The sequence below is a fragment of the Inquilinus limosus genome (assembly GCF_051487185.1).
Lineage (GTDB): Bacteria > Pseudomonadota > Alphaproteobacteria > DSM-16000 > Inquilinaceae > Inquilinus > Inquilinus limosus_F.
The window spans coordinates 112,628-153,454 of record NZ_JAHVDK010000020.1 but is presented as its reverse complement, the minus strand read 5'-3'; the positions used below and the strand labels follow the sequence as shown (position 1 = coordinate 153,454).

Genomic DNA, 40,827 nt, shown 5'->3' with positions numbered 1-40,827 from the left:
GCGACCTTCACCGGGGTCGCCGGGCAGTTGCGCTATGCCGCGGGCGGCGGCGTCACCACCATCGCCGGCGACGTCAACGGCGACGGCACCTCCGACTTCCACATCGTGCTGACCGGCAGCATCGCCCTCGTGGCCGGCGACTTCGTGCTCTGACCGGGACGCGGCCGGCGGCGGCGCCGGAAGGCGGGGCAGGTTACCCGCCTCCCGGCCGGCGCGCATCCTCCGTTCGACCGATGCCGCCAGGGCCGGCTCCGGGCAGACTGAGAGCCGGGCGCCGCCGCCGGCCCCGACCAGTGAGGGAGAGTGATCATGGCCGTCGTCAACGGCACCACAGGAAACGATGTGATCCATGCCGCCGCCGACGGCGTGATCGTGCCGCCCGGCTATGTCGACATTCCCGGGGCGACGGCCTTCGACGACACCATAAACGGCCTCGGCGGCATCGACGTCATCTACGGCGGCGAGGGCGTCGACCTGATCGACGGCGGCGACGGCAACGATGTCCTGGTGGGGGGCGGCGGCGCGGATATACTCATCGGCGGCGCCGGCATCGATACCGTCAGCTACAGAGGCGCCGTCTACTCGGTCAGCGTCGATCTCATCACCGGTCGCGGTTCCGTCGGCGGCACAGCGGTCGACACGATCACCGGCGTCGAGAACGTCGAGGGCGGCGTCATAAGCGACAGCCTGAGCGGGTCCGCGGCAGCCAACACGCTTCACGGGGGCGACGGCTTCGATTCCCTCTATGGCCGCGGGGGCAATGACGCGCTCCATGGCGACGCCGGCAGCGACAGGCTCTACGGCGGGGACGGCAATGACGGTCTTTATGGCGGGGACGGTGATGATGCCCTGGAGGGGGGCGTCGGGGCGGATCGGCTCGACGGCGGCTTCGGCACCGACGGGCTCGACTACTACTACAGCGGCGCCGCCGTGAGCGTGGATCTCAGCACCGGACGCTGCGCCGGCGGCCATGCCCAAGGCGACGTGATCTCCGGCGTCGAGGACATCCTGGGCACGAAGGAGAGCAACGACATCCTCACCGGTTCGGCCGCTTCCAATACCCTCGTCGGATACGGGGGAGACGACGTCCTCAGCGGCCTCGGCGGCAGCGATATCCTCAATGGCGGATTTGGCGACGACATCCTCCGCGGCGGCGCCGGCGCCGATGCCATCGACGGCGGCAGCGGCGCCGATCTCCTCACCTTCTTCGGTGCCGCCGTCGCGGTGCGTATCAATCTGGGAAGTGCCCCAGGCCAAGGCTACGGCGGCGATGCCGAAGGCGATACCTATGCGGGCATCGAGAACGTCAACGGCGGCAGGGCCGGGGATTTCCTTCGCGGCAGCAGCTTCGACAATCTCCTGAACGGCTATGAGGGGAACGACGAGCTCCAGGGCCATGACGGCGACGACACGCTCATCGGCAATGCGGGCAATGATCGGCTCCAGGGGGACGCCGGGGCGGACCGGATCGATGGCGGCGCCGGCATCGATACCATCGCCTTCGACGTCGGAGGTGCGGTCACGGTTGATCTCAGCACCGGCCTGTGCAGCGGCGGCCATGCCCAGGGCGACGTGATCTCCGGCATCGAGAACATCAGCGGGACATTGTCGTATGGCGACGCTCTGACCGGTTCGTCCGGAATCAACCGGCTGCGGGGCAGCGGCGGAGACGACGTCCTCAACGGCCTCGGCGGCGCCGACACTCTGATCGGCGACGACGGCGGCGACACGCTCCGCGGCGGCGATGGCGACGACTTCCTCCATGTCGGCGCCGGCTCGGATGTGATGGATGGCGGCGCCGGCCGCGACACCATGGTGTTCGACATGGCCATTGTGGCCGACTGGCAGTCGGGCGCGCTCGACGCCGACATCGGCGGCGATTCCTGGTACGGCTGGGAGGCGATCCAGGGCTCCGCCGGCGACGACCGGATCCGCACCAACAGCTGGGGCTTCGCGGTCGAGCTGCGCGGCGGCGCCGGCAACGACGTGCTCGCCACCGGGGTCGGCGGCGTCGTCGGCGACACGCTGTCGGGCGAGGCCGGCAACGACCAGCTCAACGGCGGCGCCGGCGACGACGTGCTCCGCGGCGGCGCCGGGGCGGATGCGCTGGAGGGCGCCGCCGGCAGCGACACCGCCAGCTACTACGGCGGCGCGGTCGGGGTCGTGGTCAGCCTCGTCGCCGGCACCGGCTCCGGCGGCGAGGCCCAGGGCGACACACTATCCGGGATTGAGAACATCTCCGGCAGCCAGGGCAACGACAGCCTGGTCGGGAACAGCGGCGCCAATGTGCTGCAGGGCTGGGCCGGCAACGACGTGCTCACCGGGGCGGGGGGCCAGGACGTCCTGACCGGCGGCACCGGGGCCGACCGCTTCGTCTATGGCAGCGCGGCCCAGAGCCCGACCGGGGCCGGGGCCGACCGGATCACCGATTTCAGCCATGCCCAGGGCGACCGCATCGACCTGGCGGCGATCGACGCCAGCACCGCGGCCGCCGGCAACCAGGCCTTCAGCTTCATCGGCACCGCCCTGTACACCGGCGTCGCCGGCCAGCTGCGCTATGCCGCCGCGGGCGGCGTCACCACCATCGCCGGCGACCTCAACGGCGACCGCGTCTCCGACTTCCACATCCAGCTCACCGGCAGCATCGCCCTGATGGCCAGCGACTTCGTGCTGTAGCGCCGGCGGGAGAGGATGGCGACCCCGGCTGGACTCGAACCAGCGACCGTCCGCTTAGAAGGCGGGTGCTCTATCCAACTGAGCTACGGGGCCGTATCCGCCTATCGCGGCCGCGGGCGGAAATTGTCGGCGTAATTGCGCGGCACCACGCGGCGCTCATGCTCGGGCAGGACCGAATAAGCGAGATGCTTGCGCTCGGCGAAGGCGATCGCCTCCTCCTTCGTCGGGAAGGTCAGCTGCACCTGGTTCAGCGTGTCGCCCGAGGCGACCCAGCCCATCAGCGGCTCCGGCCGGCGCGGCGTCGCGAGCTCGTATTCCAGGACCCAGTCATGGACCTTGCCCCGGCCGCTCTGCATCGCGGATTTGGAACGACGATAGATGCGCGCCTGCATGCCTCGGCCGACCCTCTGACTAATCCTCGGAACACCGCTCTCGACGGGATGGTCGGGGCGGAGAGATTCGAACTCCCGACATCCTGCTCCCAAAGCAGGCGCGCTACCAGACTGCGCTACGCCCCGAACACCGCAGATTTCCTAGAGATTTCCCCCCGTCTTGGCAAGGGCAATCTCCCGGCTTCGACGCAGGGCCGACGGCGCGGCCCGCCTCACGCCTAGGCCGTCAGCGGCGTGACAATGTCGGCGTGTACCACGATGTCGAAGGTGACCGCCGTGCCGTTCACCACCGAGGGCGACCAGTACAGGAACGGCGCCTGCAGCAGCACCGGCGCCGGCAGCAGCTGCAGGAACCGGCCGTCGTCGGTCAGCGCCTGGAAGCCGCCACGCTGCGGCACCACGGCGATCCCGGCCTTGCCCGGCAGGGTGTAGAGGCCGGCCAGAAGCTGGGCCGAAGGCGTGCCGCGCGCATGGCAGGCGATGATGCTGCGGATCAGGAACTCGCGCCCGCCGCGCAGCGGGATCGCCTGGTCCGCCGTACTATTGCCGTCGGCCCCTGCCAGCAGCCCGGCGCGCGGCTCGAGGCTGAAGGTCGGCGGGCCGCCGAGCCCGTCCGGGTTGCGCAGCCCGATCGGCGCCACCGCCACCAGCGCGCCGCCGAACAGCTGCCCCTGATTGTGCCGGACGAAGCCGTTGCCCTGGACCGCGGGCGCGGCCGCCCTGGTCTCTCCCGTGCCGATGAACATCCCCTGCCCTCCTCTCACCAGTGAAGGATGGCGCCGTCGGCGTCCAGCCGCGGGCGCAGATCGGCATAGGGCACCAGCCCCGCCGGCCGGCCGCTCTCGATCGCGATCGCCGCCAGCACGCCGCAGCTGTGCGACGCCAGCATCCAGGTCGGCTCCATCCGGTACGACATGAAGCCGGCGCGCGAGAAGGAGGCCGCCACCGGCACGATCAGATTGGTCACCTGGCCGGGCTGCGGCAGCACCGCTCGCAGCGGGATCTGGTAGATGACGACCGAGCCGACATCGATGTCGCCCTCGGCGAAGCTGGTGCGCCCGGCCGTCGGATAGTGATGGACGACATGGCTGTCGAGGTGATAGCCGCCAAGCGCGATCGGGTCGGGCTTGTTCTGGGCATAGGCAGCCAGGTCGATGTCCCGGGCCGTCATCACCAGGCGCCCGATCATGCGGCGCGCGTCGCGGACATAGAGCGCCGGCGACCAGCCTGGCGCGCCATAGTAGTCGTCCTGGAACTCGTCGGCGCAGAGCCCGATGGCGCGGGCGAATTCCTGCCGCTCCGGCGGCACGGCCGGGTCGTTCGCCTGGAAGTAGAGCTGGCCCGCGGTCCAGTAGTAGATCCGAGCTTTGATCCGCTCGCGCCCGTCATAGTCCTGCCAGGGATAGTCCCAGGACAGCTCGGCCACGTCGCCGCCGTTTGTGGTGTAGCGGTCGCGGTTCACCCCGACCAGCGCAGTGCTGTAGCCGGCCAGGGACAGGGGGCGGTTCTGCATGTCTTCGAGGAAGCCGAGGAAATCCTCGCGGCGGTAGCCGGGCGGCCGCGGCCAGGGCAGCCGGTCGGCGCGCCGCGACATCATCAGCCGGAAATTATAGGCCTGGGTCTTGGCGTCGCCGTCGCCCTGCCCGCCCTCGGGCGGCATCTGGCGCTGCGGGAACAGGTTGCCCTGGCTGTCGACCGACGGATAGTCGCCGGCCACCTGGTCGCGCAGGTTCAGCCCGGCATAGCCCTGCTCGTCATAGGTCGTCTCCCGCTCCCGGCCATAGGTCATGGTCACTCCGGCCATGAAGGCCAGGTCGCCTTCGTAGGAGCAGTCGAGATAGACCTTGCCGGCGAAGCTGTCGGTGGCGGTCACCACCTCGGTGATCTGCCGGGTGTCGCGGTCCTTGACCACCCCCTGCAGCCGCTGGCCGGTCAGGATGGTGATGCGCGGATCGCCGTCCAGGAACCGGTCCAGCGCCAGCCTCGCCTCGGATGCGGCGAAATTCCATTGCGGCTCGGTCAGGCCGTACTGGGCGCCGATCAGCTTGAAGAACTCGTAGGTCAGGCCCCATCTCCAGATCGGGGTCGGGGTCCGGTCGGTGACGCCGAGGCCACCGGTGACGAGCCCGCCGACATGGCCGGTCCATTCCAGCACGACCGAGCTGTAGCCGGCCCGGGACAGCCGCTTGGCGGCAACCAGGCCGGGCATGGTGGCGCCGTAGATAACCGCGTCGAAGGTCTGGGTCATGGCAGGTTCCCCACGGCGGCGCGATAGGTCTCGAAGGCGTCGAACACTGCGTCCTTCTGCGCCGGGCTGGGCGCCGGGCCGACATAATGCCAATGCAGCCGGCCCCGGAAGAAGGTCCCCTCGACCGGTCCCGTGGCGCTGTTCCGCGCGCCGAGCAGCATGGTGTAGTCGGTGAAGCTGCTGTTCGGCGCCCGGGTCACGCGGACCGCGATCTCCTTGTTGCGATAGGCCGTGTAGCCGAGGGTGTCGACCCGGGCGAAACCGACCATGCCGCCCGTGCCGGCCACCGCGATGCTGTCGCCCGTGCCGCTGACGGCATAGATGCCGAAGCTGGTGGCGGTGCGGTTCGGCACCACGCCGACCGTGCCGTCGCTCGCCGCCGGATGGCTCGGGGTGTTGACCACGATGCCGTCGGCGCCGACCAGCTGGGCGATATTGGTGATCGAGACTTTGCGGCTGTCGCGCAGCGCCAGGCCGGTGTCGAAATATTGGGTCGCGCCGTCGAAATCGACCCCCTGACCCCGGACGAAGGTCGGCGGGGTCGGGCCGGTCAGGCCGGAATCCTCCGCGGCCCAGTTCAGCCGGATCGAGGTCGAATCCGGCCCGACCAGGACATGCAGGCCGACCGCGTTCTGCACGAAGCCGATGTTGTACAGCGAGATGTAGAGGGTGCGGATCGCCGCCTTCCACTCGGCCGACAGTGTGTCCGGCGAGGCGTAGCGCCGGAGAAGTGCGTCCGCCGCCGCCCCGGCGCCGGGATGCTGCCCCGAGGTGTTGGCGAATTTGAACGTGACGGGCGTGTCCGCGTCCGAGGCGACGAGCGTGATCCGCCCGGGCTCGGCGCAGTCCTCGCTGATCCAGCCGCCGGGGCCGAGCGTGACCGACCCGGCCTCGCGCAGCGTCGCCGGCACCCCGCCGAGCCCGACCGCGATCGTTGCGGTCTCGCTCTCATTCTTGAGGAAGACCCGCTGCAGCGTGGCGTCGTCGTCGAGCAGGAGTGTCCGCGACGGCCCGAACCGTCCGCTGCCGTTGAACCAATGAAGCGAATCCGCCATGTCACCCTCTCCTGCAGGCGTGTGGTGGATGGGAGTTTCGAGGCACAGGCTGTCGGCACGGGAGCGGCCCTCCAGATCCTGGCCGGAGCGACACCGCCGTTACGTCTCCTTCTTCCGCTTGCCGTAGAGGCGGTCCGCCTCGTTCACGATCGCCTGCCGGATCCAGTCGTCCTCGACATCCTCCGGCCGGATCACCGCCACGCCCTGGCCGTGCCAGGCCTCGGCCCGCATCCGCCGCAGCCGCTCCGGGTCGGTCCGCGGGCGCGGCTGGTGGCGCGACAGGAAGCTGCGCGGCTCGGTCATCATGCCCTCCTCGCCGCCTCGGCCTCGCGGCCGCCGGCGACCAGCAGGGCCGGCCGGCCGCTGCGCAAGGCCAGCGCCGCGGCGATCACCGCCTGCAGCCGCCGGCTGTGCTCGACCAGCACGACCAGGTCCTCGACCAGTTGCGCCAGCGCTTCGGCCGGCAGCGCCGCGACGGCGGCGATCGGCATACCCTCGATCTGGTCGAGGGTCGGCAGGGTGCTCATGTCGCTCTCCATGACAGGATGGGATAATGGGTTCACGGCCGCTCCTCCCGGACGTGCAGCCGGACCAGCAGCGCGTAGTCGAGGCCGGCGATGCCGCGCCGGGCCGCGGCGGCGACCAGACGGGGCCAGAAGCGCACCGGGATCGACCGGCGCACCCGCATCATCCGCAAATGCTGCGGTGTGACGCCGAGATCGGCCGAGAGCTGGCCCAGCCGCGGCCAGCGGGTGAACAGGTCGTCGAAGCTCGTGATCGTCTCGCTCATGACTCGACGATACGTTTCGTAGCGAGTTAACGCAATACGAAATGAATTGTCACCAGATTACAAAACGTGCTAAATGCCGTGCATGCTGCAACCACATCAGCGCCTGGTGCTGGCGCGGACGAAGGCCGGATACGAGACCGCGGCGGATGCCGCCCGGGCCTTCGGCTGGAGCCCGATCACCTACCGCGCCCATGAATCCGGGCTGCGCGGCCTGCGCCGCGACGCCGCCGGGCGCTACGCCGCCGCCTTCGGCGTGTCCGAGGCCTGGCTCCTCACCGGTGAAGGCGCGCCGGCCGGCCTGCGCCCGATGGTGCCGGTGGTCGGCTATGTCGGCGCCGGGGCCGAGATCCATCTGTTCGAGGGCGACCAGTCGACGGACCGGATCGACGAAGCCGACGCCCCACCTGCGGCCGACGAGCACACCGTCGCCGTCATCGTCCGGGGCGATTCGATGGCCCCGGTCTTCCGCGATCGCGACGTCATTTATTACCGCAAAGTCCAGGCCGATCCGGAGCAGTTGATCGGCCGGGAATGCGTGATCCGGCTGGCCGACGGCCGGACCTTCGTCAAGATCCTGATGCGCGGCAGCGCCCCCGGCTTCTTCACCCTGTTCAGCTATAACGCCCCCCTGATCTCCGATGTCGCGATCGAATGGGCCGTGCCGGTCAAATGGGTGATGCGCGACTAGGGAGTGAGATACGATACGTATTGACACGCGAAAGGATGATACGTAACGTATCCATCGGCTCCGCACGAGCCGCTTTCCTCCCTGACCTCGCCGGGGCCCTTCGGGTCCCGGCCTTTTTGCATCGGCGGCCGGCCTGACCAAACGGTCAGGATCGGTCTTGCCTCGTCCCTTGATCCGTCCCACTCTGACGCCAACAGGGGACAAGGCACGCGACAAGAGGAGAGCGCCGGCCATGACGATCGCACTCAAGGGCGGCACGGTGGTGAACGCCGACCGCAGCTTCCGCGCCGATGTGATCTGCGACGACGGCAGGATCGTCGCGGTGGGTCCGGATCTCGATGCACCCACCGGTGCCCGGGTGATCGACGCCTCGGGCAGCTACCTGCTGCCGGGCGGCATCGACCCGCACACCCATATGCAGCTGCCCTTCATGGGCACGGTGGCGGCCGACGACTACTACACCGGTACCGCCGCGGCGCTGGCCGGCGGCACCACCATGATCATCGACTTCTGCATCCCCGGCCCGCAGCAGAGCCTGCTCGACGGCTACCGGCAGTGGCGCGAATGGGGTGAGAAGGCTTGCGCCGACTGGTCGCTGCACGTCGCCATCACCTGGTGGTCCGACCAGGTGCGGGAGGAGATGGGCACGCTGGTGGCCGAGCACGGGGTCAACAGCTTCAAGCACTTCATGGCGTACAAACACGCCCTGATGGTCGATGACGACGTGCTGATGCACAGCTTCAGCCGCTGCCGCGAGCTCGGCGCCCTGCCGATGGTGCATGCCGAGAACGGCGACATCGTCTGGCTCCTGCAGAAGACGCTGCTCGAGGCCGGCATCACCGGGCCGGAGGGCCACGCCCTGTCGCGCCCGCCCGAGGTCGAGGGCGAGGCCGCCAACCGCGCCATCATGATCGCGCACACGGCGGGCGTGCCCCTCTACATCGTCCACACCTCCTGCCGCGAGGCGCATGAGGCGATCGCCCGCGCCCGCGCCAACGGCCAGCGGGTCTATGGCGAGCCCCTGATCCAGCATCTGACGCTGGACGAAAGCGAGTACCGCAACAGGGACTGGGCCTACGCCGCCGCCCGGGTGATGAGCCCGCCCTTCCGCTCCAAGGACCACCAGAAGTCGTTGTGGGACGGGCTGATCGCGGGCAGCCTGCAGGTCGTGGCCACCGACCACTGCGCCTTCAAGGCCGAGCAGAAGCGGATGGGGATCGACGACTTCACCCGCATCCCCAACGGCACCGGCGGCATCGAGGACCGCATGGCGGTGCTGTGGACCCATGGCGTCAACACCGGCCGGCTGACCCCGAACGAGTTCGTCGCCGTTACCTCGGCCAACCCCGCCAGGATCTTCAACATCTACCCGCAAAAGGGCGTGATCGCGCCCGGCGCCGACGCCGACGTCGTGGTCTGGGACCCGGCCGCGACCAAGACCATCAGCGCCGCCACCCAGCATTCGAACATCGAGGTCAATGTGTTCGAGGGGATGGCCGTGCGCGGGCTGCCCGCCATCACCATCAGCCAGGGCAAGGTGGTGTGGGAGAACAACGAGCTGAAGGTGCAGCGCGGCGAGGGCCGCTACGTGCCGCGCCCGGGCACCTCACCGGTGTTCGAGGCGATGAAGATCCGCAACGAGCTGCGCCGGCCGGTGCCGGTGAAGCGCGACCCCAGCGTGCATGTGACGCCATGAGCATCGGCCTCGACGACGCATTGCAGAAATACCTGCTCGATGCCTCGCTGCGCGAGCCGGAGATCCTGGCGCGGCTGCGGCAGGAGACGCGGCAGGCGACCGGCGGCCATGCCGGGATGCAGATCACGCCGGAGCAGGGCCAGTTCATGGGCCTGCTGGCCCGGCTGATCGGCGCCCGGCGGCTGGTCGAGATCGGCACCTTCACCGGCTACAGCGCGCTGGCGGTGATGCTGGCGCTGCCGCCGGAGGCGCGCCTTTTGTGCTGCGACGTCAGCGCCGAATGGACCGCGATCGCCCGCCGGTACTGGCAGGAGGCCGGCGTCGCCGACCGGATCGAGCTGCGCCTGGCGCCGGCCCTCGACACGCTCGAAGAGCTGACGCGCGCCGGCTGGTCCGGCACCGTCGACATGGCCTTCATCGACGCCGACAAGGACAACTACCCGGCCTATGTCGAAGCGGCGATCGGCCTGCTGCGCCCGGGCGGGCTGCTGCTGGTCGACAACGCGCTGTGGAGCGGCCGGGTGGCGGATCCGTCCGACCGCACGCCCGGCACCGAGGCGATCCGCCGGGTCAACGCGATGCTGCGCGATGACCCGCGGGTCGACTTCTCGCTCGTGCCGATCGGTGACGGCGTGGCGATGGCGCGCAAGCGGGGGCCCGGGGAGGGCTGAGTCCCTCCCCTACAGCACCCCGGCCGACAGTTTCCGCACCACCTCGGCCTGGCGGTGGGTGTCGGTCCTGGCGAAGATGCTCTTCAGCTGGCTGCGCACGGTCAGCGGCGAGACGCCGTCGACCGCGGCGATGTCGGCCGGAGTCAGGCCATAGGCGGCCCGGGTGCTCTTGACCCGGCGGCCGAGGAGAGTGCCGGGTCCTTGGTCAGCACCAGCGCCCCAGCGCCGGCGAAGACCACCTGCGCCAAGGACGGGTCGAGGGAAGCAGTCTATGCCTGGTTTGCGGCCACGGTCTTCACCGCCCCAGCCGACCACCCGCCGCCCAACGCCCTGTACAGGGCGACCGCCGCCTGCAGCCGCTCCGACTTGGCCTGGACCAGTTGGTCGCGGGCCGAGAAGTAGTTTTGCTGCGCCGTCAGCACGGTCAGCAGGTCGACCGCCCCGGCCCGGTACTGCGCGTCGGACAGGCGAAACGCCTCGCGCGCCTGGGCCACCACCTCCTGCTGCGCCCGGTAGGCCAGCTCGCTCTGGCGGGTCGCGATCAGCGCGTTCTCGACATCGCCGAAGGCGGTCAGCACGGTCTTCACATAGGTCTGCGCCAGCTCCTGGTACTGCGCCTGGCTCAGCTCGACCTCGCCGCGCAGGGCGCCGCCCTCGAAGATCGGCTGGGTCAGCGAGGCCGCCAGGCTGTAGAGCGTGCTGGCGGAGTTGAACAGGGTGCCCAGGGCCGCACTCTGGAACCCGCCCTGGCCGGTCAGCTGGATCGACGGGAACAGCTGCGCCTTCGCCTCCTTGACGTTGAACCGGGCGGCGGCGAGTTGCGCGTCGGCGTTCTGGATGTCCGGCCGGCGATCGAGCAACGAGGAGGGCAACCCCGGCGCCACCACCGGGATCTCGAGCTCGTCGAGCGACTGGCGCTCCACCAACAGACGCTGCGGCGGCTCGCCAAGCAGCAGCGCCAGCGCGGTCTCCGACTGCTGGCGCTGCTGCTCAAGCGGCGGGATCGAGGCCCGCTGCTGCGCCACCACGGTGCGCTGCTGCGCCACGTCGAGGGCCGAGGCGGCGCCCGCCCGCTCCTGCGCCAGCACCACGTCCAGCACCTGCTGGGCGTTGGCCAGGTTGTCGCGCGCTATCGCCAGCCGGTCCTGGAACTCCAGGATCTGGATATAGGTGGTGGCGGTGCTGGCGGTGACGGTCAGGGCGACCGTGTCGCGGTCGTAGCGGCTGGCCAGTGCCGAAGCCTGCGCCGATTGCAGCGCCGCCCGGTTCCGGCCCCAGAGGTCGAGCTCATAGCTGACCCCGAGTCCGGCCGAGAGCTGATCCGTCACCGTCCGGCTCGAACCGCCGAAGCTGCTGGTGCGCTCCGGCGAGACCGAATGCGAGGCGTCGGCGGTGGCGCCGACGCTGGGCAGCAGCGGCGCGCCGGCGATCCGGGCCTGGGCGTCGGCCTGCAGCACCCGGGCGACGGCGGCACCGATGTCCTGGTTGTTCTGCTGCGCGGTGCGGATCAGGCTATCGAGCTGGGGCGAGCCGAAGGCGCGCCACCAGGTCGTGTCCGGCCAGGAGGTGCCGGCCGGCCCCTCCGCCTTCCAGCCGCCGGGGATGTCCAGCGCGGGTTTCTGGTCCTCCGGCCCGGCGGAGCAGCCGGCGAGCAGAGCGACGGCGAGGGCCGCCGCGAGAGGACGTTGGAAACGAGACAGGCGCGGCATGGTCACTCGGCGGAGAGGGCGACGACGGGGTCGAGGGTGGCGGCCTTGCGCGCCGGCATGTAGCCGAAGATCAGGCCGGTCAGGAAGGCGCAGCCGAAGGCCAGCAGCACCGGCCCGGGCGAGAACAGGATCGGCGTGCCGAAGGCGCGCAGCGCCGCCGCGACGGACAGGCCGCCAACCACGCCGATGGCACCGCCGATCGCCGAGACCACGACGGATTCGGTGATGAATTGCTGCAGGATGTCGCGCATCCGGGCGCCGGTCGCCATCCGCACCCCGATCTCCCGCGTCCGTTCGGTGACGCTGACCAGCATGATGTTCATCACCCCGATGCCGCCGACCAGCAGCGAGATGGCGGCGACCGAGCCGAGCAGGATGGTCAGCGTGTTCTGGGTCGCCGAGACGGTCTCGATCAGCGACGACATGTTGCGGATCTGCACGTCCGGGCGGCGGTGCCGCTCCTCCAGCAGCGCCTGCACCTGCGCCTGGGTGTCGTCGATCCGGGCCATGTCCTCGACCTGCACCGTGATCGAGCGGACGAAGCGCTTGCCGAACACCCGCAGGCTGCCGGTCGACAGCGGCATGAAGGCGATGTCGTCCTGGTCGGCGCCGTAGGGTGTGGCGCCCTTCGGCTCCATCAGCCCGATCACCTGGAACGGGATATTGTTGACCAGGACAAAGCGGCCCAGCGGGTCGACGCCTTCCGGGAAGAGGATCCGGGCCACGGTCTGACCCAGCACGATCACCGGGGCGTAGCTCGTTTGGTCGTCGGCCGAGACGAAGCTGCCGCGCTCGACCGACCAGTTGCGCGCCTTGGTGAAATCCGGCGTCGTCGCATCGGCCTGGGTCTGGTAGTCGGTGTTGCCGTGGCGCAGGGTGACTGTGCCGGTCAGCTCCGGCACCGCCGCGGCGACGTTGGGCAGCTTTGCCAGCGCCTCGGCATCCTCCGGCACCAGGGTCGCGATCACCCCGTCGGCGGTGCGGTTGTTTCTCTGCGCCGGCCGGATCAGCAGCAGGTCGGTGCCCATGGCGGAGATGCGGTCGACCACCGACTGCTTCGCCCCGTCGCCGATCGCCAGCATGGCGATCACCGCGCCGACGCCGATGACGATACCGAGCAGGGTCAGGATGGTGCGGAACAGGTTGGCGCACAGGGCCCTCAGCGCCATCTTCACCGCCTCGGCCATGTCGGCGACGCCCAGCGCCCCGGCATCGCCGCCATGCGTCGCGTCCGGCCCGGCCGCGGCCGCCGCGGGCCCACGCGCGCCGCTGTCGCCGACGATCCGACCGTCGCGGATCTCGATCAGCCGGTTCGCATGCTCGGCCACCGCCCGGTCATGGGTGATCAGAATGACGGTTCGCCCGGCCTCGTTCATCCGCCGCAGCAGCGCCATCACCTCGGTGCCGCTGCGGCTGTCCAGCGCCCCGGTCGGCTCGTCGGCCAGGATCACCCGGCCGCCATTCATCAGCGCCCGGGCGATCGACACGCGCTGCTGCTGACCGCCGGAGAGCTGGTTCGGCCGATGGTCGGTGCGGTCGGCGAGGCCGAGCGAGGCCAGCAGCTGCTCCGCCCGCCGCCGCCGCTCGGCGGCGGGAATGCCGGCATAGATCGCCGGCACCTCGACATTCTCGGCCGCGGTCGCGGACGGGATCAGGTTATAGCTCTGGAAGATGAAGCCGAAGGTCTCGCGCCGCAGATGCGCCAGGGCGTCGCCGTCCAGCATCGCCACGTCGACGCCGTCGACCGTGTAGCTGCCGGTGGTCGGCCGGTCGAGGCAGCCGAGGATGTTCATCAGCGTCGACTTGCCGGAGCCCGAGGCGCCCATGATGGCGACGAACTCGCCGGCATGGATGTCGAGCGAGATGCCGTGCAGCACCTCGACCGCCAGGTCGCCGTTGACATAGGTCTTGGTGACGTCGCGCAGCGACACCAGTGGCCGGGCGGCCGCCTGGCCGGAGGTCCTGTAGACCGGCTCGCGGATGTCCATCACAGCCTCGGGGTCCGGACCGGACCGGCGGGCGTCTGTGCTGCGTTCGGCCGGCGGCTGCCGGTGATCACCTGCTCGCCCGGCTCCAGCCCGCTCAGGACCTCCGCCTGCGCCCGGTTGGTGACGCCGACGGTCACGGTGCGGGTCTCGACCGAGCCGCTTTGATGCAGCACCCGGACCGTGGCCCGACCCGGCGCGGCCGAGGAGGTGCCGGGGGACAGGCCGGACAGCGCCGTGATCGGCACCATGAGCGTGTCCTGCGACGCAGCCGAGACGAAGAACACCTGCGCCGTCATCTGCGTCATCAGCGCGCCGTCCTGGTTCGGCACGTCGAACAGCGCGTTATAGAGCACGACGTTGTTGACCACCTCCGGCGTTGGCTGGATCTGGCGCAGCGTCCCGTACCAGCGCTTGTCCGGCATGCCGAGGGTCGTGAAGTAGGCGGTCATGCCGAGGCGTAGGCGGCTGACATCGGCCTCGGAGACCTGCGCCTCGACGGTCATGGTCGTCAGGTCGGCGACCTGGACGATGATCGGCGCCGACTGGTTGGCGTTCAGGGTCTGGCCTCGGCGCGCCGACTGCGACACCACCGTGCCGTCGATCGGGGCATAGATCTTGGTGTAGCCGAGATTGGCCTCGTCGCCCTTCAGCGTCGACTGGACCTGGCGGGTCTGGGCGTCGATGGCGTCGAGCTGGGCCTGGGCCGCGGCCAGCGCCGCCTCGGCCACCTGCACCGCGTCGTCGCTGGTCGCCCGCGACGCCTTCAGGTTGCGCTGCCGCTCGGCCTGCTGCCGGGCCAGCAGCAGCTGCGCCTCCTTCTCCGCCCGCTGGGCGGCGAGGTTGGCGAGGTTCGCCCGGTCGGCCTCGACCCGGGACTGGTAAACGGTCGGGTCGATCTCGGCCAGCAGGTCGCCGGTCTTCACCCGGTCGCCGATCGCGACATGCAGGGTCCTGAGCTGGCCGGAGACCTGGGTGCCGACATCGACGTAGCTGACCGGCTGCAGCGTGCCCAGCGCCGTGATCGCGTCCTCGATGTCGCCGCGCTCGACCGTGGCGGTGATCCAAAGCTGGTCCGGCGCCACCGCCCGGCCCCAGCGGTACCAGGCCCCGCCGGCCACGGTCAGGCCGAGGACCAGCAACGCCAGCAGCAGCAAGCGCCTGCGGGGCTTCCGGCCGCGGGCAGTCCGGGCCGGTCCGGGCATGGGCGGCGGTACCGTCTGCCGCAGCCTCGGCTCGATCTCAGTCCTGGTGTCCGGCATTCCCCCTCGGGCCCCGCAAATGGTGTCGCCCCTTCACGGCCCGGCCGGCGATTTCCGGCGCAAGGTCGGCACTCCTCCGGCTGGTCTGGCCGAGGCATGCCGATTATATCGTTTCTTCGGCCTCCTGGCCGCAGACTCCGACACGACCTTCTCCGACACGGCTTTCGAGGCAGGCATGGCCCGCGCGGCTGCCCTCGCGCTCTCCGGCATTCTCCTGACGGCCCCGGCCCTGGCGGCACCGGCCTCCTGCGGTCCGCACGACGTGGTGGTCGACTATCTGGCGCGCGCCTTCCAGGAGACGCCGGCCGGCGCCGGCACCGCCAATGCCGGCGGCCGGGTCGAGCTGTTCACGGCGCCCCGGGGGCGGAGCTGGACCCTGATCTACACCGGGCCGGACGGCCAGTCCTGCATGATCGCCGCCGGCCGCGGCTGGACCCCTCCCCCGCCGGGTCCGGCTGAGGAGACCACCAAGCCGCGCTGAGCCGGACCTCTACCCCTTGGACGGGGTCGTCGCGATCAGCGGGTGGACCACCCGGTCGCCCGGCCGGATGTCGAGAAAGCGGGCGATGCCGCCGTTCAGCTCCAGCACCGCCTTGGCCGGCCCGTCCGAGCTGCGAGGGTCCAGGGTCTGCGGCGCCGCCTTCTCGACGATGTTGGCGATGGTGCCGTCGGCGCGGATGAAGATCATGTCCAGCGGGATCAGCGTGTTCTTCATCCAGAAGGCCTGCGGCTCGGCCCGGTCGAACACGAACAGCATGCCGGCATCGGGCGCCATGCTCTCGCGGAACATCAGGCCGCGCTGCTGCTGCTCCGGCGTCAGCGCCAGTTCGACCGTGAAGTGAAAGCTCTTGCCGGCCGCGGTCTCGATGGTCAGGTCCTTGGCCTGGGCCGGCGGCGCCTCCTGCGCCCGCACGGGGCCGGCGGCGAAGAGCAGCAGGGCGAGGGCGGCGAGGAGCGTCTTCATCGATCGTCCCATTGTCAGGGGTCCATCACGGCGCGGATCACGGCCTCGACCTCCGGCCGCACCGGGCCTGGCCGCGGCGGGTCGTCCAGCCGGTCGAACCAAGCGGGCTGGGGCGGGGTGCCGCGACGGCGCGACCAGGACAGGCCGGCCAGCACCGCCTTTGAGGCCTGCGTCAGCGGCGCGGCCGGATCGAGGCCGTTGAGCACGGCCCATACCCCGGCCCAGCAGCGGCCGACGGTCCAGGGGTTGTACCCCCCTCCCCCCAGGACCAGGAGCCGCGGCGCGACCTCGCGCACCGCCGCCACCACGGCCCACAGGGCGCGGTTGGACAGCGACAGGCGGCTGAGCGGGTCATCGTGCAGCGCGTCGGCGCCGCATTGCAGCACCGCGACCTGCGGCCGGAACCGCTCGACCAGCGGCAGCAGCGCCCGGTCGCGCACCGCCGCCATCTCGTCGTCGTTCAGCTCGCGCGGCATCGGCAGGTTGCGGGCGTTGCCGCCGCCACGGTCCTCGACCGCGCCGGTGAAGGGCCAGCGCCGCGCCTCGTGCACCGAGACGGTCAGCACCCGCGCGTCGCCGGCGAAGGCGTCCTGCACCCCGTCGCCGTGATGGGCGTCGACGTCGAGATAGGCGATGCGGTCGACGCCGCGGTCGAGCAGATCGAGGATCGCCAGCACTGGGTCGTTGAAGTAGCAGAAGCCGGAGGCGCGGTCGGGCCGGCCGTGATGCAGCCCGCCGGCCGGGCTGTAGACCACCGCCCCTTCGGCCACCAGCCCGGCGCCGAGCAGCGAGGAGCCGCAGGCGGTGGCAGGCCGGCGGAACACCTCGGCGAAGATCGGGTTCTCGACCCCGCCGAGATTGTGCCGCTCCCGGCGCGCCGGATCGAGGTCCTGGTCGCGCTCAGCGTCCTGCACCGCGGTCACGTAGTCCGGGTGGTGGAACCGGGTCAGGGCCTCGGTCCCGGCCAGTGGCCCGTCGCGGTACTGGCCGTCGGCCAGCCAGCCCTGCGCCCTGATCAGGTCGAGCGCGGTCGAGACCCGGGGGATGGCAAGCGGATGCCTCGGCCCGTAGCTGGAATGCCGATAGACCTCGCTGCCGATCAGGATCGGCCGCGCCGCCGCCATCTCCCGCTCAGGCGCCCTTGCCTGCCGGAGTGCCATCCGCCGGAGCCGCCGGCGGGGCCTTCTTGCGGAACAGCTTCTCCTCGCCGAGGAACAGCAGGATCGGCGCCGCGATGAAGATCGAGGAGGTGGTGGCGACGACGATGCCGATCAGGATGACGATGGCGAATTGCTGCAGGTTCTCGCCGCTCCAGATCGCCAGCGGCAGGCAGGCCAGGAAGGTGGCCAGCGAGGTGCCGATGGTGCGGTTCAGCGTCTGGTTGATCGACAGGTCGATCAGCTGCCGCAGCGGCATGGACTTGTACAGCCGCAGGTTCTCGCGCACCCGGTCATAGACCACGACCTTGTCGTTGACCGAATAGCCGAGGATGGTCAGCAGCGCCGCGATCGAGGTCAGGTTGAACTGCATGCCGGTGACGGCATAGACCCCGACCATCTTGGTGACGTCGAGGATCATGGTGATCACGGCGCCGACGCCGAACTGCCATTCGAAGCGGAACCAGATGTAGAACAGCATGGCGACGAGGGCGAGGCCCAGCGCCAGCATGCCGTTCCGGAACAGCTCGCCCGAAACCGTGCCGCCGACGGAATCGACGCTGCGGATCTGCGTGCCCGGCACTGTGTCGGTCAGCGTCTTCTTGACCGTGTCGACCGCCGACTGCTGCTGCTGTTCGGTCGGCTGCGCCTCCATCCGGATCAGCACGTCATTCGGCGAGCCGAATTGCTGCAGCTGCACCTGGCCCAGGCCGAGATCGTCGAGGGCAGTGCGCAGCTGACCGAAATCCGCCGCCTGCGGCGTCTGGATCTGGATGGCGATGCCGCCCTTGAAGTCGACGCCGTAGTTCAGCCCAGGGTGGAAGAACAGGATCACCGAGGCGATGCTGAGGAAGGCCGAGCCGACGAGGCCGGCGATGCGGCCCCGCATGAACGGGATCTTGGTGTCGTCCGGGACGAGACGGAGCCAGAACATCACGCTTTCCTCAGCACGGGCAGGACGGTGGGACGCTTGCGGCGGATCCAGGTGACCATCATCAGCCGCACCAGCACCACGGCGGTGAACATCGAGGTCAAGATGCCGATCCCGGTGGTGACGGCGAAGCCGCGCACCGGGCCCGTCGTCAGCGAGTACAGGATCGCCATCTTGATCAGCGAGGTGATGTTGGCGTCGAAGATCGTGGCGAAGGCCCGGCTGAAGCCCGCATCCATCGCCGAGAAGGGCGACCGCCCGCGTTTCGTCTCCTCGTACAATCGTTCATTGATCAGGATGTTGGCGTCGACCGACATGCCGAGGGTCAGCAGCATGCCGGCGATGCCGGGCAGGGTCAGCGTCGCCTCCAGGAGCGACAGGATCGCCACGGTCAGCACCAGGTTCATGACCAGGGCGATGTTGGCGAACAGGCCGAACAGCCCGTAAGCCAGCAGCATGTAGGTGACCACCAGGACGAAGCCGACCGCGACGGCGATGATGCCGGCCTGGATCGCGTCGGCGCCCAGGTCGGGGCCGACCGTCCGCTCCTCGATGATGGTCAGCGGCGCCGGCAAAGCGCCGGCGCGCAGCAGCACCGCCAGGTCGTTGGCGCTCTGGGCGGTGAAGTTGCCGCTGATCTGGCCGCGGCCGCCCAGGATCGGCTCGTTGATGTTCGGATAGGTGATAACCTTGTCGTCGAGCACGATGGCGAAGGGCTTGCCGACATTGGCCTGGGTGACCTGGCCGAAGCGGCGGGCGCCGGCGCTGTCGAACTCGAAATTCACCACCCATTGCCCGGTCTGCGGGTTGGTGCCGGCGCGGGCATCGGTCAGGTTGGCGCCGTCGACCTCGATCCGCTTGCGCACCGCGATCGACGTCCGCTCACCGGGCCGCGGGTTCTCGATCGGCAGCACCTCGGTGTCCGGCGGCACCGGCTGGCCGGGCTGGTAGTCCAGGTTGACCAGGTGGAAGGTCATCTTCGCCGTCTGGCCCAGCAGGCGGCGGATGCGGTCGGGGTTCTGCTCGCCCGGCAGCTGCAGCAGGATGCGGCTGGTGCCCTGGCGCGAGATCAGCGGCTCGCGGGTGCCGCTCTCGTCGACGCGGCGGCGGACGATCTCGATCGACTGCTCGACCGCCCGGGCCTCGCGGTCGCGCAGCCCCACCTCGGTCAGGGCCAGGCTGGCCTTGCCGTCGCCGCCGACGCTGATGTCGAGGTCGCGCTGGCCGCCCGCCAGAGGGTCGACGGTGCCGGTCGACAGGTTCTCGGCCAGGAGGGTGCGCACCCGGTCGGCCTGGCTGGGGTCGGACAGGGTGAAATTGACCGACTGGCCGTTCACCGCAAGATCGGTATAGGCGATGTTCTCGCGCCGCAGCAGGCTGCGGATCGAATCCTGGATGTTGGAGAGGCGGCCGTCGATCACCGCCTTCATATCGACCTCCAGCAGGAGGTAGGAGCCGCCCCTCAGGTCGAGGCCGAGATTCATCTGCCGGGCCGGCACCCAGGATGGCAGTGCGTCCAGCGTGCTGCGCGGCAGGAGGTTCGGCAGGCTCAGGATCACGCCGAGGAGGCACACCACCAGGATGGTGACCTTCTTCCACGGGGCGAAATACATCATCGACGGCAAGCTCTCAAAATTCGGTCGGTTCGGGCTGGCCCGGCCGGGACATGGTCGGGCACGGGCCGGCGCGCCGGACCGCAGGGCGCGCACGGTACAATGGGCGCGGCCGTTTAGCCATGGCGAAGTGGCGACTCGATGACGCTGGCGTCGACAAGCCGCGCCAGATGCGCCGCCACGGCCGGGGACACGTATTCTATCAGAAGATCGGGGCCGAGGGGCGCGGTCGCGATCGGCCGCCAGTCCCGGGTGCCACGGGTGTGATCAGGGGTGGCGCTGCCCGGGAAGGCGATGCGGTTGCGCTCGCCGCCGCCGATCGCCGGCGCGATGAAGACATGGGCCAGATCGACCCGCCCCGCTTCGAGCAGCAGGCCGAGCAGGCGCGGTCCCCCTTCGACCATGACCGCGCCGACCGGTCGGCCGAGCCGCGCCACTATGGCCGGGCCGGCCATGGCGTCGAACAGGGCATCGACCGGCGGCCCCTCCGGCAGCGGCAGCATTGTGGCCGAGGGCGGCAGCAGCGCCTCCAGCGCCGCCGCCTGCCGGGCCGCGGAGGCGCCCAGCAGGAACACTGTCGGCGCATCGGCGGAAAGCAGGCCGGCCTTCCAGCGCTCCCGCCGTTCGGGCAATGCGGCCAGCGCCCGGCCGTTCGGATCGTAGACCAGGCGCAGCGGATGGCGGTGCCGGTCGCCGGCGGCGTCGCGTACGGTCAGGGCCGGGTCGTCGGCCAGAACGGTGCCAGCGCCGACCAGGATCGCGTCGTATTTCTGCCGCAGCCAATGGGTGTGGGCGCGCGCCGCCTTGCCGGTCAGCCAGCGCTCGGCGCCGTCGTCATAGGCGAGCTGGCCGTCCAGCGTCTGCGCCCATTTCGCCGCCACCAGCGGCCGGCCCAGCCGCTGCCGCAGCAGGAAGGGGGCGTGCCAGGCCGCGGCCTCCGCCGCCAGGGTCCCGACGCTGACAGCGACGCCGGCTGCCTGCAACCGGGCCAGGCCGACGCCGTCGACCAGCGGGAACGGGTCGCGCAGCGCCACCACGCAGCGCGCCAGGCCGAGCGAGGCCAGGAGGTCGGCGCAAGGCGGCTGGCGGCCGTGATGGCTGCAGGGTTCGAGCGTGACATAGGCGGTAGCGCCGCGGAACGCCGAGCGGTCGGCCACTGCCTCGACCGCCACGCGTTCGGCATGGCGCTCGCCGATCCGCTCGGTGGCGCCGCGCGAGATGACACGGCCGTCGCGGACGATGATGCAGCCGACCACCGGATTCGGGTCCGACAGCCCGTTATGGGTCATCGCGATCCGCAGCGTCTCCAGCATCCAGGCTTCGTCCTCGCCCGCCACCCGGGGGAGGGGCGCGGCGTCGCGCAGCGGCTCCGGCAGCGTGTCGCGGAGGACGCCGCCGAAACCGAAGCCCGGCTGCAGGGCAGGCGCGGCCGGCAGGGTCAAGGCTTGCCCAGGCGCCGCAGCGCGGCGGCGGCGCCGACGGTTAAAGGCAGCACCTCGGCCCGGCCTGATTTCTCCGGCAGATCAATGCGATGTGAGTGCTTCCTGACCTTGGCTTCGAGGTACTGGATATTGTGCTCGGTGACGAAAACGCCGGTCGGCACGATCTCGGCGATCTCGATCCCGGCGGCCTCGAGCTGCTTCGCCTTGTCGGGGTTGTTGGTCAGGAGCCGGATCCGCTTGACCCCGAGCGCCAGCAGCATCTGCGCCGCCGGGGTAAAGTCGCGCATATCGTGCGGGAAGTTCAGCCGCTCATTCGCCTCGTAGGTGTCGAGCCCCTGGTCCTGCAGCACATAGGCGTCGAGCTTGGCGTAGAGGCCGATGCCGCGCCCCTCCTGCCGGAGGTAGAGGACGAAACCGCCTTCTTTTCCAATGCGATGCAGGGCGTCGTTCAACTGCGGGCCGCAATCGCAGCGCTGCGAGCCGAAGACGTCGCCGGTCAGGCATTCGGAGTGGACGCGCACCAGAGGCAGATCGCGCTCCTCGGGGCCGAGCGCGATGGCGAAATGCTCGCCGCCGTCGGCGAAGCCGCTGAAGGTGTGGAACACTCCCTTCGCCGCCCCGTCCAGGATCGGGATGGTGACGGTGGTGCGGATCTCGACCCGCGGCGGGTTAGGTGCCTGCATCGAATACCCCGACGGCCGCGCCGCGACCGACCTCGTGAAGACTGGGCCACAATATCGGTGGACGGCGGCCATATTCCCAGCCCCGCCAAGCGGAGGGCGGCCATGCGGCGGGTGACGGACCTAGGCCTGCAGGGTCCGGATCTCGTGCACCGCCGCGATCTTAGTGCCGTCCCAGTGGTAGGACAGGTGCCTCTCCTGCAGCACCGGGGTCAGCACGCTGCGTGGCCGGAACACGGCGGCGCAATGCCCGCCGGCGTGGCGGACGCTGTCATAGGCGATGCCGTAGGAGTTCTCGCCGTGCAGCCGCCGCCCCAGCGCCTGGCCGGCGGAATAGCCGGCCGGGTCGTATACCCCAGTCAGTTCGGCGCCCAGGCCGCGGATGTCGTGCAGGTCGCCCGACAGGCTGTTGATCAGGACGCGCATGTCGATCGTGGTCGCCGGGGTCGCCGTCGCCGCGAAGAAGCGGGCGCGGTGATAGCTGGTCTCCGCCACCGCCGTCTCCAGCGCCGCGGCGCCGTAATAGGCGCCATAGGTGCCGTCGGTGAAGCGGCTGCCGTCCGGATGCAGATGGGTGAAGGGCGCCATGATGAAGCTGGTGCCCGGACCACTCATCCGCTCCTCCAGCGGCACCAGCGAGATCTGCCCGACCTGATCGCGCAGCCGGTCGTTGGTGCGGGATTCGAGCTCGATCAGCAGCTCCCAATCCGCGGGCGGCGCGACCCGCTCGAACAGGTCGATCGGGGGATAGCGGCTCGGGATGATGCGCCAGCATTCGGGCCATTCCACCCGGTGGACCGGAATGGTCAGCCCCAACCGCCGCGCTCCGCGTCCAGGTAGCGGCGGACCACGAACAGGTCGGCGACATTGCCCGACAGCATGCGGTCGAGGGCCGAACGCCCGCCGAAGGGCGAGGCCGCGTTCGGCCGCCGCACCCAGTCATCGGCCAGCTTGGCATCCTTGAACAGGATCTGCAGCGCCCGGTAGATGCCGAGGATGTAGGAGACCCGCTCCATCGTATCGGCCGAGGGATGGCCGGTCGCGCCGGCCTTCCAGCGGTAGAAGGTGGCCTTGGACGGGCGGCCCAGCAGCACGCGCTTCTCCTCGTCCTTCAGCCCCCAGGCCTCGGCGATGTTGAAGAACGCGCTCAGGCCGGCCTTGGCCAGCCGCCCTTCGGCGTCGCGCGGCGCCACCGCCGCCTCCCGCGCCATCATCGAACCGCTCCTTCCTCACATCTTGATTGAGACTTCTTATCTCGTTTGAGACAAATATAGTCAGAAAACGGTCCGGCGGCAAGTCCCGTCGCATCAACACGGCAGCCCTCCCTCGTGTTGCACGCCGATTGACGCCGCCCGCCGGCCATGGCTCTACTGGAGCCATGAGCGCGAACCGTTCGATCATCACCGCGACCACCAAAACGACCACCGCCACAGGCGGGTCGTGCGGAGGTCGTGCGCGCTGATCGGACAGCGCCTCTGATCCCCAAAGGGCCCCGCCGGCAACGGACGGGGCCCTTGGTCTTTCTGGGGTCTCCCTGCGCCGGCCCAACGCAACGGAGACTTCCATGGACGACATCGATCACCACAGCCTCGGCAACCGCCTGGACCTGTTCCACCAGCAGGAGGACGGCCCCGGCATGGTCTTCTGGCACCCGCGCGGCTGGGCGCTTTACCGCGTGGTCGAAGACCACGTCCGAAGGCGCATGGCCCGGGCCGGCTATCGCGAGGTGCGGACACCGCAGCTGCTGGCCCGCGGCCTGTGGAACCGCAGCGGCCATTGGCAGAAATTCGGCGCCCAGATGTTCGCGGTGGCCGACGAAGGCCGGATCATGGCGCTGAAGCCGATGAGCTGCCCCGGGCACATCCAGATCTTCAACAAGCGCGTGCGGTCCTATCGCGAACTGCCGATCCGCTATTTCGAGTTCGGCGCCGTGCACCGCAACGAACCGTCCGGCGCGCTGCAGGGGCTGATGCGGGCCCGCGGCTTCGTCCAGGACGACGCCCACGTGTTCTGCCTGGAGCATCAGGTCGAGGCGGAGGTGGCGCGGTTCTGCGGCCTGCTGCGCCGGATCTACGCCGATTTCGGCTTCGACCGCTTCGACGTCGCCTTCGCCACACGGCCGGCGCAGCGGGCCGGATCGGACGAGGTCTGGGACCGGGCCGAGGCGGCGCTGGCGGACGCGGCGCGGCAGGCTGGGATCGACTTCGAGACCCTGCCCGGCGAGGGCGCCTTCTACGGCCCGAAGCTGGAGTTCCACCTGCGCGACAGAAGCGGCCGGCGCTGGCAGTGCGGCGTCATCCAGCTCGATCTGGTGATGCCGGATCGGCTCGGCGCCGCCTATGTCGACGAGCACGGCAGCCACCAGCTGCCGGTGATGCTGCACCATGCGGTGCTGGGCAGCCTGGAGCGCTTCATCGGCATCCTGCTCGAGCACCACGAAGGCCGGCTGCCGCTGTGGCTGGCGCCGGAGCAGCTGGTGGTGGCCTCGATCGGCCCCGACGACGTGGTCCCGGCCTGCCGGGTGGCCGAGGCGTTCGAGGCGGCGGGGCTGCGCGTCGCCCTCGACGCCCGGCCGGAGCGGCTGTCGCGCAAGATCGTCGACGCGCATGAGAACGGGGTGCCGGTGCTGGCCGCGATCGGCGCGCGCGAGGCGCGGGACGGGACCGTGGCGCTGCGCTTCCGCGACGGCCGGCGGGAGTTCCTGCCCCTGGCCGCCGCGATCGCCCGGCTGGCGGCCGAGGCGCAGCCGCCTTCGCAGGCCCCTGCCCTCGCCGCCTGAGCATCGGGGGGCGCGGCGGATTCTGCTTTGCCGCGCCCGCTTCGGCGCCAGGATTCCGGGACGATCCCAATCGTTGGAGACGGCCGATGGCCAGCACCTCCCTGGCGGCGCAGGACAGCCGTCTGCACCGTGTCCTCCGCCATCTCGGCCAGGAATTCCGCCATATCCTGCCGCCGACCCTGTTCTTCCTGGTCGGCTTCAATCTCATCGTGTTCACCCAAAACCTGATGCTGTCCGAATACCTTGCCCGGTCGATCAACTTCCTGGTCGCGACCACGGCGGCGCTGGTGGTCGGCAAGTCGGTGCTGGTCGCCGACATGATGCCGTTCCTGCGGCGCTTCGACAGCGCGCCGCTGATCCAGCCGATCCTGTTCAAGACCGTCGTCTACTGGGCCTTCGTCTTCATCGCCCGGCTGATCGAGGCCTTCATCCACCACGTCGTCGACACCGGCCAGCTCGGCGGCTTCGGCGCCGCCCTGGCGGAGCAGTTCTCCTGGCACCGCTTCCTCTTCATCCAGATCTGGATCCTGGTGCTGTTCCTGATCTACACGACGGCCGCCGAGTTGAACGACCTGTTCGGTGACGGCGAGCTGGCCCGGATCCTGTTCCGGTACCGCTCATCCGATCTCAAGCAGACGCGGCGGCAGCGCATCCGCGCCCTGGTACGGCTGAGCCATCTGACCGAGGACCAGCCGACCTCTACCTTGCGAGATCCCGCGACCCCGGCCCATCGCGAGCTCGTCGGGCTGATCGAGCAGTTGGCGCGGGACACCGGCGCGCGCCGCGGCAGGACCAGCGGATAGGGACGGCCCGGCCCCTCTCCGCCCGCGACCCTTCATCGCGGGCGGAGAGCCGCGCCGCCCGCGCTATCGTGCCGGCGGATCCGAGCGAGACGACAGACATGGCACGACGGCTTGTATTGGCGCTGATCTTCCCGGCGATCGCGGCCCTCGCGCTTCCGCCATCGACAGCCTCGGGCCGGGCGGCCGGCACGGATATCGAGGCGACGCTGGCCATCGACGGCATGGCCCGAAGCTATGTTCTGCACCTGCCGCCCGCCGTGGCCGGAGGCGAACCGCTGCCGCTGGTCGTAGTGCTGCATGGCGGCGGCGCCAATGCCGCCAGCGCCATCGAACTGACCGGCTTCAGCACCGAGGCCGATGTGGAGGGCTTCATCGTCGCCTATCCGAACGGCACCGGCCGCCCGAAGCCGACCGCCGAGACCGCCGGCCAGTTCAGCTGGAACGCCGGCGATTGCTGCGGCGCGGCGATGCGGCAGGACGCCGACGACATCGGCTTCGTGCGCGCCCTGGTCTCGGAGATCGGGCGGGAGCGCGCGATCGACCCTCATCGCATCTATGCCGCCGGCTTCTCCGCCGGGGGCATGATGGCCTATCGCCTGGCCTGCGAAGCCGGCGACATCTTCGCTGGTGTCGCCGTGGTTTCGGGCGCGATCCTGGTGCCGTCCTGCACCCCGAGCCAGCCCGTCTCCGTGATCCACATCCATGGCACCCATGACGAGGCGGTCCCGTTCGACGGCACGGCGGAGCGGGAAAGCTACGCCCGCGCCAAATTCCCGCCGGTGCGGGAGTCGGTCGCCTTCTGGGCCGCCTTCGACGGCTGTCGGCCGCAGCCGGTGCCGCGGGACTCGGTGCCGGGTATCAAGGCGGAGGACTATCCGGACTGCAAGACGGGAACCGCGGTGCGGTTCGACGTGGTCGAAGGCGGCATCCATGCCTGGCCGGACGGCACCGACACCCCCGGCTTCGCCGCCACGCCGCGGATCTGGCGCTTCTTCGCAGATCATCCGCGGCTGTAGCGGGGATCAGCCCGGCAGTCCGAGCTCCCGACGCAGCCCGGCGGCGGTCTCTTCGCCGGCCGGCAGGCGCACCCCCTCCAGCCGGGCGACAGCGCGGATCGACAGCGCGTTGGTCAGCAGCAGCGCCTCCGCCCGCCGCAGATCCTCGACCGATAGCGGCCGCTCCGCCGCCCCCAGCCGCGCCAGCGCCTCGGCCCGCATGATGCCGGGCAGTGCCCCCTCCTCTACCGGCGGTGTCGCCCAGGCGCCGTCGATCCGGGCGAAGAGGTTGGCGATGGTGGTCTCGGCCACTCGGCCGGCGGTGTTCAGCATCACCGCGTCGTCCGCGCCCTGCCCGGCCGCCTCGCGCCGGGCCAGCACGGCGTCGAGATAGTTCAGCGACTTGATGCGGCTGAGCGGCGAGGCCTGGTTGCGGCAGGTGCCGCGGGCGACGACCAGCGCCACCGGCGTCTGCGGCGGCAGCCCGGCATGGCCGGCGACCAGCACGGTCGGCGACGGGGCGGCCGGGGGCGGGAGGCCGCGCGGCCCCGGCCCGCGGCTGACCGTCAGGCGCAGCACGCCGCTCTCGATCCGCTCGGCCGCGATCACCGCGGCGCAGGCTTCGGTCAGGGCGGAGTCGTCGAAGCGTGGCGGGATGCCCAGCACGGCGCTGCCCGCGGCGAGACGCGCCAGATGCCGGTCCAGCCAGACCGCGGTGCCGTCCCGCGCCCGGATGGTCTCGAACAGCCCGTCGCCGAGGGTGAAGCCGCGGTCGGCCGGGTCGATCCGCGCCGCCCCCGGTGCCAGCAGCTCTCCGTTCAGCCAGGGCATCAGACCGCCCCCGGCCCCGCCAGGGCCTGCAGCAGCGGCCGGACCTTCACCATGGCCTCGTCATATTCGGCATCCGGATCGGAATCGTGGACGATGCCGCCGCCGGCCTGGGCCGCGACCTGCCCCTGCGCCCCGCACAGCGTGCGGATGACGATGCTGGAGTCCATCGATCCGTCGAAGCCGAGATGGACGATCGAGCCGCAATAGAGCCCGCGCCGCGCGGGCTCGAGCTCGCGGATGATCTCCATCGCCCGGATCTTCGGCGCGCCGGTGATCGAGCCGCCGGGGAAGCAGGCGCGCAGCAGGTCGACCGCGCTTCGGCCCTTCGCCAGCCGCCCCTCGACCACCGATACCAGATGATGTACCCGGGGGAAGGTCTCGAGCCCGCACAGCACCGGCACCCGCACGCTGCCGACGGCGCAGACCTTCGACAGGTCGTTGCGCAGCAGGTCGACGATCATCAGGTTCTCGGCCCGGTCCTTGACGCTGGCCTGCAGCTCCGCCGCCAGCGCCGCATCTGCCGCCGGGTCGACGCCGCGCGGGCGGGTGCCCTTGATCGGCCGGGTCTCGACCCGGCCCGCCGCATCGACCGACAGGAACCGCTCCGGCGAGGCGCTGGCGATCCACCGCCCTTCCCCGAGATCGAGGAAGGCGGCGAAGGGCGCTGGCGACAGGGCGCGCAGGCGGCGATGCAGCGTGAAGGGATCGAGCCCGTCCGGCAGGTCGGCCAGGAAGCGCTGAGTTAGGTTGGCTTGGTAGATGTCGCCGGCGGCGATCCAGTCGCGGATCCGCCGGACGCCGTCGCGATACCCGTCCGCCGGCATCTCCGACCGCCAGACGCCCCGCAGCGTGTTGTCGGGCGGCGGCAGCGGCGGGGCGCCGGCGACCACGGCGGCGAGATCGTCGACCCGCGCCTCCGCCCGCCGGCAGCGCGCTGCTGGCTCCTCCTCCGGCCAGCCGGCCGACAGCACCCAGGCCCGTCGCTCCACCGCGTCGAAGACGGCGACGCAGTCATAGAGGCCGAAGGCGATGTCCGGCAGGTCGAGCCCGGCGGGCTGCGGCGCCGGCATGCGGTCGGCGAAGCGCCCCGCTTCGTAGCCGAGGACGCCGATCGCGCCGGGCCCGAGCGACGGCCGCTCCGGATCGGAAGCGATGCGATAGCGGGCCAGCAGTGCAGACATCGCGCCGAAGGGATCGGCCGGAGCATCCGCCGCGTCGACCTCAAACCACCGGAACGGGTCGGCCGCGACCAGCGACCAGCGCCCGCGAGTGCCGTCGACCAGGGCGGAATCGAGCAGCACCGGCCGGGGCCGATGGCGGATGGCAGCGAAGGCCTCGACCGGGTCACGCCACGGGATCGGCCGGCACAGGACTTGCGGCATGGCGATCGGCGACAAAGGGAACGGAGTGGCCAAGCTGTGGTTCACGTATCGAGCGGGCTCCGGCAACAGCGCAGCCCGAAGCTAGCACGCTGCGGCTCGGCACACATCCGGCCGCCCCGCCTTCGGGAGGCATTCATGGAACTGGTTTCCCGCGTGGCCTTCTTTCTCATCAGCGTCATTCTGATGCTTTTGGCGGCCGGCCTGATCGCCTATGCGATTTATTCGGTGATCACCACCTTCCGGACGCCGGATGCCGCGACGGACACGGCGATGCTGGACGTCATCGGCTATCTGATCATCGCCACCGCGATCTTCGACGTCGCCAAGTACCTGCTGGAGGAGGAGGTCGCGCGGGGCCAGGAGCGGCGCCGCACCTCGGAGGTCCGCAAGAGCCTGACCAAGTTCATGTCGACCATGGTCATCGCCGTTTTCCTCGAAGCCCTGGTCGTGATCTTCAAGGTGGCGCGCAACGACGCGAATCTGCTGCTGTACCCGACCGCGCTGATCGTGGCCGGCACCGGCATGATGCTGGGCCTCGGCCTGTTCCAGCGGCTCAGCGCCTCGGTCGAACGCGACATCGAGCGTGGAGCGGTCGACGACAGCGACGACGACGAGGATGAAAAGGCACGCCGGCCGAAGCCGTCCCTGCCCTGATCCCGATCGTCAGATCCCGGAGCCGGCCATGGTGTCCGGCCCCGGCCCGGCGCTGCCATCCGGGCGCAGCCGCAGCAGCCATTCGCGGCCGACCTTGACCATCGGCTTGCCGTCATAGTCGACGATGTCGGCGGTGGCGTAGGTCTCGCTCCAGCGCTCCGGCAGGAAGCTGCCGGTGCCGACCACGTCGATCGGCGCCTTCGCCAGCGCCATCACCCGGCATTTCGCCGGGCTGAAGCCGCTGGAGACCACGATCCGCACCTTGCCGAAGCCGGCCTCGTCCAGCTTGTCGCGCAGATGGTGGATCGCCGCGGCCGAGACGCCGGTGCCGATCAGGTGGCGCAACTCCTCCTCGCTGCGATAGCCGCGCACCGCCTCGGGCACGTGGCGCTCCAGCACCGCGTAGGATTCACCGGGCCCCAGCCCTTCCATGTAGCGGCCGCCGCCGGTGTCGATGCGGACCGACAGCCGGCCGGCCGACGCCATCTCCGGGAAGCGGCGGCAGACCTCGAGCGCGTCGCTAACCTCGCGGGCGAAGTAGTCGACCAGCACGGTCAGCGGCTCGTCCGGGAACACCTCGTGGAACATCTCGGCCGCGCGCACGGTCGAGCCGGCATAACCGATCAGCGCGTGCGGCATGGTGCCGAGGCCGGAGGTCTGGCCGAAGAAATGCGCGGTGGCGTCGGTGGCGTTGCCGACGAAGCCCTTGGCATCGTGCTTACGCCTGGCCCGGGCCGAGCCAACGCTGGCGGCGTAGGCCATCAGCTCCGCCATCTCGGTGCCGGCGCAGTGCCGCGCATCCATCGCCAGGAAGGCCGCGCGGGGCAGCTCGGCGCACATGGTGTAGGCGTTGTAGGCGGCGACACAGGCCGGCCCCAGCTTCTGCAGCAGCACCGTCTCGCAATCGACCAGATGGCGCAGCGGCCCGGTGATGTAGAGCAGCGGCTCGCCCGACCCGACCCATTTGCCTTCGGCATAGCGCAGGTCGATCTCGACCACGAAGCCTCGCTCCTGCGCCACCTGCCGCAGCCATTCGATCGCCAGGCGCGGGGCCGAGACCACCGGCCGGCGCAGGAACACGGCATAGGTGACGCGGGTGTCGCCGAAGCGCTCCACGATCCCCTTGGTCCGCAGGAAGTACTTGTCGGTCCAGCGCGACAGATCGTCGACCGAAGGGGTCATGGACGCCGTTCCCTTGGAAGGGTTGCTATTCCGCAGCCGCGGCACGACGGGCAGCATCCTGGGCGCTGCGCTCCTGCTTCAGCTTCTCGGCGATCAGGAAGGCCAGCTCGAGCGACTGGCTGGCGTTCAGCCGCGGGTCGACCGCGGTCTGGTAGCGAAGCGACAACGCCTCGTCGGTGATCGCCTGGGCGCCGCCGGTGCATTCGGTGACGTCCTGGCCGGTCATCTCGAAATGCACGCCGCCGGGATGGGTGCCCTCGGCCCGGTGCACGTCGAAGAAGTCGCGCACCTCGGACAGGATCCGATCGAAGGGCCGGGTCTTGTAGCCGGAGGGCGAGGTGATGGTGTTGCCGTGCATCGGGTCGCAGGCCCAGACCACGGCGCGCCCCTCCTCCCGCACCCGGCGCAAGAGCGGCGGCAGCTTCTCCGTCACCCTGTCGGCGCCCATGCGCACGATCAGGGTCAGCCGCCCGGCCTCGTTGTCCGGGTTCAGCGCATCGATCAGCCGGATCAGGTCATCGGGGTCCAGCGACGGGCCGCATTTCAGGCCCAGCGGGTTCTTCACCCCGCGCAGGAACTCGACATGCGCGCCGTCGGCCTGGCGGGTGCGGTCGCCGATCCACAGCAGATGGGCCGAGACGTCGTACCAGTCGCCGGTGGTGCTGTCGATCCGGGTCAGCGCCTGCTCATAGGGCAGCAGCAGCGCTTCGTGGCTGGTGTAGAAGTCGGTCTCGCGGATCGCCGGCGTGGTCTCGGCGGTGACGCCGCAGGCGGCCATGAACTCCAGCGCCTCGTCGATCCGGCCGGCGAAGGCCTCGTAGCGCTCGCCCCAGGGCGACCGGGTGACGAAGCCCAGGTTCCACTGGTGCACCTTGTGCAGGTCGGCGTAGCCGCCCTGGGCGAAGGCGCGCAGCAGGTTCAGCGTGGCGGCCGACTGGTTGTAGGCCTGCACCATGCGGGCCGGGTCAGGCACACGCGAGGCCTCGTCGAACCCTATGCCGTTGACGATGTCGCCGCGGTAGGAGGGCAGCGAGACGCCATCGATCGTCTCCATGTCGGCGGAGCGCGGCTTGGCGAACTGCCCGGCCATCCGGCCGACCTTCACCACCGGCATGCCGGCGCCGAAGGTCAGGATGACCGCCATCTGCAGCAGCACCCGGAAGGTGTCGCGGATCTTGTCCGGATGGAACTCGACGAAGCTCTCGGCGCAGTCGCCGCCCTGCAGCAGGAACGCCTTGCCCTCGGCGACGCGGCCGAGCGCCGCCTTCAGCGAGCGCGCTTCGCCGGCGAAGACCAGCGGCGGATACTTCGACAGGGTCTGCTCCGCCGCCGCCACCTTGGCCGCGTCGGGATATTGCGGCATCTGCTTCACCGGCATCGCGCGCCAGGAGTCAGGGGTCCACCGTTCCGCCATCGCCGTACACTCCGCACCTTGCGCCCCCACCCGCACTCTCCCCATGGCGGACAGGACCGGATGTGAGGCTATACGCCTGCGCCTCCGGCTTTGCCAGCGTCGCAGCGCAGCCCTCTTATGACAAGAACCGCGTGCGGCCGGGTCCGCTACGCCGGCTTGTCCGCTGCCAGCAGCAGGAAGGGAGGCCGGCGCCGCTGCAGCGCGAGCCCCGGCCGGGCCTGCAGCGCCGCCGGCTCGGCCTCGGGCTCCTCCAATCGCGCCAGGGCCAGCCCGGCATCGATCAGGCCATTCACATAGCTGGCGACGGTGCGGTGGTGCTTGACCACCCCGTCGACGAACCAGCGCGTGTCGCGCCGCCCTTCCTCGCCATAGCGATCGACCGGCCAATGCAGTTCCCTGCTGGCCTCATCGTGATGCCACTGGCCGCCGCCCAGCGCTGTGCAGATCGGATGCTCGACCGAGAAAACGAAACGGCCGCCGGGTGCCAGCGCCACCGCGATCCGCCGGACTGCATCCGCATAATCGGCGATGTAGTGCAAGGCCAGCGAGGAGACGGCCAGGTCGAACGCCCCCTCCCCCATCTCCAATGTCTCGATCGCCGCCTGCTCGTAACGAATGGCTGGGTCCTCGGTCCGCCGCCGTGCTTCCGCCAGCATCTTCGCCGAGACGTCGATCGCCAGCACCGAGGCCGCCCCGCGCGCCCTAGCAGCGCGGGCGAAGTCGCCGAAGCCGCAGCCGAGATCGAGAATGCGCAAACCCGCCAGCGAGGCCGGCAGCAGCCGCGCCAGCGCCGGCTGCTCCAGCACGGCGTTCAGCCCGCTCTCGGCCTCGCGCAGCGCGGCATAGCCGGCGAAGAACACCGGGTCGTCGTAAATGTTCTGTGGCGTGTCGATCATTGCGCCAGCCCCGGGCTGGCCGGGCGCTCGATCTTGCTGCGCATGGTCACGAACTCCTCCGCCGCGGTCGGGTGGATGCCGATGGTGGCGTCGAACTGGGCCTTGGTGGCGCCGCAGACGAGCGCGATCGCCAAGCCCTGGACGATCTCCGGCGCGTCCGGCCCGACTATGTGGCAGCCCAGCACGCGGTCGGTGGCCGGGTCGACCACCAGCTTCATCAGCGTGCGCTCCTCGCGGCCCGACAGGGTGTGGCGCATTGGCCGGAACACGGCGCGATAGATGTCGACCTCGCCATGGCGCTGCCGCGCCACCGCCTCGGTCAGCCCGACCGTGCCGATCGGCGGGTTCGAGAACACCGCGGTCGGCACATTCTCGTAGGACGGCACCCGCGGCCGGTTGCCGAACAGCGTGTCGGCCAAAGCGTGCCCTTCGGCGATCGCCACCGGCGTCAGGTTCAGCCGGTCGGTGACGTCGCCCAGCGCATAGATGTTCGGCACGCTGGTACGGTAGTGCTCGTCGACGACGATGGCGCCGTCGGCGTCGAGCGCGATGCCAACCGTCTCCAGCCCCAGCCCCGTCGTGTTCGGCTTGCGGCCGGTGGCGTACATCACCCCGTCGGCGGCGATCACCTCGCCGTTGCTCAGCGTCACCGCCAGGGCGTCGCCGACCTTCGCGATGCCCTCGACCTCGCAGCCGAGGCGCAGATTGACCCCGGCCTTGCCCATCTCGGCGGCCAAGTGGACGCGCAGGTCGTCATCGAAGCCGCGCAGCACCATGTCGCGGCGATGCACCAGCGTCACCTCGGCGCCGAGGCCGTGGAAGATGCCGGCGAACTCCACCGCGATGTAGCCGCCGCCGACGATCACCACACGCTGCGGCATCCGCTCCAGATGGAACGCCTCGTTCGAGGTGAAAGCATGCTCGCGGACGCCGGGCCGGTCCGGCAGCACCGGCCAGCCGCCGGTCGCGACCAGGATGCGGTCGGCGGTGATGCGCTTGCCGCCGACCTCGACCGTGTGCGGGTCGACCAGCACCGCTCGGGCGTCGAACATGGTGGCGCCGGCGTTGGTCAGCAGGTTGCGGTAGATGCCGTTCAGCCGCCCGATCTCGGCGTCCTTGCGGGCGATCAGCGTGGCCCAGTCATGGGTCGCGGCCGGCACGGTCCAGCCGAAGCCGGCGGCGTCCTCGAAATCGGCGGAGAAATGCGCGGCCATGGCCAAGAGCTTCTTCGGCACGCAGCCGACATTGACGCAGGTGCCGCCCCAGTAGCGCTCCTCGGCGATGCCGACACGGGCGCCGTGCTGCGCTGCGATGCGGGCCGAGCGCACGCCGCCCGAGCCGCCGCCGATGACGAAATAGTCGAAGTCCATGCTGGCCATGATCGGTCCCACGGCTACGGGCAGGGGCGATGCGCCGCAACGGCGCGTCAAAAGGCTCATATGGGCATTTGCACCGCGAATGCCGCCGACGCAAGACCGGCTAAGGTCGGTCCATGCGGAACAGCAGCTTGTGCTCCGCCCCGTAGGTCACGGCGTCGATCAGCTTGGGATAGTAGCGCCGGTCCTTGCCGGCCGGGACGAAGCCGTCATAGCCGAACTTCTTGACCGAGACCGAAAAGCCGGCGGCGGCGAAGGCCTCGGCATAGTCGTCGGGCGACCGGTCCTGCACCGGCGCGTTGGTGGTGCCGCCGATCAGGCTGCGCCAGCGCGGCCATAGCGGGCTGTCGGTGTGGCAGCCGGTGACCGCGTAGTAGACGCCGCCGGGGCGCAGCACCTGGAAGATCTGCGCCGCATGGCCGGCGATGTCGGGCAGCAGGTAGATCACCTCGTAGCTGAAGGCGATGTCGAAGCGGCCGGCCCAGGGCGACAGGTCGGTCGCCACGCGATGCTCGACCGGAAGGTCGCCCTTGGCGGCCTCGGCCGCGGCGATCGAGTCGGTGGCGATGTCGACGCCGAGCCCCCATCGGAACGGGCGACGCGCATGCAGAAGCCGCAGGAAGCCGCCGCGGTTGCAACCGAAGTCGAGCACGTCCTTGCCGGCCAGGTCGGTCTCCGGCACCAGACGGATGAAGTGCTCCCAATAGGGCCGATGGCCGTCCGCCATGGCGGCTTCGCGCGCAGGATCGGCGTGCCAGGTGGCATAGCTCGCCTGGGTGCTCATGCGAATCTCCTGAGTCCGATGATGCGCCGGACCATAGCCGAGGCGGAGCGCGATGTCCGCCTCGGTTCGGATCTCAGGTTCCGGGCCGCAATACCTTGGTGCTCCCATCCGCCTGGCCGATGATCGCCTGCTCCGCGCCGCCGAGGAACAGCCCGGTCTCGACCACGCCGGCGATCGACTTGAGCGCCCGCTGCAGCCCGTCGGGATCGCGGATCGGCGCGAAGCCGCCGCAGTCCAGGACCAGATTGCCGCCATCGGTGCGCACCACGGCGCCGTCGCGCCGGCGCAGTACCGGGGCACCGCCCAGGGCCGTCAGGCGCCGGGCCGTCGCCTCCCAGCCGAATTCTGTCACCTCGACCGGCAGCGGCGCCTTTTCGCCGAGTGTCTCGACGATCTTGGAGGCGTCGGCCACGGCGACGAAGCGGGCCGAGGCCTCGGCCACGATCTTCTCGCGCAGCAGCGCCCCGCCCAGCCCCTTGATCAGGCGCAGCGTGCCGCGCTCGACCTCGTCCGCGCCGTCGATGCAAAGGTCGAGCGCCTCGGTCGCGGCGAAGTCGGTCAGCGGGATGCCGAGCGCGCGCGCCCGCTCGGCCGTCTGCTCCGAGGTCGGGATGCCGACGACACGCAGCCCCTCCTCCCGGATGCGGCGGCCCAGCGCCTCCAGCACCCAGCGGACGGTCGACCCGGTGCCGAGGCCGAGCCGCATGTCGTCCTCGACCAGCGCCGCCGCGGCCTCGCCGGCGGCGCGCTTGCCCTGCTCCTGCGGCGACAGGGTCCCGGTCACCGGTTCAGCCCGCCCATGCACAGGTACTTGACCTCGAGATAGTCCTCGATGCCGTAATGCGAGCCTTCGCGGCCGAGGCCGCTTTCCTTCACCCCGCCGAAGGGGGCGACGGCGGTCGAGATGATGCCCTCGTTGATGCCGACGATGCCGTACTCCAGCGCCTCACCGACCCGCCAGATCCGGCCGATGTCGCGGCTGTAGAAATAGGAGGCGAGGCCGAATTCGGTGTCGTTGGCCATGCGGATCGCCTCCTCCTCCGTCTCGAACCGGAACAGCGGCGCCAGCGGGCCGAAGGTCTCCTCCCGCGCCACCTTCATCTCCGGCGTCACGTCGGTCAGGATGGTCGGCTCGAAGAAGGTGCCGCCGAGGGCGTGGCGCTTGCCGCCCAGCGCCACCCGCGCGCCCTTCTGCACGGCATCGGCGATATGCTCCTCCACCTTCTCGACCGCCTTCATGTTGATCAGCGGCCCCTGCTGCGCCCCCTCGGCCATGCCGTCGGCGACCTTCAGCTTGCCGACCGCCTCGGCCAGCTTGGCGGCGAAGGCGTCGTAGACGCCGTCCTGCACCAGGATGCGGTTGGCGCAGACGCAGGTCTGGCCGGTGTTGCGGTACTTGGACGCGATCGCCCCCAGCACCGCGGCATCGAGGTCGGCGTCGTCAAAGACGATGAAGGGCGCGTTGCCGCCCAGCTCCATCGACACCTTCTTCACCGTCGAGGCGGATTGCTGGATCAGCAGCTTGCCGATCTCGGTCGAGCCGGTGAAGGTGACCTTGCGCACGATCGGGCTCGACGTCATCTCGCCGCCGATCTCGCTGGCGCTGCCAGTGACCACCGAGAATACCCCGGCCGGGAGGCCGGCGCGCTCGCCGAGCTCGGCCAGCGCCAAGGCCGAATAGGGCGTCTCGCTGGCCGGCTTCACCACCATGGTGCAGCCGGCGGCCAGCGCCGCGCCCGCCTTGCGGGTGATCATCGCGGCCGGGAAATTCCAGGGCGTGATCGCGGCGCAGACCCCGGCCGGCTGCTTGATCACCACGATTCGGCGATCGCCGGCCGGCGCCGGGATGGTGTCGCCATAGATCCGCTTGCCCTCCTCGGCGAACCATTCGATGAAGCTGGCGGCATAGGCGATCTCGCCGCGGCTCTCGGCCAGCGGCTTGCCCTGCTCCGCCGTCATCAGCTTCGCCAGGTCCTCCTGATTCGCCATCATCAGCTCGAACCAGCGCCGCAGGATCGCCGCGCGCTCCTGTGCCGTCTTGGCGCGCCAGGCCGGCCAGGCCTTGTCCGCGGCGGCGATGGCGCGGCGGGTCTCGGCGGCGCCGGCGCGCGGCACGGTGCCCAGCCGGGTGCCGTCCGCCGGGTTGGTGACCTCGATCACCCGCCCGTCATCGGCATCCGCCCAATGGCCGTCGATGTAACATTGCTGGCGGAACAGCTTCGAGTCGGTGAGCTGCATCGGTTCCGGTCTCCCTCTTCTCGGCGTATCCGGCCGCCTGATCTCGAAAGGAGGTTGTAGCGCGCCCGGCGGAAGGCGGCCAGGGTGCCCGGAAGTCTGCTATGCGCTGGACGCGCGGCTCGCCGCTTCGCGGCAAGGTTCAAAACCGGAACATCGGCCAGATTCGTCGGACAATGAAGGCATTATCAGCCGCTTCGCTTCGCCGTTGTCAAATAGCCTACATAATTAATTGAGCCACTCGACTTTCCAGCATCGTGTCGACGGCCCAACGATTAGGCAAGCGAAACGACCTATGCACTCCCCAAAAATCGAATAATTTTTTTACGTCTGCCGGAAATACATGATCGCGGACGGCTCCTGTACTGACCCTCCAAAGCAGGCAGGAATCTGGCGAAAACGTGTCATTTCTGCTTGGCGGGAATATTTCAGAATGTTACTAGACGTCCTTGCCGGTGAGGGGGCGATGACTGGGGTCATCGGACGAGCCGGACGGAAGGGCGCTGCATCCGATTGGAGCGCCAAGGGAGCGAGTGAAGTCCGGTTGAACAGCGCAGGGGGGACGGGCCAGTGATGACCCGCGACACTGACTATGACCTCAGAATCCATCATCGGGCCAGGCGCCCACTCAGTACCCTCACTGCAAGTCTGTTGACGCTCGTCTGCAGCGTCGCCCTTCTCAGCGAGACCGCTCACGCCGCGTCGCGCACGACGCGCGAGCTGAATGCCGCCGCTGCTGCAGCCGCGGGCCAGCCCAGCGACCAAGTCGAAGGTGCCGTTCGCAACGCCGTGGCGAACAACCAGGCGGCTGCCAGCCCGGCATCGACCGCCGAACAACCTGCCAGAGAGCGGAAGACGGCCACCGCTCCGGCGCCCCGCCGGGCCAGAACCCCGGCTCCAGCAGCAGTCGATGCCCCGATCCCGCGCAGCCAGCTCACGGCCCGCAACTTCACCGAGCAGCGGCAGATCCAGCGCGTCGCCACGCTGAAGGCGCAAAATCGCCGCTGGTCCTGCGTACCCTTCGCCCGCGAACTGACCGGCTTCCAGATCACCGGCGACGCCTGGCGCTGGTGGGACGCCGCCGCCGGCCGCTACAACCGTGGCCGCATGCCGGTGGCCGGCTCCGTGATCGTTCTGAAGCGCAGCGGAGCGATGCGGCGCGGGCATGTTGCGGTGGTGCGCCGGGTGGTCAGCTCGCGCGAGATCATCGTCGACCAGGCCAACTGGGCGCCCCGCGGCCGGGTGAACGAGCCGGCCCGGGTCATCGACGTGTCGCCGAAGAACGACTGGAGCCAGACCCGTTTCTGGCATCAGCCGACCGGCCAGATGGGGACGAAGGTCTATCCGGCCTATGGCTTCATCTACGCGCCGAGCACCCAGGTCGCCGAACGCGCCGACTGACCGACACCCCGCTCCCGATCTGTTCAGCCAGGCCCGTCCGTCGCCACGGACGGGCCTTTGTCTTTCGTAGTTCGCCCTTTCATTTTACTCTCGGCTGTATTCGGAAATACCAAGCGCTGCAGCTTCCATTGGATTACGCCCTCTATTTGGAATGCGGAACCATTGCGGTGCTGCGATATACAAAATTGTAACTACCCACTCCCAGGACGGGCTCTTATTTCTGATCGTGCCAAAGCGCCGTCGGTTGCCGTGCCTACCGGCCGCGGCCAAGTGTTCCTATCGAGCAGCGACGACATCGTGAGCACCGAGGCGGTCCGATCCGCATCCGTCATGGAAACCCCCGTCCCCATGGGGAAGAGGCCTGGCGCCGGCATCGCTGAGGCCGGGACGGCCGTGGGAGCGGGGCCGTGCGACCGAGCCTTGTGGGTACCGGCCCTGCTCGGCGCCGGTTTCGTGGGCTGGACCCTGCTGCCGGCCTGGCTCGCTGGCAGCCTGCATCCGGACACGCTCGAAGGGCTGTACTGGGGGCAGCACTGGCTGTGGGGCTACCACAAGCATCCGCCGCTGGCGGCGTGGTCCTCGGAGCTGGTCCACGCCGTCTTCGGCAGCGCCGACTGGGCCTATTACGCGCTGAGCCAAGCCTTCATCGCCGCCAGCATCGCCGGCATCTGGCTGCTGGCGCGCGACGTCGCCGGGCGCCGTTCCGCGCTGGTGGCCGCGGTGCTGCTGGTCCTGACGCACTACACCACTTACGACGCGCCGCGCTTCAACCCGAACGTGGCGCAATTCGCCTTCTGGGCCTGGACGCTGGCGCTGTTCTGGCGCGCCCAGACCCGCGACCGCACGATCTGGTGGATCCTGACCGGGCTCACCGCCGGGTTGGGAGTCCTGTCGAAATATTCGATGGCCGTGCTGCTGGTCACGCTCCTCTCCTATCTGCTTCTGTCATCCTCGGGCCGGCGGCACTTCGCCCGGCCAGGCCTCTATCTCGGGCTGACGGCCTTCCTGCTGGTGATCGCGCCGCATCTGCTGTGGCTGGTCCGGAACGACTTCGTCACCCTCGGCTATCTGGCGGAACGAAGCGACCAGACCCTGACCGGCCCGGCGGGCCATCTGACCGCGCCCCTCGCCTTCCTGGCCGACCAGGCCTTCGCCGTCGCCCCGATGCTGCTGGCGGCGACCATCGGCCTCGTCCCCCTTGGGCGGGGACGGATCGCGCCTCTCCTTCACCTTGCCCGCCGGCGGCTGCGCTCCCCGGCCGGGCAGTACCTCGCCTTCGTCTATCTCGCTCCGATCACGGTCCTTGCCCTCGCCTCCGCTGCCACCGGCATCCGCATCCGGACGATGTGGGGCATGAGCTTCGTGCTGGCCGCGCCGCCGCTCCTGGCGCTGCTGCTGCCGGCGCTCGCCGCCCCCGGCCCGTCGGGGGCGCGCTTCCGCACCGCCGCCCTGGCGCTGGCGCCGGCCTTCGCGATCGCCTTCGTCGGGCTGCTGCTGGTGAAGCCCGGCCTGTCCGGCGTGCCGAACATCATGAATCTCGACGGCCCCGCCCTGTCGGCGGCGGCGGAGGCGCTGTGGCGGAACAGCCAGGCCGGGGCGCCGGAGACCGTGATCGGCACGATCCCGGAAGCCGGCACCGTCTCGCTCTACGCCGCCGCGCGGCCGCAGGTCTTCGAAGACGCCGATCCGTCGCTGTCGCCCTGGGTCGACCCGGCCCGCCTGCTGCGGACCGGCGCCCTCTACGCCTCCCGGCGCCGGCCCGAGCCGGGCCGGCCGATCGCCGGCCTGTGCCCGCAGGACATCATGGAATATGCCTGGCCGGCGCGGACAGCGCTCGGAACGCCGCTTCGCGACCGCACTGTCTGGCTCGCCGTGCTGCCCGGCCGAGCCACCCCGGCCGTCACCTGTCCCGTGGGATGAAGGCTGCGATGAACCACACCGTCCGGACCACCCCGCGCCGCTTGTCCATCGTCGTGCCGCTGTACAACGAGGCTGACTCGGTGGCAGCGCTGCACCGGCAGCTCGAAGCCCTGGCCGCCCGGCTGGACGAAGCCCACGGCCTGGCGGTCGAGGTGATCTATGTCGATGACGGCAGCCGGGATGGCAGCGCCGGGGTGATCGCCGCCCTGCCGGAGG

General features: G+C 70.1%; 39 protein-coding genes and 2 tRNA genes (1 of these 41 running past the window's edge). 12 read left to right on the top strand and 29 right to left on the bottom strand.

Features of this window, described 5'->3' with window-relative positions; all coding sequences use genetic code 11:
* The first annotated feature begins 309 nt into the window (after window positions 1–309).
* Window positions 310–2,676: a calcium-binding protein gene (locus KXR53_RS22550; protein WP_437377518.1), complete on the top strand. Its 2,367-nt coding sequence runs from the start codon at window positions 310–312 to the stop codon at window positions 2,674–2,676.
* A gap of 16 nt (window positions 2,677–2,692) precedes the next feature.
* Here KXR53_RS22550 and KXR53_RS22545 read toward each other — a convergent pair.
* The 9 genes from KXR53_RS22545 to KXR53_RS22505 form a co-directional block, all read right to left on the bottom strand.
* Window positions 2,693–2,769 (bottom strand) — tRNA-Arg (locus KXR53_RS22545).
* Window positions 2,770–2,777: 8 nt separating this feature from the next.
* Complete coding sequence (locus KXR53_RS22540) at window positions 2,778–3,068, bottom strand: ETC complex I subunit (RefSeq protein ID WP_026870231.1); 291 nt, start codon at window positions 3,066–3,068, stop codon at window positions 2,778–2,780.
* Window positions 3,069–3,117: 49 nt separating this feature from the next.
* A tRNA-Pro gene (locus KXR53_RS22535) sits at window positions 3,118–3,194 on the bottom strand.
* Window positions 3,195–3,286: 92 nt separating this feature from the next.
* Window positions 3,287–3,814, bottom strand: coding sequence for a hypothetical protein (locus KXR53_RS22530; protein ID WP_437377517.1), 528 nt, complete (start codon window positions 3,812–3,814; stop codon window positions 3,287–3,289).
* 14 nt (window positions 3,815–3,828) lie between these two features.
* Window positions 3,829–5,316 carry an FAD-dependent oxidoreductase gene (locus KXR53_RS22525; protein ID WP_437377516.1) on the bottom strand — a complete coding sequence of 496 codons (1,488 nt, stop codon included), beginning with the start codon at window positions 5,314–5,316 and terminating at the stop codon, window positions 3,829–3,831.
* Complete coding sequence (locus KXR53_RS22520) at window positions 5,313–6,371, bottom strand: hypothetical protein (protein WP_437377515.1); 1,059 nt, start codon at window positions 6,369–6,371, stop codon at window positions 5,313–5,315. Before KXR53_RS22520 ends, KXR53_RS22525 begins: the two co-directional genes overlap by 4 nt.
* Window positions 6,372–6,470: 99 nt before the next feature.
* Window positions 6,471–6,674 carry a hypothetical protein gene (locus tag KXR53_RS22515; protein ID WP_437377514.1) on the bottom strand — a complete coding sequence of 68 codons (204 nt, stop codon included), beginning with the start codon at window positions 6,672–6,674 and terminating at the stop codon, window positions 6,471–6,473.
* Window positions 6,674–6,898: a hypothetical protein gene (locus tag KXR53_RS22510; protein WP_437377513.1), complete on the bottom strand. Its 225-nt coding sequence runs from the start codon at window positions 6,896–6,898 to the stop codon at window positions 6,674–6,676. The genes KXR53_RS22515 and KXR53_RS22510 overlap by 1 nt, the downstream gene beginning before the upstream one ends.
* A 32-nt stretch (window positions 6,899–6,930) precedes the next feature.
* Complete coding sequence (locus KXR53_RS22505) at window positions 6,931–7,161, bottom strand: hypothetical protein (RefSeq protein WP_437377512.1); 231 nt, start codon at window positions 7,159–7,161, stop codon at window positions 6,931–6,933.
* Between the two features lie 82 nt (window positions 7,162–7,243).
* Between KXR53_RS22505 and KXR53_RS22500 the strand changes: the two genes are divergently transcribed.
* The 3 genes from KXR53_RS22500 to KXR53_RS22490 all read left to right on the top strand — a co-directional run bounded on the left by KXR53_RS22500 (window position 7,244) and on the right by KXR53_RS22490 (window position 10,216).
* Entirely contained in the window at window positions 7,244–7,849 is a 606-nt protein-coding gene (locus tag KXR53_RS22500; RefSeq protein ID WP_437377511.1) for a LexA family transcriptional regulator, read from the top strand.
* A 232-nt stretch (window positions 7,850–8,081) separates the two neighbouring features.
* Window positions 8,082–9,545, top strand: coding sequence for a dihydropyrimidinase (gene hydA, locus KXR53_RS22495; protein WP_437377510.1), 1,464 nt, complete (start codon window positions 8,082–8,084; stop codon window positions 9,543–9,545).
* Entirely contained in the window at window positions 9,542–10,216 is a 675-nt protein-coding gene (locus tag KXR53_RS22490) for an O-methyltransferase (protein WP_437377509.1), read from the top strand. Before hydA ends, KXR53_RS22490 begins: the two co-directional genes overlap by 4 nt.
* A 269-nt stretch (window positions 10,217–10,485) precedes the next feature.
* On the opposite strand, the gene KXR53_RS22485 is transcribed toward KXR53_RS22490, so the two are convergent.
* Genes KXR53_RS22485 through KXR53_RS22475 form a run of 3 tightly spaced genes read right to left on the bottom strand, consistent with a single transcriptional unit; the run spans window position 10,486 to window position 15,067 of the window.
* Window positions 10,486–11,925, bottom strand: coding sequence for an efflux transporter outer membrane subunit (locus KXR53_RS22485; RefSeq protein ID WP_437377508.1), 1,440 nt, complete (start codon window positions 11,923–11,925; stop codon window positions 10,486–10,488).
* Between the two features lie 2 nt (window positions 11,926–11,927).
* Window positions 11,928–13,913, bottom strand: coding sequence for a MacB family efflux pump subunit (locus KXR53_RS22480; protein ID WP_437377507.1), 1,986 nt, complete (start codon window positions 13,911–13,913; stop codon window positions 11,928–11,930).
* Window positions 13,913–15,067, bottom strand: a complete 1,155-nt coding sequence (locus tag KXR53_RS22475; protein WP_437377506.1) for an efflux RND transporter periplasmic adaptor subunit — start codon at window positions 15,065–15,067, stop codon at window positions 13,913–13,915. Before KXR53_RS22475 ends, KXR53_RS22480 begins: the two co-directional genes overlap by 1 nt.
* Window positions 15,068–15,347: 280 nt before the next feature.
* On the opposite strand from KXR53_RS22475, the gene KXR53_RS22470 reads away from it, so the two are divergent.
* Window positions 15,348–15,653, top strand: a complete 306-nt coding sequence (locus tag KXR53_RS22470) for a hypothetical protein (protein WP_437377505.1) — start codon at window positions 15,348–15,350, stop codon at window positions 15,651–15,653.
* A gap of 9 nt (window positions 15,654–15,662) precedes the next feature.
* Here KXR53_RS22470 and KXR53_RS22465 read toward each other — a convergent pair whose 3' ends face one another.
* The 8 genes from KXR53_RS22465 to KXR53_RS22430 form a co-directional block, all read right to left on the bottom strand.
* Window positions 15,663–16,136 (bottom strand): DUF192 domain-containing protein, encoded by a 474-nt coding sequence (locus tag KXR53_RS22465; RefSeq protein WP_437377504.1) that lies wholly within the window; start codon window positions 16,134–16,136, stop codon window positions 15,663–15,665.
* A 14-nt stretch (window positions 16,137–16,150) separates the two neighbouring features.
* Window positions 16,151–17,260 carry an acetoin utilization protein AcuC gene (locus tag KXR53_RS22460; protein WP_437377503.1) on the bottom strand — a complete coding sequence of 370 codons (1,110 nt, stop codon included), beginning with the start codon at window positions 17,258–17,260 and terminating at the stop codon, window positions 16,151–16,153.
* Between the two features lie 7 nt (window positions 17,261–17,267).
* Window positions 17,268–18,227 carry a protein translocase subunit SecF gene (gene secF / locus KXR53_RS22455; RefSeq protein ID WP_437377502.1) on the bottom strand — a complete coding sequence of 320 codons (960 nt, stop codon included), beginning with the start codon at window positions 18,225–18,227 and terminating at the stop codon, window positions 17,268–17,270.
* Entirely contained in the window at window positions 18,227–19,840 is a 1,614-nt protein-coding gene (secD, locus tag KXR53_RS22450; protein ID WP_437377501.1) for a protein translocase subunit SecD, read from the bottom strand. The genes secF and secD overlap by 1 nt, the downstream gene beginning before the upstream one ends.
* A 113-nt stretch (window positions 19,841–19,953) precedes the next feature.
* Entirely contained in the window at window positions 19,954–21,279 is a 1,326-nt protein-coding gene (ribD, locus tag KXR53_RS22445) for a bifunctional diaminohydroxyphosphoribosylaminopyrimidine deaminase/5-amino-6-(5-phosphoribosylamino)uracil reductase RibD (protein WP_437377500.1), read from the bottom strand.
* Entirely contained in the window at window positions 21,276–21,962 is a 687-nt protein-coding gene (locus KXR53_RS22440) for a GTP cyclohydrolase II (protein WP_437377499.1), read from the bottom strand. The genes ribD and KXR53_RS22440 overlap by 4 nt, the downstream gene beginning before the upstream one ends.
* A 120-nt stretch (window positions 21,963–22,082) precedes the next feature.
* On the bottom strand, window positions 22,083–22,775 hold the full coding sequence (locus KXR53_RS22435) for an RES family NAD+ phosphorylase (RefSeq protein ID WP_437377498.1): 693 nt from the start codon (window positions 22,773–22,775) through the stop codon (window positions 22,083–22,085).
* Window positions 22,766–23,173, bottom strand: coding sequence for an MbcA/ParS/Xre antitoxin family protein (locus KXR53_RS22430; protein ID WP_437377497.1), 408 nt, complete (start codon window positions 23,171–23,173; stop codon window positions 22,766–22,768). The genes KXR53_RS22435 and KXR53_RS22430 overlap by 10 nt, the downstream gene beginning before the upstream one ends.
* 350 nt (window positions 23,174–23,523) lie before the next feature.
* On the opposite strand from KXR53_RS22430, the gene thrS reads away from it, so the two are divergent.
* From thrS to KXR53_RS22415, 3 genes are all read left to right on the top strand, one after another.
* Entirely contained in the window at window positions 23,524–24,738 is a 1,215-nt protein-coding gene (thrS, locus tag KXR53_RS22425) for a threonine--tRNA ligase (protein WP_437377496.1), read from the top strand.
* 86 nt (window positions 24,739–24,824) lie between these two features.
* Window positions 24,825–25,541 carry a hypothetical protein gene (locus tag KXR53_RS22420; protein WP_437377495.1) on the top strand — a complete coding sequence of 239 codons (717 nt, stop codon included), beginning with the start codon at window positions 24,825–24,827 and terminating at the stop codon, window positions 25,539–25,541.
* A gap of 98 nt (window positions 25,542–25,639) precedes the next feature.
* Window positions 25,640–26,557, top strand: coding sequence for an extracellular catalytic domain type 1 short-chain-length polyhydroxyalkanoate depolymerase (locus KXR53_RS22415; RefSeq protein ID WP_437377494.1), 918 nt, complete (start codon window positions 25,640–25,642; stop codon window positions 26,555–26,557).
* A 6-nt stretch (window positions 26,558–26,563) separates the two neighbouring features.
* Here KXR53_RS22415 and KXR53_RS22410 read toward each other — a convergent pair whose 3' ends face one another.
* Together KXR53_RS22410 and pabB are read right to left on the bottom strand one after the other, a co-directional pair.
* Window positions 26,564–27,367, bottom strand: a complete 804-nt coding sequence (locus tag KXR53_RS22410) for an aminotransferase class IV (protein ID WP_437377493.1) — start codon at window positions 27,365–27,367, stop codon at window positions 26,564–26,566.
* Complete coding sequence (pabB, locus tag KXR53_RS22405; RefSeq protein WP_437377492.1) at window positions 27,367–28,749, bottom strand: aminodeoxychorismate synthase component I; 1,383 nt, start codon at window positions 28,747–28,749, stop codon at window positions 27,367–27,369. The genes KXR53_RS22410 and pabB overlap by 1 nt, the downstream gene beginning before the upstream one ends.
* Before the next feature lie 135 nt (window positions 28,750–28,884).
* Between pabB and KXR53_RS22400 the strand changes: the two genes are divergently transcribed.
* Complete coding sequence (locus tag KXR53_RS22400) at window positions 28,885–29,403, top strand: hypothetical protein (protein WP_437377491.1); 519 nt, start codon at window positions 28,885–28,887, stop codon at window positions 29,401–29,403.
* 9 nt (window positions 29,404–29,412) lie between these two features.
* Here KXR53_RS22400 and KXR53_RS22395 read toward each other — a convergent pair whose 3' ends face one another.
* The 7 genes from KXR53_RS22395 to gabD form a co-directional block, all read right to left on the bottom strand.
* Window positions 29,413–30,585: a nicotinate phosphoribosyltransferase gene (locus KXR53_RS22395; protein WP_437377490.1), complete on the bottom strand. Its 1,173-nt coding sequence runs from the start codon at window positions 30,583–30,585 to the stop codon at window positions 29,413–29,415.
* Window positions 30,586–30,610: 25 nt separating this feature from the next.
* A complete protein-coding gene (locus tag KXR53_RS22390) occupies window positions 30,611–31,999 on the bottom strand; it encodes a class II 3-deoxy-7-phosphoheptulonate synthase (RefSeq protein WP_437377489.1) in 1,389 nt (462 codons plus the stop codon).
* Window positions 32,000–32,145: 146 nt separating this feature from the next.
* The gene (locus tag KXR53_RS22385) at window positions 32,146–32,895 is read right to left on the bottom strand and encodes a class I SAM-dependent methyltransferase (protein WP_437377488.1); all 750 of its coding nucleotides are present in this window, start codon (window positions 32,893–32,895) and stop codon (window positions 32,146–32,148) included.
* Window positions 32,892–34,274 carry a glutathione-disulfide reductase gene (gene gor / locus KXR53_RS22380; protein WP_437377487.1) on the bottom strand — a complete coding sequence of 461 codons (1,383 nt, stop codon included), beginning with the start codon at window positions 34,272–34,274 and terminating at the stop codon, window positions 32,892–32,894. The genes KXR53_RS22385 and gor overlap by 4 nt, the downstream gene beginning before the upstream one ends.
* A gap of 100 nt (window positions 34,275–34,374) precedes the next feature.
* The gene (locus KXR53_RS22375; protein WP_437377486.1) at window positions 34,375–35,055 is read right to left on the bottom strand and encodes a class I SAM-dependent methyltransferase; all 681 of its coding nucleotides are present in this window, start codon (window positions 35,053–35,055) and stop codon (window positions 34,375–34,377) included.
* 73 nt (window positions 35,056–35,128) lie between these two features.
* On the bottom strand, window positions 35,129–35,839 hold the full coding sequence (gene rpiA / locus KXR53_RS22370) for a ribose 5-phosphate isomerase A (RefSeq protein ID WP_437377485.1): 711 nt from the start codon (window positions 35,837–35,839) through the stop codon (window positions 35,129–35,131).
* Window positions 35,836–37,293, bottom strand: a complete 1,458-nt coding sequence (gene gabD, locus KXR53_RS22365; protein ID WP_437377484.1) for an NADP-dependent succinate-semialdehyde dehydrogenase — start codon at window positions 37,291–37,293, stop codon at window positions 35,836–35,838. The genes rpiA and gabD overlap by 4 nt, the downstream gene beginning before the upstream one ends.
* Before the next feature lie 570 nt (window positions 37,294–37,863).
* On the opposite strand from gabD, the gene KXR53_RS22360 reads away from it, so the two are divergent.
* The 3 genes from KXR53_RS22360 to KXR53_RS22350 form a co-directional block, all read left to right on the top strand.
* Window positions 37,864–38,691 carry a CHAP domain-containing protein gene (locus tag KXR53_RS22360; RefSeq protein ID WP_437377483.1) on the top strand — a complete coding sequence of 276 codons (828 nt, stop codon included), beginning with the start codon at window positions 37,864–37,866 and terminating at the stop codon, window positions 38,689–38,691.
* A gap of 420 nt (window positions 38,692–39,111) precedes the next feature.
* On the top strand, window positions 39,112–40,611 hold the full coding sequence (locus KXR53_RS22355) for a glycosyltransferase family 39 protein (protein ID WP_437377482.1): 1,500 nt from the start codon (window positions 39,112–39,114) through the stop codon (window positions 40,609–40,611).
* 8 nt (window positions 40,612–40,619) lie between these two features.
* Window positions 40,620–40,827 carry the start of a glycosyltransferase family 2 protein gene (locus KXR53_RS22350; protein WP_437377481.1) on the top strand. 809 nt of this gene lie beyond the right edge of the window, so only the first 208 of its 1,017 coding nucleotides appear in the window; its start codon is at window positions 40,620–40,622; the stop codon falls past the right edge of the window.

Bases quoted from the DNA above. Each gene is read 5' to 3' on its own strand.
- KXR53_RS22550 (WP_437377518.1), top strand. From the start codon at position 310: ATGGCCGTCGTCAACGGCACCACAGGAAACGATGTGATCCATGCCGCC.
- KXR53_RS22540 (WP_026870231.1), bottom strand. From the start codon at position 3,068: ATGCAGGCGCGCATCTATCGTCGTTCCAAATCCGCGATGCAGAGCGGC.
- KXR53_RS22530 (WP_437377517.1), bottom strand. From the start codon at position 3,814: ATGTTCATCGGCACGGGAGAGACCAGGGCGGCCGCGCCCGCGGTCCAG.
- KXR53_RS22525 (WP_437377516.1), bottom strand. From the start codon at position 5,316: ATGACCCAGACCTTCGACGCGGTTATCTACGGCGCCACCATGCCCGGC.
- KXR53_RS22520 (WP_437377515.1), bottom strand. From the start codon at position 6,371: ATGGCGGATTCGCTTCATTGGTTCAACGGCAGCGGACGGTTCGGGCCG.
- KXR53_RS22515 (WP_437377514.1), bottom strand. From the start codon at position 6,674: ATGACCGAGCCGCGCAGCTTCCTGTCGCGCCACCAGCCGCGCCCGCGG.
- KXR53_RS22510 (WP_437377513.1), bottom strand. From the start codon at position 6,898: ATGAGCACCCTGCCGACCCTCGACCAGATCGAGGGTATGCCGATCGCC.
- KXR53_RS22505 (WP_437377512.1), bottom strand. From the start codon at position 7,161: ATGAGCGAGACGATCACGAGCTTCGACGACCTGTTCACCCGCTGGCCG.
- KXR53_RS22500 (WP_437377511.1), top strand. From the start codon at position 7,244: ATGCTGCAACCACATCAGCGCCTGGTGCTGGCGCGGACGAAGGCCGGA.
- hydA (WP_437377510.1), top strand. From the start codon at position 8,082: ATGACGATCGCACTCAAGGGCGGCACGGTGGTGAACGCCGACCGCAGC.
- KXR53_RS22490 (WP_437377509.1), top strand. From the start codon at position 9,542: ATGAGCATCGGCCTCGACGACGCATTGCAGAAATACCTGCTCGATGCC.
- KXR53_RS22485 (WP_437377508.1), bottom strand. From the start codon at position 11,925: ATGCCGCGCCTGTCTCGTTTCCAACGTCCTCTCGCGGCGGCCCTCGCC.
- KXR53_RS22480 (WP_437377507.1), bottom strand. From the start codon at position 13,913: ATGGACATCCGCGAGCCGGTCTACAGGACCTCCGGCCAGGCGGCCGCC.
- KXR53_RS22470 (WP_437377505.1), top strand. From the start codon at position 15,348: ATGGCCCGCGCGGCTGCCCTCGCGCTCTCCGGCATTCTCCTGACGGCC.
- KXR53_RS22465 (WP_437377504.1), bottom strand. From the start codon at position 16,136: ATGAAGACGCTCCTCGCCGCCCTCGCCCTGCTGCTCTTCGCCGCCGGC.
- KXR53_RS22460 (WP_437377503.1), bottom strand. From the start codon at position 17,260: ATGGCGGCGGCGCGGCCGATCCTGATCGGCAGCGAGGTCTATCGGCAT.
- secF (WP_437377502.1), bottom strand. From the start codon at position 18,227: ATGTTCTGGCTCCGTCTCGTCCCGGACGACACCAAGATCCCGTTCATG.
- secD (WP_437377501.1), bottom strand. From the start codon at position 19,840: ATGATGTATTTCGCCCCGTGGAAGAAGGTCACCATCCTGGTGGTGTGC.
- KXR53_RS22440 (WP_437377499.1), bottom strand. From the start codon at position 21,962: ATGCAGGCACCTAACCCGCCGCGGGTCGAGATCCGCACCACCGTCACC.
- KXR53_RS22430 (WP_437377497.1), bottom strand. From the start codon at position 23,173: ATGATGGCGCGGGAGGCGGCGGTGGCGCCGCGCGACGCCGAAGGGCGG.
- thrS (WP_437377496.1), top strand. From the start codon at position 23,524: ATGGACGACATCGATCACCACAGCCTCGGCAACCGCCTGGACCTGTTC.
- KXR53_RS22420 (WP_437377495.1), top strand. From the start codon at position 24,825: ATGGCCAGCACCTCCCTGGCGGCGCAGGACAGCCGTCTGCACCGTGTC.
- KXR53_RS22415 (WP_437377494.1), top strand. From the start codon at position 25,640: ATGGCACGACGGCTTGTATTGGCGCTGATCTTCCCGGCGATCGCGGCC.
- KXR53_RS22410 (WP_437377493.1), bottom strand. From the start codon at position 27,367: ATGCCCTGGCTGAACGGAGAGCTGCTGGCACCGGGGGCGGCGCGGATC.
- pabB (WP_437377492.1), bottom strand. From the start codon at position 28,749: ATGCCGCAAGTCCTGTGCCGGCCGATCCCGTGGCGTGACCCGGTCGAG.
- KXR53_RS22400 (WP_437377491.1), top strand. From the start codon at position 28,885: ATGGAACTGGTTTCCCGCGTGGCCTTCTTTCTCATCAGCGTCATTCTG.
- KXR53_RS22395 (WP_437377490.1), bottom strand. From the start codon at position 30,585: ATGACCCCTTCGGTCGACGATCTGTCGCGCTGGACCGACAAGTACTTC.
- KXR53_RS22390 (WP_437377489.1), bottom strand. From the start codon at position 31,999: ATGGCGGAACGGTGGACCCCTGACTCCTGGCGCGCGATGCCGGTGAAG.
- KXR53_RS22385 (WP_437377488.1), bottom strand. From the start codon at position 32,895: ATGATCGACACGCCACAGAACATTTACGACGACCCGGTGTTCTTCGCC.
- gor (WP_437377487.1), bottom strand. From the start codon at position 34,274: ATGGCCAGCATGGACTTCGACTATTTCGTCATCGGCGGCGGCTCGGGC.
- KXR53_RS22375 (WP_437377486.1), bottom strand. From the start codon at position 35,055: ATGAGCACCCAGGCGAGCTATGCCACCTGGCACGCCGATCCTGCGCGC.
- gabD (WP_437377484.1), bottom strand. From the start codon at position 37,293: ATGCAGCTCACCGACTCGAAGCTGTTCCGCCAGCAATGTTACATCGAC.
- KXR53_RS22360 (WP_437377483.1), top strand. From the start codon at position 37,864: ATGACCCGCGACACTGACTATGACCTCAGAATCCATCATCGGGCCAGG.